A 56,051-nucleotide genomic window follows, 5' to 3' on the forward strand; every position below is an offset into this window, starting at 1 on the left:
GGCTGGCTGGTCCGGGACAGTGTGTTCCGCTTCGCCGACTACGCCGCCGAGATCGGCCGGCGGTTCGGGGACCGGGTCGAGCGCTGGGTCACCATCAACGACATCGCGGCCCCGACGCTGGCCGACCGGGTGGCGGGGATGTTCGACGTCACCCGGGGCCGTGGCCGGTCCGGACTGGTGACCGTTCATCACGCCCTGTTGGCCCACGCCCTGGCCAGGGAGGCCCTGAGGGCGGCCGGCGCCCACGGGCCGGCCGGACTGACCACCTCACTCGTGGTGGGGTACCCCGCCACGGACGACCCGTGGGACCGGCTCGCTGCCGAGCGGCTCGAACTCTGGGGGAACGGCATCTTCCTCGACCCCCTGCTGCTCGGACGGCACATGGTCTCGGACGAGGGGGAGTGCCCCGTCGAGCAGACGGGTTGTGTGCGCCCCGGGGACCTGGAAGCCATTGCCGCCCGACAGGACTTCGTCGGCCTCTCGTGGCACGCCCCGCACTGTGTCACGGCGACGGAGAACCTTCCCGGGATGGCGGAGAAGCTGGAGCCCTTCCACGCACTGGCGGAACTCAACCGCCTGCTGGCCCGACTCGACTTCGCCATGGTGCCGTTCCCGGACGTCGAGTCCACGTCGTACGGCTGGTCGATCGTGCCGGAGGCGCTCGCGGACGGACTGGCCGCGCTGGACGGGATGTACGGGGACCTGCTCCCGCCGCTGTACATCACCGACCACGGCCTGCAGGACCAGGAGATCCTGGGCCCCGACGGCGCGCCCGATGCCGCCCGCCGCCGGAGCCTGCTGGCCGCGAAGCTGTCCTGGCTCGCCCGCAGCATGGAGAGCGGGATGGACATCAAGGGCTACGAGTACTGGTCGGTCTTCGACAACCTGGACTTCAAGCAGCGCTACTCCAGGCTGTACTCGGTGGCGGACGGCGGGGGCGGGGTGCACCCCAGGCCCGAGGTCCCGGAGTCGTGGCCCAGGAGGTTCGAAGCCGTCGGCCGGCGATGTCCCAAGGGCTTCGCCCTTGACGTCAGCCCAGCAGTGTCCGACCGCCTTCCAGCATGAGCGTGGCGCCGGTGAGGTAGCGCATGTCGTCCGAGGCGAGGGCGACCACGGCCCGGCCGATGTCGTCCACCGGGTCTCCCAGCCGTCCGAGGGGGATCTCCGAGACCACCTTGTCGTGGGCCTCCGGGTGCGCTTCGAAGTACGCGGCCGCGCCGGGGCTGAGGGCCACCGGGCAGATCGCGTTCACCCGGATGCCGTAACGGCCCCACTCCCGGGACGCGACCCTGGTCAGTCCGCGGATCGCTTCCTTCGCCATCGCGTAGGAGGCGAAGCCCTCCTGGCCGACCAGGGCGGCCGAGGAGGCCAGGTTGACGATGCTCCCGCCGCGCTCGCGCAGCGGGGCGAGCGCGGCCTGCATCGTGTGGAAGGCGCCCAGTGGCCCGCTCCGGTAGGCGAGTTCGACGTCCTCCAGGCTGGTCTCGGCGAGCGGGCGTTGGACCAGCGACTGGGCGTTGTTGACGAGGACGTCCAGGCGGCCGAAGGTGGCGACGGCCTGCTCGACCCAGCCGTCCACGTCCGCGCGCACGCCGACGTCACCCGTCACGGCGTGGCCGCGTCCGCCGCGCTCCTCGATCTCGGTCACCACCGCGTCGAGGGTGGCCCCGGTCCGTCCGGTCACCACGACGTGGGCGCCCTCGGCGGCGAGCGCCAGGGCGATGCCCCGTCCGATGCCCTGGCCGCCGCCGGTGACCAGGGCCGTCCTGCCTGCCAAGCGCGGTCCGTCGTTCATCAGCTCGTGCTCCTGTCTCCGGGGCGGGCGTCGATGGGCTCATCGACGCCGGTGGGCTCGTCGCCGGGTGCGGCGGCGGTGGCCGGATCCGCGGCCCAGAAGGGCTCCCAGCTGGGGAACGCCTCGGGGAGGTCGGGCCGGCCCGCCTGGCTCCAGGCGGTGTAGTCGACGTCCTGCGGGCGGTCCGGGACGTCCGCCGAGTACCAGTGCCGTTCGCGGCGGCGCGAGAAGTACCACCGGCCGTCGAGCCGGACGTAGTCGTCGAAGTAGCAGATGGACATGGTGATCCAGCGGTCCCCGACCTCGTGCTCGGCCCGGCAGTAGACCGCTCCGCGGGCCCGGTCGGAGGAGACCGGCTCGATCCGGTGGCCGGTGATGTGGTGCACCGACCGCCGGAAGGTGCGGGCCAGTGGCTCGATCCGGCTGCGCAGCACTTCCCGCCCGGTGCCCGCCCGGCCCATGTCGACGTCCGGGCGGAAGCACGTCAGCCAGGCGTCCAGGTCGCGGGCGTCGATCGCCTGGGCGTAGCGGACGGCCAGCTGCTGGATCTCCAGCTGGGCCTCGACGCGTTCGAGGCGCGCCAGGACCTCTTCCGTCGCCATGACCGTCCTCCCTCGCGACCCTGGCTCCCATCCGAGCCTAACATCTAATATAGTTAACTCATTGCGCTTATTCAACGACCATGAAGTCGGGAGGACCGCTATGCCCGACCGGAGATACTTCGACCGTGGGGCCGAGACCGTGCCGCGGGAGGAGCTGCTGGCCCACCAGGAGCAGCGCGTTCTCGAACTGGTTTCCCGTGCCTACGAGTTCTCCTCGTTCTACCGGGAGCTCTGGGACGCCCACGGGGTCCATCCGCGCCGGATCAGGACCATCGAGGACTTCCGCCGGCGTATCCCGTTCATCACGAAGGACCAGGTGCGCAGCCACCGGGCGCGCACCGGCGACCCCTTCGGCGGCCTGCTCTGCGTGGATCGGGCCGACCTCACCTCGGTCACCTCGAGCTCGGGGACGACCGGTGTGCCGAGCTTCTTCGCCGAGGTCTGGGACGAGTGCCCGCCCCTTCCCGCGGGCACCGTCCGCGACCTCTGGGAGCTCGGTCTGCGGCCCGGTGACCGGGTGCTGAGCCAGCCGGGGACGATCCGCAACCTGCTGGACTTCTCCTACCACGCCCTCGGGCTGACGGTCATCTGCATCGACTCGGGCCCCGGCCGGATGGCCGACGTCCTCGACGCCGTGCGCCGCCACCGGCCCGCCTACATCCAGCTGACCTACGCGCAGGTGGTCGAGCTGAGCCACCTGGCCGGCGAGCACGACCTCAGGGAGGTGTTCTCCTGCCTCAAGGGCGTGGCGTTCGCCGGCCTGCCGCTGAGCCCGCGGATGCGTCGGACGGTGCGGGAGGACTGGGGCATCGAGCTGTTCGAGTACACCAGTGCCGCCGACACCGGTACGGCCTGGGAGTGCCGGGAGCACGCCGGCTTCCACCTGTGGGAGGACATGGTCCTGGCCGAGTGCCTGGAGCCGGACGGCGACGAGGAGGTCGCGGCGGGCGAGATCGGGGAGCTGGTGGCCACCGACCTCGACAACCCGGTGTCGCCGCTGATCCGCTACCGGAGCGAGGACCTGGTGCGGATGGACCGCAGCCGGTGCGGGTGCGGGCGCACCCACAGCCGGATGCGGGTGGTGGGCCGCCGCGGGGACGAGACCCTGGTGCGCGGACGCCCGGTGACGCTGCACGACATCGGCCGGGCGGTCGAGGCCCAGCCGGAGTCCGCGGGCGGGATGTTCCAGATCGTGCGCCCGCAGCGGGACGTCGAGACGCTCGTCGTGCGGGTCGGCTACGTGCCGGTCGCGGACACCCGGGAATCGGATCTCCACGACCGGCTGGTGGCCGGCATCCACGCACACACGGGAGTCACGCCGGTGCTCGAACTGCGGACAGAGGAAGAGCTGATGGCCGCGTCCAGCGGCGTGGGCAAACTGACGCGAGTGGTGAGGTCATGACGGTACGGAGCGGAACGCTGGAGCTGGCCCGCGAGCTGGAACGGCCGGAGACGGCGTACCTCGCGAGCTTCACGGCCAACGGGGTCACGGAGGACTTCGAGGTCGGCTGGGACGACCTCGCCCAGGACACCGACTGGGCCAGGGAACGCCTGGGCGCCTGGGGCCTCGGCCGGGGCAAGCGCGTGGTGCTGTCCTTCTCGGGGCACGAGGGGGCCTGGTTCCTCCCGGTCATCGGCGCGCTGAAGCAGCTCGGTGTCACCTATGCGGTGGCCGAGACCTTCGGCCAGGACTGGCGCCGGACGCTGGTGTTCCAGCGCGAGCTCCAGCCGGACGCGGTGCTGGGGATCACCGCCGACACCGTCCGGGCGCTGGCCGAGCAGGAGGACCTGGCGGAGCTGTTCGGGGCGACCCCGATCGTGCTGGGGCGCCTGGACGCGGCGCCGGAGCTCCGGGCGGCGGGGGTCGCCACCGGCGTACTGGCGCCCTTCGGGCCGACCCTGCTGGTGGAGTGCCCCACCAACCCGGGAGCCCACCTGAACGGGGCCCAGTGGTGGGTCGGCGCCCGCCGGGGCCGCCTCTACCTGTCGTCCAGGCCCGTTCGGAGGTGCTCGCTCCCCGAAACGGGCCTGGGCCTCTACGGCACCGTGCTCACCGACCGGTGCGGCTGCGGCAGCGACGACCCCAGGGTGCTGGTCAGGCCGAGGCTTCCGCTCGATCAGGACTGAAGCACGGCAGGGTGATGTCATCGGTCAGCGGCTGGAAGTGCACCGCGACCCGCATCCCGATCGTCACCTCGTCCGCCGGGAGCCCGACCACGTGGCTGAGCATCGTGACCCCCTCGTCCAGTTCGATCACGGCGAGCGCGTACGGTGCCTCGAAGCCGGGGCCGGGCGCCCGGTGGACCGCCGTCACCGAGTACACCGTGCCGCGGCCCGCGCTGCGCTCGTACGTCCAGGTGCCGGACCAGCAGTGCGGGCAGGCCGGCTCGGGCGTGAAGAACCGCAGCCCGCACGCGGAGCAGCGGGGCAGTACCAGCTCGCCGCGGCGGGCGGCCTCCCAGAAGGGCCGGGACAGCGAGCTGGGCAACGGAACCGGTCGGGTCATCGGCAAGCCCTTCCAAGGACGCACATCTCGTAGTGCTGGGCACCGGACCCCGCGTTAGCGACGACGGCCAGCTCGGTGCCCGGCACCTGGTTCACGGCGGTGCCGCGCAGCTGGCGCACCGCCTCGATCACGCGGAGGGTCAGCTGCTGCGTGCCGTTCCACGCGTAGGACAGGCATCCGCCGTCCGGATTGACCGGGTGGCTGCCGTCCGGGGTGATCGCACCGCCGGCGGCCAGCGGCCCTCCCTCGCCCTCCGCGCACAGGCCCAGCGTCTCCAACTGCCGTATCACCTCGAAGGAGTTCGAGTCGTAGAGCGAGAACACACCGATGTCCCGGGCGCAGACGCCCGCCCGGGCGTAGCTGCGCTCGGCGGCCGCCCGCCCGATCTGCCCGACCTCCCGGTAGAGCGCGGGGTTGACGTACGCCGCCTGCCGGTACTCCATCGATCCGGCCAGGACGGCCACCGGCGAGTGCGGCAGGTCCACGGCCCGCTCGGCGGTGGTCACGACGAAGGCGGCGCCGCCCTCGCCCACGATGCAGCAGTCGAGCAGGCGCAGCGGTGCGGAGATCATCCGGGAGGCCAGGACGGACTCGGCGGTGTAGGGGCCGCGGCCGTACATCATGGCCTCGGGGTTCTTCGAGCCGTTGTTCCGGATGACCGCCGCCACCTCCGCCAGCTGGCGCGGCGTGGTCCCGAACTCGTGCATGTGGCGTGCGGCAACGAGCGCGAACTGCGGGACGACGTAGGCGCCCCACACGTCGGTGAACTCCAGCGGGCGCCCGGCACCGACCGGGTTGTTGTCCGGCCCCCGGGAGACCAGCCGGCAGCCGCCCACCACCACGGTGTCCGCGTAGCCGGCCCGGACGGCCGCGGACGCCTTGAGCAGCCCGCGGACACCGGCGTTGTCCATCATGGCGTCGCTGGTCCAGCGGAGCTCACCGCCGAACAGCCGGGCCCAGGAGCTGCCGTCGTCGGCGGCCCCGCCGGGGCCCGGCCAGTCGAGCTGGGCCCCGTCGACGTCGGCGGGCGTCAGACCCGCGTCGGCGACGGCCTGCCGGGCGGCCTCCAGGGCGAGGTCGGCCGCGGTGCGGTGGGGCAGGGACAGTGCCTGTTCCGTGGCGTGGACCCCGACGATGACGGGTTGCCTGGGGTCCATGTCACCGCCCCGGCCCGAGCGTGGTCGCCCCGGGGTAGCCGCCGCCGCCGAAGCGGGCGTCGAGGGCCTCGTAGTCGGTGGCCCCGGAGCCGGTCCGCGGCAGGGCCTCGACGAACTCGACGCTCTTCGGCTTCTTGTAGGAGGCGATGCGGGTGCGGCAGAACTCGATGATGTCCTGCTCGTCCGCCGAGCCGGCCTCGGCCAGCGCCACGACCGCCTTGACGTCCTGGGACCAGCGCTTGTTCGGCACCCCGATCACCGCGGCCTCGCGCACCGCCGGGTGCTGCGCGAGGCAGTTCTCCACCTCGGCCGGGAAGATGTTCTCCGCAGCGGACTTGAGCATCCGGGTGGTCGTGCCGAGGAAGGTGATCGTGCCGTCCTCCTCGCGCCGGCCGAGGTCCGTGGTGTGCCACCAGCCGGACCGGAAGCGGTGCGCGTTGACCTCGGGCCGGTTCCAGTAGCCGAGGTGGACGACGGCGCCGCGGGCGCAGATCTCACCGGCCTCGCCGGGCGGGCACTCACGGCCGTCGGCGTCCAGGACGCGGATCGACAGCCAGGGCCCCGGGCGGCCGGCGTTGCCGGTGCCGGGGCCGCCGTGTGCACCGGTGACCGCGAAGCCGGACAGCTCGGTCTGCCCGTACCCGCGGCCCTCGGCGCCGCCGCAGCGCGCGAAGCGGCTGTGGTCCGGCGTGGCCATGCCCTCCCAGAGGTGCGGGGCGACGGTCGCCCGGAGCCGGCCGAGGTCGTGGCCGGCGACCCGGTTGAGCGCCACGATCTCCACCACGGTGGGCGGCATCAGGAAGGCGTGGGTGCACTCCTCGGCGACCAGGACGGACAGCACCTCGGCCGCGTCGACGCGGCGCACGACCACGTTGGTGCCGCCCTGGAGGAGCGTGGGCAGGCCCCAGAACTGGTAGTTGCCGATGTGGAACATCGGTCCGGTGTTCAGGAAGGTGCAGGTGCGGTCGATGTCGCCGAGCCAGGAGGCGGTGGACGCCATGCTGAGCAGGTTGGTGTGCGAGAGCATCGAGCCGCACTGCCGTCCGTCGATCGCGGCGGTGTAGAGCACCAGCAGGGCCGAGTCCGCGTCGACGGGCCGCTCGGGCCGCCCGGGGGCGCCGGCGGCCAGGAACCGCTCGTAGCCGTCCGGTCCGTCGTCGTCGTGCCGCAGCCAGCGGGCGGTGTCCGCGTCGCCCAGCTCGGCCCGGGCGAGGGCCACGGTCTCCCCGATCTCCTGCTGCTGCCAGACGACCACCCGCGGGTCGAAGTCGCGCAGTGCGAAGGCCATCTCCGGGGGTGCCCACCGCCAGTAGCCGACGCACAGCACGGCGCCCAGGCGGCCCGCCGCGATCAGCAGCTCGTAGATCCGGAAGGAGTTCTGGCCGAGCCACATGATCCGGTCGCCGGGGCCGACTCCCGCACCGGCCAGGGCGTCCGCCAACCGGTCCACCCGGTCGTCGAGTTCGGCCCAGGTGAGCCGGTACCGGCCGTCCACCAGGGCGGTGCGGTCGGGGTGGGAGCGGCGGTGCTCGCGCAGGACGTCGCCGATGGTCGGGTGGTGCACGGGGTTCACGTCAGCTGCTTTCATCGGTGGGTCAGGCGTCCTGCCGCTTCGGCACCGAGAACAGCTTCTCGAAGTTGTCCCGGATGATGAGGTCGCGGACCTCCTCGTCGACGCCGTCGAAGAGTTCGGTCAGCACCTCCTGGGTCCGTGGGAAGGTGCCCTCCAGGTGCGGGTAGTCGCTGCCCCACAGCACGTTGGTGTAGTTCATGGCGGTGACGGCGCCGATCGCGGTCCCGTCGTGCTGGAACGAGGCGTAGACCTGGCGGCGGACGAGTTCGCTCGGCAGCATGGAGAGCTTGGGGCGCACGAACATGCCGTGCTGCCGGTACGCCTCGTCCATCCGGTCGGCGAGCGCCGGGACCCAGGCGCAGCCGGCCTCGGCGATGAGGACCCGCAGGTCGGGGTGGCGGTCCAGGACGCCCGAGGCCGCGAGCTGGGTGACGGCCCGCTGGGCGGGGAAGAGCGTCTCCACGTAGTTCGCGATCGCGCCGCCGGGGCCCCGGGTCACGACGGTGTCGGCGCCGGTGCCGATGTGGATGCTCACGGTGATCCGGGCCTCCGCGGCCGCGGCCCAGAACGGCTCCCACACCTCCTTGTTGAACTCCCGGCCGGGCGGGGGAGTCGCAGCCAGGAAGACCGTCTGGTACCCCAGGCCGGCGGCCCGGTGGAGTTCCGAGACGGCGTCGTCGGTGTCCAGCATGGACACCATGGCCGCGCCGACCAGGCGGGGCGAGAGGGAGAGGAAGTCCGACTTCAGCCAGTCGTTGTACACCTTGATGCACTCGTGGGCCAGGACCGGATCGGTCATCACCGCCGTCCACAGGCCGCGGGAGGGGAAGACGACCTCGCCCCAGATGCCCTGCTCGTCCAGGTCGCGCAGGCGGATCCGGTGGTCGAGGGCGCCCGGCGGGCGCATGGCATCGGCGAAGTCGAGCGGGTCGCGCCGTACGACCTGGCCGTCGACGTACACCGTCTCCCTGCCGTCCTTGCGCTCGCTGCGCGGTGCGCGGGGGCGGAGCGCGGCGGGCAGCGAGCGTTCCCACAGGTCGTCGGGCTCCAGCACGTGCGAGTCGGCCGAGTTGACCCAGAGCTTCTGCATTCGGTCTCCTGGTTGTCGGTGCGGGCCGGGAGCCGGCCCCGGTGTTCAGTCGAAGGTCACGACGGTGTCGGCGAGCACGGCGGCGTCGTCGCGGTCGGCCGCGGTGGCCAGTACCTGGACCCGGCCGTGGTCGGCCCACATCCGGATCCGCATGGTCTCGCCGGGGAGGAAGATCCCGGCGAAGCGGGCGCGGTAGCTGCGGACCCGGGTGGCGTCGCCCGCCAGCAGGGTGTCCACCACCGCCTTGAGGACCAGGCCGTAGGAGCAGAGCCCGTGGAGGATCGGGCGCTCGAACCCGGCCGCCCGGGCGAACCGCGGGTCGGCGTGCAGCGGGTTGAAGTCGCCGGAGAGCCGGTAGAGCAGCGCCTGGTCCGGGCGGGTGGCGCGGTCGACGGTGTGGTCGGGTTCCCGGCTCGGAACGGCGCGGCGCCGGTCGGGGCCGGGGGAGCCGCCGAAGCCGCCCTCGCCACGGACGTGGGCACTGGCCTCCGCCGTCCACAGCGGTCCGTCCTCGTCGGCCACCTCGGAGCGCAGGACGATGACGGCGGCCCGGCCGCGGTCGAGCACCTCGGCGACGCGGGTGGTCTGAACGGCCTTGCCACGTACCGGGATCGGCCGGTGGAGCGCGATGTGCTGCTCCGCGTGCAGCACCGTCGCCGGGTCGACGTCGATGCCGGGCACGGCCAGCCCGCCGCCGGCCGCCTGGCCGCCGCCGGCGACGGTGGCGAAGGCGGGGAGCACCTGGAGGCGGCTCTCCAGGGTGTAGCGCAGCTCGGCGTCGTCGGTGGCGGCCCCGCCCGCCCCGATCCCGAGGTGGTAGAGCAGGACGTCCCGGTGGTCCCACTCCAGGGTGGCCCGGCGGGCGGGTGCGGCCACGGCGGCCGCTGGGTCGATGGGCATGCGGTCTCCTCGGGTCAGCCGGCCAGCAGCGGGATGAGGCAGAGCAGGATGTCGGCGCCCATGACCAGCGAGAGGCTGCGCTTGCGCATGGCCGACTCGTGCGGCAGGTTCTGGTCGGAGATGTGCCGGAGCAGCCCGAACTTGTCGATCAGGAAGGCACTGCAGGCCAGCACGCCGAGGACGGCCCAGCCCGCGCCGTACTGCCACAGGCCGGCACCGAGCAGGGCGAGGGCGACCGCGGTCCAGACGCAGGCCACCACGAGGGCGTGGCGGGCGCCGTGCCGCACCGCGGGGGTGCGGTCCCCGGCCACCGCGTCGCCGATCATGTCGGGGATGGACCACCAGAGCGAGCGTCCGAAGAGCAGGACCCCGAGGCCCAGGAAGAACAGCCAGGCGGAGAGCGTGATGTCCCCGCGGGCCGCCGGATAGGTGGACACGCAGGGCAGGAAGGCGAACGTCGCGCCGAAGTACGCGGGGTTGGCGTAGCTGCGCCGCTTCAGCCGGATCGGTTCGATGTTGTACGCCAGGTGCAGCAGGAGGGCCAGCAGGACGCCGACCGCGATGAGCGGCCGGCCGAGCCAGACGGCGACCCAGGTGGACAGGCCCAGCGCGGTCACCATCTCCACGGCCGCGCAGGTCAGTCCGACCGCGGGGCTGAGCCGTCGGGTGGCACCGGCGATGCTTTCCTTCCCGGCGGTGTGGGTGTCCCCCATGATGTCGAGCGCGGCGTTGAGCGGGTTCTGCGAGATGATCCCGATGATGTTGGCGACCAGGGTGATCAGCACGGGCGCCGAGAGCAGGTCCGCCGGCTCGGCGACCGCCAGGCTGGCTCCCCACAGGACGTGGCAGACGTAGATGATGGGGAACGGGTACTCCAGGCGGTGGATGCGCCAGAGGTCCCGGGCGTAGCTGCTCGGTTGCCGGGTCTGTTCCGTCACGACGGACATGCGGTCACCACCATTCGTAGGTCTTCGCCAGGGCCCATCGCCGGTCCGCGCAGGTGCGGCACACCGGTCTCGGGGTTGACGCACTTCAGTTCGCGCCGGCGGAGGACGGCCGCGACGATCATCCGCATTTCCAGCATCGCCAGGTCCGCGCCGAGGCAGCGGCGGGTCCCGCCGCCGAAGGGGAGGTACTCCTGGGCGGACATCCGGCGGTCGAGGAACCGCTGCGGATCGAACCGCTCGGGCTCCGGATAGACGTCCGGCTGCTGGTGCGCGAGGTAGATGCACGGCGTGAGCCGGGTGCCGGCGGGCATCTGCTCGCCGTGGATCTCCCGGTCCTCCTGGAGCACGCGGTTGCCCGCGACCACGGCGGGCGGGGAGATGCGCAGGGCCTCCCGGCAGGCGGCGTCGAGCAGCGGGACGTCCTCCGCCACCGAGCCGTCGCCCGAGGTCGCCGCCAGCTCGTCCAGCACGTCCCGCCGGACGGAGTCGTTGCGCTCCAGCCAGAACAGCGCCCAGGCGATCGAGGAGGCGGTGGTCTCGTGCCCGGCGAAGAGCAGGGAGACGATCTGGTCCCGCAGCTCGGTGTCGGACACCGAGCCGAGCGGTTCCCCGCCGGCCCGCAGCAGGTCGACCAGCGAGGTCGGTTCACCCTCCGGCGCCGCGGCCCCGGTCCGGCCGGTCACCGGGCAGACCAGTTCCTTGTCGAGGTCGGCGCGTCGGCGCTGGAAGGTGCGCCAGGGCGAGGGCACGGACGCGGGCAGCCGCAGGTACCGGTAGGCCAGGGTGCGGCCGCGCGAGCCGAGCGTTCCCTCCACCCAGGTGGTGAAGCGGGACAGCAGGCCCTCGTCGACCTTGCCGAGGATGATCTGGCTGACGATCCCCAGGGTCAACCGGCGGGTCCACTCGGAGATCGGTACGACCGTCCCGGGGGCGAGTTCGTCGATCGCGGCCTGGGTGGCGGCGGTGATGATGCCCTCGTAGCTGCGCAGGTGGCGGCCGCGCAGCCGCGGTCCGATGACCTGGCGGTAGGCCGCGTGGCGCGGACCGTTGGCGAAGAGCAGCGACTGCTCCCCGACCAGCGGGCCGAGGGTGTCGCTGCCCTCCAGGACCATGTCCCTGTCGCCGCGGAAGATCTGGCCGATCGTCTCGGGCTTCCACACCAGCAGCGCGCGGTTCGGGGCGGAGCTCAGCTCGACCGAACCGGACGGGTCGTTCCTGCGGGCGTTGAGGAAGGAGAGCGTCCGGAAGGCGAAGCGGTACTTGTCGCCACGGCTCATCGGGCGTCCCGCAGATCGACGGGCAGCCGCCGGCCGAGGGCCAGCGCCGCCAGTCGGGCAGCCCTGATCACCGTGACGGGGGCGTAGATGTCCTTGTCGTGCCAGAGCCCGGGGTAGGACTGCGGATCGTCGTGGGCGAGCAGCGTGGCGCAGCCGCGGGCCGCCGCCCGGGCCGTCGCCCGGGCGAGGTCCTCCCGCCCGCCGGTGAGCGCGTCGGTGCGCAGCAGGACCTGGACCATGTAGGCGGTCTCCTCGGTGGTCCCGGTCCAGCGCCCCCAGGAGCCGTCCCGGCGCTGCGTCTCCAGCGCCCAGTCGACCGACCGGCGGACCGCGTCGGCCGTCCCGGGCCCGCCGAAGTGGGCCAGCGCCAGGGCGCAGCACGCCGTCGCGTAGGAGGGGGAGGCGTGCCACTTGTCGATCCAGCTCCCGTCCGGCAGCTGGGTCTCCAGCAGCCAGGCGGTGATCATCCGGATCGCAGCCCCGTACCGGCCGGCGTCCTGCGGGTGCTGGGCGACGTGGTAGCCGAGCGCCTCCAGGATGTGGGCGTTGGTGCTGGTCGAGGGCGTGCGCTCGGTGCCGAAGCAGGCGAAGTAGCCGTCCCGCTGGAAGTGCATGAGCGCGTCCGGGCGCCGGCCGCGACCGTGCTGGGCCAGCGCGAAGAGGGCGGCGGCGGTGTCGTCCGAGTCCACCGGCAGGCCCGCGGCGGCAGGGATGCCCTCCTCGGTGAGTCCGGACTCCAGGCTGTCGAGCATCACGGCCGGGGCCTGGTACTCCAGCCCGGACACGGCGAAGGAGTTGAGCACCCACGCGTGCTCGAAGTAGGTGATCGGGGTGATCGAGGGCACCGGCCCGCCGAACCGCTCCTGGACGGACCGCAGGTACTCCACGGCCTCGGCGTCGCGCTGCCCGGTGCCGGCCAGCCAGGCGGCGGTGGCGGCGGGGGAGCAGCCGACCGAGCCGTTGTGCGGCTTGACGCGGGTGTGGCACTCCAGCCCCATCGCCTCCAGGGTGTGCCACAGCTTCGACGAGAGCGGCGTCTCCCGGACGATCTCGCGGACCGCGGTCAGCAGCGTGGGGTCCAGCTCGGAGGACCGTGAGGACAGGGTGACGCCCGCCCAGGCGGCCAGCTTGCCCGGGGCGTCGGCGGGGAGCCGGGCGAGCCGGGTGTTGATGTCCTCCAGGAGGGCGGGTGCCACGAACTCGACGCCGATGGTGTCCGGCACCTCCAGCTGCTCGCCCATGGCGAACTGGTCCCGGAGGAACGCCAGCCCCCGCGCGACGGCGTCGGTCGTGGCGTCGTCGCCGTCCGTCGTGGCGCGGGCGAACTCGGCCAGCAGGGCCTCCACCGCGCTCAGCGTGGGGACCACGGCGTAGCCGTCGGGGGCTCCCCAGCCGCCGTCCGGCTGCTGCTCGGTGAGCAGGTAGTCGAGGCGGGCGCGGTGGCCGTCCAGCCAGGGCGCCAGGGAGACGAGTCGGGCCGTGTCGTACACCGAGGGGGCCACCAGGCCCGACGTGTCTGCGGCCGCTGCGGCGAGCAACTCCGCGGCCTCGGTGTCGAAGGCGGTGGTCATGGTCTGTGCGTCGGCTGCGGACACTGCTCTCCCCGGCTCGGGCGGCCGCCCGACCGGCGGCCGCTCACGATACAAGTGAATCATTTATATGATCCAACCTAGCGTGCTAATCTCGCAACTGTCGCCGCCTGGAGTTGTCGGGGCCGGCCTGGAGAGAACAGGGGAATCAGGTATGGCAGTTCAGTTCCGCTACACCCCGACCGAGGCAGGGTGGGGAGCCATCGTCGACCTCGACCTGAGCAAGCCGTTCGACTCCGCCCAGCAGGCCGCGCTCCTCGAACTCTTCCGGACCCAGCACCTGCTGGTCTTCCGGAACCAGGACTTCACGATGGACGACCAGATCCGGCTGATGGACGGCCTCGGACCGGTGCTCCACGAGCAGGGCTCCGGCATCGGCTACGTCTCCAACGTCAAGGAGGGCGCGGCCCTCGGAACGAGCGAGCTGTCCTTCCACTCCGACATCGCGCACTGCCCCGAGCCGCTCCAGGCGGTCTCCCTCTTCGGCGAGCGGGTGGACGGCGAGGTGACCTCGACCCGGTTCGTCAGCACCCCCCGCGCCCACCGCCGGCTGCCGGAGTCGCTCCGGGCCCGGATCGCCGACCTGACCTGCGACAACGCCATGCCGGCCAGCATGGAGGGGCGCAACATGGACCTGGACGTCCCGGAGCAGTCGCCGCGGGCGACCCACCGGGTGGTCTGGAGCCACCCGGTCACCGGCGAGCGCGGGCTGCTCGTCAACGAGAACCAGACGACCCGGATCGACGGCCTGTCGGAGGAGGAGAGCCGCGGGCTGCTCGTCGAGCTCTTCGACCTCATGTACCGGTCGGACGAGGTGTACGAGCACCGCTGGCAGCAGGGCGACCTCGTCATCTGGCACAACCTGGCCGTCCAGCACGCGCGGGGTGACCTCGGCGGTGACGGCGAGCGGACCCTGCGGCGGGTCGCCCTCGGCGAGAAGGGCTTCTGGGAGCAGTGCCCGACCCTTCGCTACGAGGACTTCGCCAACCACGAGGACACGAAGGTCTGAGGGGGACGAATTCGGTGCAGGCTGAAACTGTCAAGACCCGGGACGACTGTGCTGAGCTGGTGAATCGCAGCGCGGTGCGGGCCACCGGCATGGTGACGCCCGCATTGCGGGGTGCCGTGGACACCTTCGACGAAACGATCCGGCCCATCGTCGCGTACCACTTCGGCTGGGCCGACGTGCTCGGGCGTCCGACCGCCGACAACGGCGGCAAGATGATCCGGGCCGCGCTGTCCATCCTCTGCGGAGAAGCCTGCGGAGGGACGCCGGCGGACCTCGTTCCGGGTGCGGCGGCCGTCGAACTGGTCCACAACTTCTCGCTGTTGCACGACGACGTGATGGACCGGGACGTGGAGCGCCGAGGCCGGCCCACCGTGTGGACGCAGTTCGGCGTCCCGGCCGCGATCCTGGCGGGGGACATCCTGCTCGCCCGGGCCTGCGGGATGTTCGACGAGTCGACCGAGCGGCACGCGTGGGCCACCAAGGTGCTGATCGCGACGGTCAACGAGCTGGCCGCCGGCCAGATGGCCGACCTCGCACTCGAGAGCCAGACCACGGCCCTGCTGTCCCAGCCGCTGACCGTGGCCGCCCAGAAGACCGGAGCGCTGCTGCGCTGCTCCTGCGAGCTGGGCGCCGGTCTGGCCGGTGCGCCCGCCGAGGTCTCGGACCGGTTCGCGGCGTTCGGCTCCCACCTGGGGCTGGCGTTCCAGCTGGTCGACGACATCCTCGGCGTCTGGGGCGACCCGGCGGTGACCGGCAAGCCGGTCAAGTCCGACCTCCGGAACCGGAAGAAGAGCATCCCCGTCGTGGCCGCGCTCAACGACGGCGGCCCGGACTCGGAGGAGTTGGCCACGCTCTACGCCAAGCCCGAGGCACTGACGGAGACCGAGATCGAGCGGGCGGCCGTGCTGGTGGAGTCGGCCGGCGGCCGCGCCTGGACGGAGGAGGAGATCCGTCGCCAGCAGCGTCTGGCGATCGAGCAGCTCGACGCCCTGGACCTGCTGGAGGAGCACCGGGAGCCGCTGGTCGCGGTGGCCGACTACATCTCCCTCCGGAACCGCTGATGGCGGCCCTGATCGCACGAGCCGTCACCCGCCCGCTCTCGCCGGACGTGCGACCCGGCGAGGTGGTGCTGGCGGACCGGGTGTACCAGCCCGGAGGGCCGGTCGGAGCGCAGCCGTACGGCATGCTGCTGGGAGCGCTGCGGGCCCGCGGGATCACCGTCCACACGGGCGCGGTCGCGGCCGGCGGCGAGGTCCCGGCCGGGGCGCAGGCGCCGCTGGTGACGGTGGTCGAGCCGTCCGGGGGCCTGCCGCCGGCGGCCCTGTCGGGCAGCGGCACCGACGCGCTGCTCTGCGTGGTCACCGAGGACGGCGACGGTGCTTCGGCCGTCCGCCGGTCCGTCGAGGACGCGGTCGACCGGGTCCTGTCCGACTGGGCGGCGCTGCAACGGCCGCGCGAGGTGTCGCTCGCGGCTCCGCGCTCCTTCTGCGCCGGTGTCGACCGCGCCATCGAGATCGTGGAGCGGGCCCTGGACCGCCACGGTGCCCCGGTGTACGTCCGCAAGCAGATCGTGCACAACCAGCACGTGGTGGAGGGCCTCGCCCGGCGCGGCGCGGTGTTCGTCGAGGAACTCGACGAGGTGCCCGCCGGTGCGGTGGTGGTCTTCTCCGCCCACGGGGTGTCGCCGGCCGTCCGCGAGGCGGCCGAGCGGCACGAGCTGCGGGTGATCGACGCCACCTGCCCGCTGGTGACCAAGGTGCACACCGAGGCCCGGCGGTTCGCCGGCCGCGGCGACACGGTGGTCCTGATCGGCCACGCCGGGCACGAGGAGGTCGAGGGCACCCTCGGGGAGGCCCCGGACAGCATGGTGCTGGTGCAGTCCCCGGACGAGGTGGCCGAGCTGGAGGTCGAGGACCCGGCCGCGGTGTCCTACCTGATGCAGACCACCTTGGCGATGTCCGAGGCCTCGGCCGTCGTGTCGGCCCTCGCGGACCGCTTCCCCTCCGTCAAGGCACCGTCCTCGGAGGACATCTGCTACGCCTCCACCAACCGGCAGAACGCGGTCGCGACGATCGCCGCGCGCAGTGATCTCGTGCTGGTGGTCGGCTCGGCCAACTCCTCCAACTCGGTGCGGCTGGTCGAGCTCTCGGAGCGGGCCGGCACACCGGCCCGGCTGGTCGACGACGCCTCCCAGGTGTCCCTCGACTGGCTGCATGACCGGGCCCGGATCGGCATCACCGCCGGGGCCTCGGCCCCTGACGAGCTCGTGCAGGAGATCGTCGGCAACCTGTCGGCGCTCGGGCCCGTCACGGTCACCGAGCACCGGGTGGCAACGGAAAACGTGACCTTCCAGCTCCCCAAGGAGCTGCGGGGCACCTCGACGAACTTGGAGACACGGTGACCGTGGTGGACAGTGCCGCTTCTTCGCTGCCGACCCGTCGGGCCACGCGGCAGCTGATGGTCGGGCGGGTCGGGGTGGGCAGCGAGCATCCCGTCTCGGTCCAGTCGATGACGACGACGCTGACCTCGGACGTCAACGCGACCCTCCAGCAGATCGCCGAACTCACCGCCGCCGGCTGCGACATCGTCCGGGTGGCGTGCCCCAGCCAGGACGACGCGGACGCGCTGCCGGAGATCGCCCGCAAGTCCAAGCTGCCGGTGATCGCCGACATCCACTTCCAGCCCCGGTACGTGTTCGCCGCGATCGAGGCGGGCTGCGCCGCCGTCCGGGTCAATCCGGGCAACATCAAGGCCTTCGACGACAAGGTCAAGGAGATCGCGCAGGCCGCGCGCGACCACGGGACGCCGATCCGGATCGGCGTGAACGCCGGCTCCCTGGACCCCCGGGTGCTCAAGAAGTACGGCAAGGCCACCCCCGAGGCGCTGGCGGAGTCGGCCCTGCGGGAGGCGGAGCTCTTCGCGGAGCACGACTTCCACGACTTCAAGATCTCGGTCAAGCACCACGACCCGGTGGTGATGGTCCGCGCCTACGAGCTGCTCGCCGAGGCGTGCGACTACCCGCTCCACCTCGGGGTCACCGAAGCGGGACCGGCGTTCCAGGGCACCGTCAAGTCCTCGGTGGCCTTCGGCGCCCTCCTGCACCAGGGCATCGGCGACACCATCAGGGTCTCGCTGTCCGCGCCTCCGGTCGAGGAGGTCAAGGTCGGCATCCAGATCCTGCAGTCCCTGGGGTTGCGCCGGCGCCGGCTGGAGATCGTCTCCTGCCCGTCGTGCGGCCGCGCCCAGGTGGACGTGTACCGGCTGGCCGATCAGGTGAGTGCCGGCCTGGAGGGGCTCACGGTGCCGCTGCGGGTCGCGGTCATGGGATGCGTGGTGAACGGGCCGGGCGAGGCGCGGGAAGCCGACCTGGGCGTCGCCTCGGGCAACGGCAAGGGGCAGATCTTCGTGCGGGGCAAGGTCGTCAAGACCGTGCCCGAGTCGAAGATCGTCGAAACCCTGATCGAGGAGGCGCTGCTGCTGGCCGAGGAGATGGGGGACGAGGATGAAGCTGGCTGACCTGGCCGGCCCCGCCGACATCCACGGCCTGACGGCCCATCAACTGCGGGAGCTCTGCGCGGAGATCCGCGGCTTCCTGGTGGAGTCGGTGGCCAAGCTGGGCGGTCACCTCGGCCCCAACCTCGGCGTCGTCGAGCTGACCGTCGCGATGCACCGGGTCTTCGAATCGCCCGAGGACGTCCTGCTCTACGACACCGGCCACCAGGCCTACGTCCACAAGCTGCTGACCGGCCGGATGAAGTCCTTCGACACCCTGCGGCAGGAGGGCGGGCTGTCCGGCTACCCGGACCGGCGCGAGTCCGAGCACGACGTCATCGAGAACTCGCACGCCTCGACCGCCCTCGGCTACGCCGACGGCATCGCCAAGGGCTTCCAGCTGCGTGGCACCGCCCACCGCCGGGTGGTGGCCCTGGTGGGCGACGGTTCGCTGACCGGCGGCATGTGCTGGGAGGCGCTGAACAACATCGGGGCCGCCCCGGACCGGCCGGTGGTCATCGTGCTCAACGACAACGGCCGCTCCTACGCCCCGACCGTCGGCGCGCTGGCCGAGCACCTGGCCCGGCTCCGGGGCGGGGACGCCGGGGACCGGGCGACGGCCCCGCTGTTCGAGAGCCTCGGCATCGCCTACCTCGGGCCGGTGGACGGGCACGACCTGGAGCAGGTGGAGGCCGCGCTGCGCGAGGCCGCCGCCCTGAACCGCCCGGTGGTCGTGCACTGCCTGACCGAGAAGGGACGCGGCTACCACCCGGCGGCCTCGGACGAGGGCGACCGCTGGCACGCCATCGGGACCTTCGATCCCGCGACCGGTGACCCGGCCCCCGCCTCCGGCCGGACCTGGACCGAGGCCTTCGGCGACGAGATCGTCCGACTCGGCCGGGAGCGGCCCGAGTTGGTGGCGATCACGGCGGCGATGCTGGAGCCGGTCGGGTTCGGCGGGTTCGCCCGGGCGTTCCCCGACCGGATCTTCGACGTGGGGATCAGCGAGCAGCACGCGGTGGTCTCCGCCGCGGGTCTCGCCCACGCCGGGCTGCGTCCGGTGGTCGCGGTCTACTCCACCTTCCTGAACCGGGCGTTCGACCAGGTCCTGATGGACGTGGCGCTGCACCGGCTCCCGGTGGTGTTCGTCCTCGACCGGGCCGGCGTCACCGGTCCCGACGGGCCGAGCCACCACGGCATCTGGGACGTGTCCTGGCTCGCCACCGTGCCGGGCCTGGAGGTGGCGGCGCCCCGTGACGCCGGTGAACTGGCGGCACTGCTGCGGGAGGCGCTCGACCGTACCGACGGGCCGGTCGTGCTGCGCTTCCCCAAGGAGCAGGTGGCGCCCCCGGTCCCGGCCGTCGGCCGGATCGGGCGGATGGACCTGCTGCGCAGTGCCGAGGGCGCGCGGGTGCTGCTGGTCTCGGGCGGGCCGCTGGCGGAGAACTGCCTGGCCGCCGCCGACCGGCTCACCGCCCTCGGCGTCCCCACCGCCGTGGTCGACCCCCGCCGGCCGGTGCCGCTGCCCGCGGAGCTGCCGGCCCTGGCGGCCGGCCACGAACTGGTGGTGTCGGTCGAGGACAACGCGGTGACCGGGGGCCTGGGCGAGCGACTGGGCAGTGCCCTGGCCGCGACGGGCGCCCGGACGGTCGTGCGGACCGTCGCCCTGCCCACCGGGTTCCTGCCGCACGGGTCGCGCCGCGCGATCCTGCGCCGGCACGGATTCGACCCCGAGGCCCTGACCGAAAGCGTTCTCTCCTGGCTGTCACAAGAAGCCGGACAGTGATCCCGGGTAACCCCTGCGGACACCTTCGCCACGGCGCCGGTCACCACGTCTGACGCCGGCTCGAAAGGGAGCTGTTGCCATGCCCTCAAACATCTCGTTCGCTCGTCAGCTGCGGCTGCAGCGCCTGTACCGACACGTCGACCGCAGGCTGATGATCGTCCCGCTCGACCACTCGATCACGGACGGCCCGATCACGGGCGGCCGCCGGGTCGACGGGCTCGTCGGCCAGTTGGCGTCCAACGGGGTGGACGCGACCATCGTCCACAAGGGAACCCTCCGGTACATCGATCCCGCCTGGTTCTCGCGGATGTCGCTGATCGTGCACCTCAGCGCCAGCACCATGCACGCGCCCGACCCGAACGCGAAGTACCTGGTGGCCAGCGTGGAGGAGGCGATCCGGCTGGGCGCCGACGCCGTCAGCGTGCACGTCAACCTCGGCTCCGACGAGGAGAAGCAGCAGATCGCCGACCTCGCCTCGGTCGCCGACGCCTGCGACCGGTGGAACGTCCCGCTGCTCGCGATGATGTACCCGCGCGGTGCCGCGATCGAGGACCCTCGGGCGCCCGAACTGGTCGCCCACGCCGCCTCGTTGGCGGCCGACCTCGGGGCCGACATCGTGAAGACCCTCTACACCGGTTCGCCCGAGACCATGGCGGAGATCACCGACATGTGTCCGGTGCCGATCCTGGTCGTCGGCGGCCCCCGGCGGGACGACCTGAACGGGACGCTGGCCTACGTGAAGGAGGCCCTCGGCGCGGGCGTGGCGGGCGTCGCGATGGGCCGCAACGTGTTCCAGGCGACCGACCCGGGCGCCGTGGCCGGCGCCATCGCCGACCTGGTGCACGACGTCTCCCGCCCCTTCGGCCCGCCGACCGAACCGCGCGAGCTCTCGCTGCTGACGAACTGATCCCTGACCTTCGGCACTCGAGTACCGCCCTTGCCGTTGCCCCACCGCACCCTGTGGAGAACAAGCGTGAAGCTGAGCTGGCTGGACATCCGAGCCCTGGGAACGGCCAAGGAGGCCGTCCTCCAGGAAGCACTGCACCACCGTCTCGACGGCGTCGTCGCGGCCGAGGCCGCCGACCTGGCCGCGCTGCCGCCGACCGTCACCAAGGTACTGCTCGCCGGGGACGAGCTGCCGGAGGACTTCGGCACGGCGAACGTGGTGATCGTCGACCCGCTCAAGCACGGGACCACACCTGCCGAACTGGCGGTGCTGCACCCGAACGTGGAGTTCGGCCGCTTCGTCGAGATCGTCGATGCCGACACGCTGGACCTGGCGTGCGAGTCGGCGCGCACCGAGCGGTGGAGCCTGCTGCTGTTCCGCGACCCGACCAAGATCCCGCTGGAGATCGTCATCGCGGCCGCCGCCCGGGCCACCGGCAGCCTGATCACCGTCGCCCAGGACGTCGAGGAGGCCGAGATCATCTTCGGCGTGCTGGAGCACGGTTCGGACGGTGTGATGATGGCGCCCGCCGGGGTCGGCGACGCCGCGAAGCTGAAGGCGGCCGCCCGGCTGGAGAGCCCGGCGCTGGACCTGGTCGAGCTGACCGTCACCGCCACCGCGCACGTCGGCATGGGGGAGCGCGCCTGCGTGGACACCTGCACCTACTTCCGCGAGGACGAGGGCATCCTGGTCGGCTCGCACTCCAAGGGCATGGTCCTGTGCGTCAGCGAGACCCACCCGCTGCCCTACATGCCGACCCGGCCGTTCCGGGTCAACGCCGGCGCCATCCACTCCTACACCCTCTCCAAGGACGAGCGGACCAACTACCTCAGTGAGCTGAAGGCCGGGAGCAAGGTCCTGGCGGTGGACGTCAAGGGCCAGACCAGGCTCGTCACCGTGGGGCGGGTGAAGATCGAGTCGCGTCCGCTGATCTCGATCGACGCGGTCGCGGAGAACGGGCAGACCGTCAACCTCATCCTGCAGGACGACTGGCACGTGCGCGTGCTCGGCCCCGGCGGTGCCGTGCTCAACAGCACCGAGCTCAAGCCCGGGGACAAGGTGCTCGGCTTCCTGCCGAGCGCGGACCGCCACGTGGGCTACCCGATCGACGAGTTCTGCCTGGAGAAGTGAGGGTTCGCCGCCCGGCGAGCACCGACGTTTCGGCCGATGAGGACCATGAGCACTGACCAACGACCCCGCATCGCCGTCGTCGGCGGAGGTATCGCCGGACTGACGGCCGCCGCCTGCCTGCTCCGCGCAGGCCTGCGGTGCACCGTCTTCGAACAGGCCTCCGCCTTCGCCGACGCCGGCGCGGGCATCCAGCTCGCACCCAACTCGGTGCGGATCCTGCACCGGCTGGGGCTGGCGGAGGCGCTGGACCTGCGCGCGACCCGGGCGACCGCGATCGAGACCCGCCGCTGGCAGGACGGCGGCCTGCTGGCCCGGACGGAGCTCGGTACGCACTGCGAGACGGCGTACGGTGCCCCCTACTACCTGATCCAGCGCGCCGACCTGCACCGCAGCCTGCTGGAGCTGCTGCCCCCGGACGTCGTGCGGCACGGTGCGGTGTGCGACTCGGTGGTCGAGTCCGACGGCGGGGCGGTGCTGCACTTCCGGGACGGCACGGCCGAGCGGGCCGATGTCGTCGTCGCGGCGGACGGCATCCACTCGGCGATCCGGGGCACGCTGATCGACGACGGGCCGAGGTTCTCCGGGCACACGGTCTACCGGGGCCTCGTCCCGGCGGACCGGCTGCCCGGGCTCTTCGACGAGCCCAAGGTGGTGTTCTGGCTCGGGCCCGGCGGCCACGTCACCAGCTACCCGATCGCCGGCCACAAGCTGGTCCACTTCAGTGCCGTCACCACCTCGCCGGGCTGGAACCCGGCGGTCTGGCGCGCGCAGGCCCGGGTCGAGGAGGCGGCGGCCGCCTTCGCCGGCTGGGGCGAGGAGGTCCGCCGCTTGATCGACGCCGCGGACGAGGTCCACCACTGGGCGCTGTTCGACCGGCCCCGCACCCTGTCCTGGAACACCGACCGCATCGCGCTGGTCGGCGACGCCGCCCACCCGATGCTGCCCTACCTGTCCCAGGGCGCCAACCAGGCGATCGAGGACGCCGCCGTGCTGGCGGCCCTGCTGCCGGCCGGGGGGCCTGCGCCGGCGCAGGCGCTCGGCACCTACACGGCGCTGCGGGAGCCGCGCGCGGGGGAGGTCCACCGGCGCTCCAGGGAACGGGGACTGACGTTCCACTTCCCCGACGGACCGGACCAGCGGAGCCGGGACGCGGCCATGCCCGAGGCGGAGCGGCTCAGCGCGTACGGCTGGCTCTACGGCTACGACGCCGAGACCGCGGCACAGGCCCTGACCAGCACAGGAGGACACGGTGGACCGGAGCACGGCTGACGCCTACCTGCGGCGCATCGGCGCGCCCCGGCCGGAACGGCCCGACGCCGAGGCCCTGCGGACCCTGCAGGAGCGGCACCTGTGCGCGGTGCCGTTCGAGAACATCGACATCAGGATGGGCCGGCCGGCCGAGCTCGGGGACGAGGTCGTCGAGAAGATCACGGCCCGCCGGCGGGGCGCATCCTGCATCGAACTGGCCAGTTCCTTCGCGGAGTTGCTCGGAGCGCTGGGCTACGAATCGGTGACCCTGCTGGGCGGGCGGATCTTCCACGGCGGCCGGTTCATGGACCCGGTCGTCCACTTCGCGCTGAAGGTCGACGCCCCCGAACCGTGGCTGGTGGACATCGGGTTCCTCCGCGGAAGCCGGCACCCCCTGCGGTTCGACGTGCGGGAGCCGCAGCGCGACCAGGAGGGCGAGTTCCTGCTGCTGGACACCGAGGACGGCGGCATCGAACTGCGGCGGGACGGCGTACCGCAGTACCGGCTGTACCCGACGCCGTTGTCCTTCGCGGACTTCCCGCCGACCTGGTGGGCCTGGACCCTGCCCGAACTGCCGCTGTCGCACCTGATGGTGTGCTCGGTGCTGGACGCGACGGGACGCACCACCATGGTCGACCAGCGGCGGCTGCTGCGGGTCGAGCAGGGCCGGACCTCCGAGCGCCTGCTGGAGCAGCCGGACGAGGTGCTGCGGGTCTACCGCGAGGTCTTCGGCATCGAGCTGGACCGACTCCCCGAACCGGCGCCGGGCCCCGAGCAGGACGACCCCGAGGTGCTGGACGCGTACCGCAGCTGGTTCCGCGCCCGGTACGGAGAGGACGCCGCCTTCTCCGGCGGCCTGTGGACACGATGAGCGAGGACTGAAGACATGCGGCGCACCCTTTTCACCGAGGACCACGACCGGTTCCGCGAGACGGCGCGCGCGTACTACCTGAGGGAGTGCGCCCCGCACGCCGAGGCGTGGGAGCGGGACGGCGTCGTCAGCCGGGAGGCCTGGCTGGCGGCCGGGCGGGCCGGGCTCATCGGCTGGGAGTTCCCGGAGGAGTACGGCGGGCAGGGCATCCGGGACTTCCGGTACAACGCCATCATGGCCGAGGAGATGGCCGCCACGGGCTCGGTGGGGATCGGCCTGGGCCTTCAGAACGACGTCATCCCGCCGTACCTGACCGGGCTCACCACCGAGGAGCAGAAGCGGCGGTGGCTCCCCGGGGTGATCTCCGGCGAGACGATCTGCGCCATCGCGATGTCCGAGCCGGGGGCGGGTTCCGACCTCAAGGCGATGCGCACGACGGCCCGCCGCGAGGGCGACCACTACGTGCTCGACGGCCAGAAGACCTTCATCACCAACGGCGTGCTGGCCGACCTGGTGATCGTGGCCTGCAAGACGGATCCGGCGGCCGGCCACCGCGGCATCAGCCTGCTCGTGGTGGAGCGCGGAATGGCGGGCTTCGAGCGCGGGCGCCGGCTGGACAAGGTGGGGCTGAAGGCCCAGGACACCGCGGAACTGCACTTCGAGGGCGTCCGGGTGCCGGTGGCCAACCTGCTGGGGGCCGAGGGCGCCGGGTTCCGCCACATGATGGAGAACCTCCCCACCGAGCGGCTGGCCATCGCGGTCAGTGCGCTGGCCGGTGCGGAGCGGGCCTTCGAGCTGGCCCTGGAGTACGCCAGGACGCGCACGGCGTTCGGCCGGCCGATCGGCAGCTTCCAGGCCAACCGCTTTGCCCTGGCCGCTCTGCGGGCGGAGCTGAACGCCGCTCGCGGCTACGTGGACGGCTGCATCATGGCCCTGGTCGACGGGCAGCTCAGCCCGGAGGACGCGGCCGCGGCGAAGTACTGGACGACCGAGACGGCCTGGCAGGTCATCGACCGCTGCGTGCAGTTGTTCGGCGGCTACGGCTACATGAACGAGTTCGAGATCGCCCGGATCTGGCGGGACAACCGCGTGCACCGCATGTTCGGGGGAACGTCCGAGATCATGCAGGAGATCGTCGGACGTTCCCTCGGCCTGTGAGCCCCGGGCCGTGAACCCCGGTCGGTGGGCTACCGCAGTGGGTGGGCTACCGCAGTGGGTGGGCCTTCCAGAAGTAGTTGCTGATCCCGTCGGTCGTCGACATCCGGCGGAAGGTCATCGAGACGCGCAGGCCCGCCCGCACGTCCTGCTCGGCGACGTCGGTGAGTTCGCAGCGCAGCCGGCCGCCGCCGTCGAACTCGACCAGGGCGAGGATCAGCGGAGGGTGCGGCGAGTACGCCAGCCGGTCGACCGTGTACTCGACCACGGTCGCCGGAACGCCGTCCATCCGCTCGGGCACGCAGCTGTCCACCGAGCGGCACGTTCCGCACACCCGGGTGGGCGGCAGCTGCCGGCTCCCGCACCCGGTGCACCGGCCGGCGGTGAAGCCGAACTTCCAGTCCGCCCGGCGGTGGGACGGCGGCGCGGCCGGGGCCGGGGGGGCCGGCCGCAGCTGCGGTTGCCGGTCCAGGAAGCCGCGCCAGGTCAGGTAGTCGGCGTAGGCCAGCGAGTCGTCCCCGCCGGCCGTTCGCGGGGCTGCCGGGCGGGTGGCCCGGTGGGCGGCGAGCGCCTCGCCGGTGCGCAGCACCAGGACGCAGACGCCGTCGCCGATGACGACCAGGGCGATGGTGCGGCCGGGCTCCGCCCGGTCCAGGACGTCGGCGAGCAGGATTCCGGCCTGCGCCGCACCGGCGTTGCCGATCGCGCCGGTCAGGTCGTCGGCGACCTCCCGGGCACCGGCCCCGAGCCGGGCCGCGACCGAGCGGGCGGCGCGGCGGTGCAGACCCGCGACGATCAGGTGGTCGATCCCGTCGGCGGCGAGACCGGCCCGGTGCAGCGCCTCGGTGACCGCGCTCTTCGCGAGCGGCAGGTAGACCTGCTCGGTGAAGCGCTCGTCCCAGACGCAGGACGCGGTCGCGCCGGCCGGCCGCCAGCGGTCCAGGACCTCGGTGGTCACCGACGCGGTCGCGAGGACCTCGGCGAGGGCCGGCAGCCCGTCGTCCTGCGCGAAGAGGAACGCCGCCGCGCCGTCCCCGCCCTCGGCCTCGTCCTCGCTGCCGGGAAGCCCGACCCGGACGTCCGAGAGCACCACCAGGCTGTCGGAGGGCGTCCGGGCGCCCAGCAGCAGCGCGCCCGCGCCCGAGCGCACCGAGCCGGCCAGGTCGACGGCCAGGACGTCCGGGCCGAGGCCGAGTGCGGCGTGGATCGCGGCGGCGTTGGTCTTGTCGAGGTACGTCGGTGCGGCGGTGGCGAAGAGCAGCTGGCGGACGGCCTCCCGACCGTCGGGCAGGCCGGCGAGTGCCGAGCGGGCCGCCTCCACGCCCATCGTGGTGCTGTCCTCGTCGTACGAGGCCACCGTGCGGGTGCCCCGGCCGGGGGCGGTTCCGAGGGTGGCCCGGATGGCGTCCCGGCGGAGCCGGAAGTGCGGCAGGTAGGAGCCGTACGCGACCAGGCGTGGCATGAGGGCACTCCTCCTAAATAGTTAGATTGTTATGCTAATATATAGATGTCGGAGGCCTAGGGTGGGAGGTTCTGTGGCGTCGAGGGGCATCCGCGACAAGGTCGCGATCGTCGGGATGGGATGTACTCGCTTCGGCGACCACTGGGCCGCGTCGGCCGACGACCTGCTGGTGGAGGCGGCCCGCGCCGCGACCGCCTCGGCCGGTCTGACGGACGACCAGGTCGACGCGTACTGGCTCGGAACCCTGGGCTCGGGCAGCTCCGGACTCACCCTGTCGCGGCCGCTGCGGCTGCCGTACCGGCCGGTGACCCGGGTCGAGAACTACTGCGCCGCCGGTTCGGAGGCGCTGCGCAACGCCTGCTACGCGGTGGCGAGCGGGGCCTACGACGTGGCGATGGCCATCGGCGTCGAGAAGTTGAAGGACTCGGCCATGTCCGGACTCGCGGGCGCGGCCGTGCCGGGGGACGGAACCGAACCCGAGCTGACCGCCCCGGCGGCCTTCAGCCTGCTGGCGCCCGCGTACGCGCGGAAGTACGGCCTGGACCGGTCGGTGATGCGCGAGGTCCTGGACCGGATCGCCTGGAAGAACCACGCCAACGGCGCCCGGAACCCGCTGGCGCACTTCCGTCGGGCCGTGCCCCTGGAGGCCATCCGGAAGGCCCCGCGCGTGGCGGGGGAACTCGGGCTGTTCGACTGCTCCGGCGTGAGCGACGGATCGGCGGCCGCGATCGTGGTCCGGGCCGAGGACGCCCACCGCTACACGGACCGGCCGCTCTACGTCAAAGCCCTCTCCCTCGCGGCCGGGCCGGCCACCGGTGTGGTCGACCCGGACTACGACTTCACCACCTTCCCGGAGGTCAGGGCCTCGGCCCGGGACGCGTACCGGCAGGCCGGCGTCGTGGACCCGAAGGCGGAGCTGGCCCTCGCCGAGGTGCACGACTGCTTCACCGTCACGGAGCTGGTCCTGCTGGAGGACCTCGGACTCGCCGAGCCGGGACGGGCCTGGCAGGCCGTCCTCGACGGGGCCTTCGACCTCGACGGCGAGCTGCCCGTCAACCCGGACGGCGGCCTGAAGGCCTTCGGCCACCCCATCGGCGCCTCGGGCCTGCGGATGCTCTTCGAGTGCTGGCTCCAACTGCGGGGCGAGGCTCCGCCGGAGCGCTCCCTGCCGGAGGCGGTGCGGGGCCGGACCCTGGCGATGACCCAGAACCTCGGCGGCGGCCCCGGCGAGTGCCTGTCGTTCGTATCGATCGTGGGCTCGGAGCCCTCGGCGTGACTGTGGAGGAACCAGTGACCCAACTCTGTGCCGACCGCGTGGTGCTCGTCACCGGAGCGGGCAACGGGATCGGGCGGGCACACGCGCTCGCCTTCGCGGCCGCCGGCGCCCGGGTGGTGGTGAACGACCTGGGCGGCTCCCGGGACGGAACCGGCGGTTCGGCCGGGCCCGCCCAGGCGGTGGTCGAGGAGATCCGGGCCGCGGGCGGCGAGGCGGTGGCCAACCTCGACGACGTCTCCGGCTGGGCGGGGGCGGCGCGCATGGTGGAGCACGCCGTCGACGCCTTCGGCCGCCTCGACGTGGTCGTCAACAACGCCGGGATCCTGCGCGACCGGGCCCTGGTCACGATGGAGGAGCAGGACTGGGACGCGGTCCTGGGCGTGCACCTGAAAGGCACCTTCGCGGTGACCCACCACGCCGCCCGGTACTGGCGGGAGCGGGCGAAGGCGGGCGGGACGGTGGCCGGGCGGGTGATCAACACGACCTCGGCCTCGGGGCTCTTCGGCAATCCCGGACAGGCGAACTACGCGGCGGCGAAGGCCGGCATCGCGGCCCTCACCATCACGGCGGCCCAGGAGTTGAGCCGGTACGGCGTGACGGTGAACGCGGTCGCCCCGTCCGCGCTGACGCGGATGACCGAGGACATCGGCGTCATGTCCGACCTGGTCGAGCGCTTCGACCTCGTACCGGAGAACGTCTCGCCCGTCGTGGTCTGGCTGGGCAGCCTGCTCTCCGGCGACCTCACCGGCCGGGTGATCTCGGTGTTCGGGAGGCGGATCTCGGTGGCCGAGGGTTGGGTGAACGGGCCCACGGCCACCGGCACGGGGCGCTGGAGTGCGCAGGAGGCGGGCCGGGTGGTGACCGACCTGGCCGCCAGGGCGGCCGTCAACGCCGATGCCTTCGGTGAGCGCCCGGCCCGCTCGGACTGAGCGGGGCGACCGCCTCAGGCGAGCAGTTCGAGCGGGGAGTCTCCATCGGAGGCCGCCGAGGTCCGGGCCATCAGCGCGGTGTGCCGCTGCCAGTGCCGCTCGGCCTCGGCGCCCTTGCCCGCGGCGATGAGGCGGACCACCTTGAGGTGCGCCTCGTGGTCCTTCTGGAAGTCCGGGCCGTCGCCGCCGGCGGCGTGCTGGGTGCCGACCTCCGCGAAGATGCACTGCACCGTCTCGCTGACGGTGATGACCGCGCGGTTGCCCGTCAGTTCCACGAGCGTCGCGTGGAACGCCGCGTGGGCCTCGGCGGCTGCCACCGGGTCCGTCCCGGCCTCCCGCTCGGCGGCCAGGGCCTCCCGGAGGCGTTCGACGTCCGATTCGCTCTGCCGCTCGGCGAGCAGCCGCGCACAGGGCGGCTCCAGGGAGCTGACGAGATCGAACATCTCGCTCAGGTTGGTATTTCTGTACTCGAGGATAAGGCCGAGGTAGCGCGCAGCCGTCTTCGGATCGGGCGCGTTGACCCGGGCTCCGCCGTGCACCCCGCGGCGCACGACGATCAGCGACTCCGATTCGAGCACGCGGATCGCTTCGCGCAATGTGGGACGGGACACCCCGAACTGCTCCATCATTGCGGATTCGGGTGGCAGTGCGTCACCGGGGGAGAGCTCGCCCTGGATGATTGCGCGTCGAAGGGCGTCGGCCACCAATTCGGCCGTCTTCGGCACGCGTACCCTCTGGCCCGAACTGACGCGGACGGGGACAGGTCCGGAGAGCTTGAGTGCTCGATCCGCATTGCTCATGAGGGCGTCCCGGGGCTTTGCCGCTGGATAAGGTTGAATAATTCAATCATGATTACCCTGTGGTAGCAAGTTGCCATGCGGTGGTCAAGGGGTTCGCAATGTGAAGTCGACCCCCTGTTCGGGTAACCGACAAGATCAATTCTGTTATCGCGCCTCTTGAGCGTTCCTCGAGTTGTCCGGAGAACTCGTCGCGATGCGGGGGTCGTCCCGCCGTCGGGGTCGACGGGCCGCCGCGGAGTCGCCGTCCGCCGTCCGGGCCCCGCTCGTCGTCCGGGCCCCGCCCCTCGCCCGGGCCCCACCGGCCACCCGAGCCTGGCGGCCGGTGGGCTTGCCGCCGATCCCATGCCGCCCGCCGGGCAGCCCTGCTATCCTATGAATTAGTTAACTAGTTTATTCCTTTCGGGGTGGGATGTGGGTAGGCTCGACGAGAAGGTCGTCATCGTCACCGGCGCCGCCTCGGGCATCGGGGCGGCCACGGCGCGGCGCGTGGCGCTGGAAGGCGCCGCCACCGTGCTCGCCGACATCGATGTCGAGGGAGCACGACGGCTGGCGCACGAGATCTCCGACGCCGGGGGCTCCGCGCTGGCCGTCGAGGCGGACCTCGCGGACCCGGTGTCCGTCCGCGCCATGGTGGCCACCACCGTCGAGCGCTTCGGCGGACTGGACGTACTGCACAACAACGCGGCGGACACGAGGTTGGCGGCCCGTCAGGACCTGGCCGTCGCCGAAGCGGACCCGGACGTGTGGGACCGGACGATGACCGTGAACCTCCGCGGCACGATGCTGGCGATCCAGGCGGCGCTTCCGCACCTGGTGGCGCGCGGTGGCGGATCGATCATCAACACCTCGTCCGCGGCGGGCCTGTCGGGAGACCTGAGGAACCCGGCCTACGGAGCCTCCAAGGCGGCCGTCATCAGCCTGACGCGTTACGTCGCGACCCAGGCCGGCAAGGACGGTGTGCGCTGCAACGCCATCGCGCCGGGACTCATCGTCACCGACGCCAGCCGCGGCTCGGCGCAGGGGTCGATGCACGACATGATGCTGCGCCACCACCTGACCCCGCGTCTCGGACGGCCGGAGGACGTCGCCGCCCTCGTGGTGTTCCTGGCCTCCGACGAGTCCGGCTTCATCACCGGCCAGACCCTGTCCGTGGACGGCGGCCTCCTCGCTCACCAGCCGTACTACGCCGACCTGCGAAGCATGTGACCGGAGGAAACGGGATGTCGTCGATCGCCACTGGTCCGGAGCTCGCGAACCGGGTCTGCCGGGAACGGCTGGCGCCGTGGCTCCGGACGCCGGAGCCGTCCCCCGCCCCCGAGTCACTGCTCTCCTGGTTCGGCCCGGGGCCGTTCGGCGTGGACCGCCCCGGCAGCGAAGCCGTCGTGCAGGCGCTCTCGGGACTGATGCACGTGCACGGACAGGAAGCCGGCCGTCCCCGGCGGCTGGGGCTGGACGTGGCGTCGGTCGCGGCGGGGCTGCTGGCCGCGCAGGGCGCACTCGCCGCCCGGATCGGGCAGGCGAGGGGGATGGCCGTCCGGCGGTGCGAGACGTCCGTCCTCCAGGCGGGCTTCCTGCTGGCCGGGCACTACATCGCCGAGGCGTCATCACCGGATCCGTGGGGGCCGGCGGTCCGGGGCGACGGCGGCCCGCCCGCCCTGCGGAGCGCCGACGGCCGGTACTTCGAACTGGAGACCTTCGACCCGCTGGTCTGGCGCGGCTTCTGGCAGGAACTCGGCGCCGAGCGTTCGGTCCTGGGCCGCGCGTGGACGGCCCATCAGCACCGCTACCTCAAAGGCTTCTGCCTGCTCCCCGCGGAGCTCCACACGGCGGCCGCCGCGACGCCGTGGTCCCGCATCGCCGAGGTGGCCGCGGCCTGCGGGATGAGCCTGTCGCCGCTCCGGGGCTACCGGGAGGTCCTGGCCGAGCCCGGTCTCTGGCCGGGCCACCCCCGGCTCACCCCGTTCCGGCCCGAGACCGGTGCCACCCCGGAGGCCGGCACCGTCGCTCCCGCACCGTCCGCCCCGGAGCTGCCGCTCTCCGGCCTGCACGTCGTCGAGTGCACCAGCCGGGTCCAGGGCCCGCTGGCCGGCCTCCTGCTCCGGATGCTCGGGGCCACCGTCACCTGGTGCGAGCCGCCGGCCGGCGACGCGAGCGGGATGGGGAACCTGCTCCACCGGGGGAAGGAGCGGGTGCAGCTCGACCTGAGCCGGCCGGCCGGGCGCAACGAACTCCGCGAGCTCGTCGCCGACGCGGACGTCTTCCTCCACAACTGGCGCCCCGGGAAGGCGGCCGAGTGGGGGCTCGGCGCGGAGACGCTCTCGTACGACAACTCCCGCCTGGTGTACGCCGAAGCCTCCGGCTGGGGGCCCGTCCTGGACAAGCCCGAGATGGTCGGGGCGGAGTTCATGGTGCAGGCGTACGCCGGGGTGGCGAGCGGCCTGACCCCCGAGGGCGAGCAGCCGAACACCTCGCGGGTCCTCATGTGCGACATCGCCGGAGCGCTGGTGGCCTGCGAAGGGGTCCTGGCGGGGCTCCTCGAACGGGAACGCACGGGCGTCGGCGCCCTGATGCAGTCCTCGCTGCTCTCCGCGGCCATGACGCTCCAGTCGGACGTGCTGCTCGACCTGGCGACCGGCAGGGAGCACGGCCGAAGGGCCGGCAGGCCGGTCTGGGGGCCGCTGGACCACCCGGTCGAGACCGACGACGGCTGGCTGGTGGTCAGCCCGGACGACGAGGACGCCGGCCGGGGACTCCGGCAGGCCCTGGGCCTTCACGGCGGCTCGGACGAGCTGCTCCGCCGGCGTCTGGGATCAGCCCCGGCCGCGCACTGGGAGAAGCTCGCGTCGGAGGCCGGAGTTCCGGCGGCCGAGGTGTCCCGGGACCTCTCCGGGCTCCCGGCCGATTCCCGCTTCTCACCGTTCTTCGAGCCGTTGGCCGAGGGCGGGTACGCCCCGGCCGCGCCCTGGAGCTTCCACTGACCCCGGTCGCCGACTCCGGCCCCGTACGAAAGGCTGCGATGGATACCCTGCACGCATCGCTTCCGGCACTGCGCGACGCCTGTCGCAGGTGGTCGGACCGTCCGGCGATCACCTTCCGCGGGCGGACGATCAGCTACGGCGAGTTCGGGGACGGCGCGGCCGCGTTGGCGGCGTCCTTCCGCCGTCTCGGCGTCGCCTCCGGTGACCGGATCATCTGCCAACTGCCGAACTCTCCCGAGTACCTGATCTCCCTGGCCGCGGCCTGGGAGTGCGGTGCGGTGCTGGTGGGCGTCGACCACGACCTCACCGGTGCCGAACTGGCCTCGCTGATCCAGCGGACCGAGGCGGTCGTCCTGCTCTACCAGCCGCGCAAGGACGGCGTGGACCGGGCCGAACTGCTCTCGGTGGTACGGGAGTCCTGCCCGGAGGTCGCCGTTGTCGTGCACGGCTTCGAGCCGGACGACCCGGGCGACCTCCGACTGGCGGACCTGCTGGACGACCGGGACCGGACGGGCGCCCAGGCGGTTCCGGTGCCCGTCGCACCCGAGCGGACCGCCACGCTGCTCCTCACCTCCGGGACGACCGGTCTCCCCAAGTGCGCCGTGGAGACCTTCGGGGCCCTGTGGGGGAAGATCTCCTGCTTCGCGGACGCCTACCGGCCCGGCCCCGAGGACGTCCATCTGCTGTACCTGCCGCTGGCGCACGCCTTCGGGCTCAAGCTGTCCCTGACGGCTCTGACCACCGGCGGCCGGCTGGTGCTCATGGAGCGGTTCTCGCCGGAGGGCGCGCTGCAGCTGATCACCGACGAAGGGGTCAGCGTGCTTCCCGGCACGCCCACGCACTTCCAGCTGCTGCTGGACCGGTTCGATCCCGCCCGCCACGACGTGACCGGCCTGCGCTGGTCCGTGGCCGGCGCAGCGACCTTCCCCAGGCCGCTGCTGGAGAAGGTGTACGGGATCCTCGGGGTGGATCTGCTCTACGTGTACGGATGCAGCGAGGGCTTCTTCAGCTACACCACCGATCGGGAGGAGATCCGCGCCGGGTCGGTCGGTCACCGTGTGTTCCACGGGCCGCCGGGTTCCCCGCCGAACGGACGCATGGCCGTCATGTCGACGGACGAGGACCGGGAAGTGCCCGACGGGGTGGTGGGCGAAATCGTCTTCGGCGCCGCGAATCCGGTCCGGTACTGGGGCCGGCCTCCGGTGGCCACCGCCGGCTGGTACCGGACCGGCGATCTGGGGCTGATCGATTCCGAGGGGCGCCTCTTCATCAAGGGGCGGATCAAGGAATTGGTCAATCGCGGTGGTCTCAAGGTCTCCTGCGGTGAGGTCGAGGCCGCTTTGACCGCCCTGCCCGAGGTCGTCGACGCCGCCGTCGTGCCGGTTCCCGATCCGGTCCTCGGCGAGGTCATCGGGGCCTGCGTCGTCCCCGCGACGCCGGGCGGCGCCCTCGGGTTGGAGGAGATCAGGGCACTCCTGGGGCGGACGCTGGCGCGCCATAAACTCCCGGACCGGCTCTGGGTCACGGACGCGATACCGAGGACGAAGGTCGGAAAGGTTGACCGATCGTCAATTCGATTTCCTGACCCGCAGATAGCCTTGTAGGGACTCCACAAGATCCGGTCGAAGTATCGGTCATCGCTGCCCACCACGGCGAACTCCCGTGCCTGGCACGCTCGTAGACGGAGAATGGTCCGGTCATCTGCGCGACGGCCGGGTATTGGGAATTCCCTACTACTTCAGAGGGGGCCGGTGTGGCCGAGCGAAACAATGTCGTAGTCACGGGCGTCGGGGCGATCACTCCGCTGGGAGCCGACGCGGCGGCGACGTGGACGGGCCTGCTGGCCGGGAAGTCCGGGGTCACGCTCATCGACGAGGACTGGGGCGCGGAGCTGTCGGTGCACGTCTGCGCGCGTCTTCCGGTCGATCCGGCCTCGCTCCTGGACCGGGTCCAGGCGCGCAAGCTCGACCGGTGCGGCCAGCTGGCGGTGGCCACCTCCAGGGAGGCCTGGCGGGACGCGGGCGAGCCGCAGGTGGAGCCCGAGCGCCTCGCCGTGGTCATCGGCACCGGGACCGGAGGCGTGCTGACCACGCTGACGCAGGACGACATCTACGAGACCTCGGGCCCCCGGAGGATCTCGCCGTTCACGGTGCCGATGCTGATGCCCAACGGCCCGGCCGCCGCGGTCAGCATGGAGCTGGGTGCCCGTGGCGGTGCCCGGACCCCGGTGAGCGCGTGCGCCTCGGGGGCGGAGGCGATCGCGATGGGCCTGGAGCTGATCAGGGCGGGCCAGGCGGATGTGGTGGTGGCCGGTGGCGCCGAGGCCTGCCTCCACCGGTTCACGGTCGCGGCGTTCGCCCAGATGAAGGCGCTGTCGACCCGGTCGGGCGATCCGGAGGTGGTGTCCCGGCCCTTCGACGTGGACCGCAGCGGTTTCGTGATGGGCGAGGGCGCGGGCATCGTGGTGCTGGAACGGGAGGAGTTCGCCCGCGCGCGCGGCGCCCGGGTGTACGGCGTGCTGGCGGGTGCCGCGGTGACCTCCAGCGCCGACCACATCACGGCCTCCAGCCCCGAGGGGCAGGTCCTCGCGATGAGGGCGGCGATCCGCTCGGCGGACCTGCTGCCGCAGGACATCGGACACGTCCACGCGCATGCCACCTCCACCCCTTCGGGCGACCTGGCCGAGGCCCAGGCCATCAGCGAGGCGATCCCCACGCACCCCGTGGTGACCGCCACCAAGTCCATGACCGGCCACATGCTGGGCGCCTCCGGCGCGGTCGGCGCGATCTCGGTGCTGCTCGCCCTCGGGGAGGGCGTGGTGCCGGCCACCCGGAACCTCGACCGGCTGGACCCGGAGATCGACCTGGACGTCGTCCAGGGCGCTCCGCGGAAGGGCAACTGGACCACCGGCCTCGCCAACTCGTTCGGCTTCGGCGGGCACAACGTGAGCCTGGTGTTCACCAAGCCGGAAGCGCAGTAGTACTGACGGACAACCACGTGAGGAAAGCCATTCATGACCTACGTCATCGCGTAGCCCTGTGTCGACGTGAAGGACAAGGCGTGCATCGAGGAGTGCCCGGTCGACTGCATCTACGAGGGTGAGCGATCGCTCTACGTTCACCCGGACGAGTGTGTCGACTGCGGCGCGTGCGAGCCGGTCTGTCCGGTCGAGGCGATCTTCTACGAGGACGACACTCCGGAGGAGTGGAAGGACTACTACAAGGCGAACGTCGAGTTCTTCGACGACCTGGGTTCGCCCGGTGGCGCCTCCAAGCTCGGCCCGATCGGGAAGGACCACCCGTTCGTCGCCGCTCTGCCGCCGCAGGGGGCCTGACCCGCCGGCGCCGGAGGCGCCGCGAGGCCCACGGGAGACCGCCGCACCCGCCCGGGTGCGGCGGTTGCGTCCATCCGCCGTCGGAACAAGGGGACTTGAGCAGTGATCGGTTCGCGCATACGGGCCCTCGGCCATTACCAGCCCGCCACGTTGCTGACGAACGACGACATCGCGAAGCGGGTCGACACGAACGACGCGTGGATCCGCAGCCGGGTGGGCATCCGGACCCGGCACGTCGCGCAGGCCGACGAGTCGGTGACCGACATGGCGACGCAGGCCGCGGCGAAGGCGCTGGCCAAGGCCGGTCTCGCGCCCGCGGACATCGACTTCGTGGTGGTCGCGACCTGCACCGCGTTGGAGCGCACACCCAGTGTCGCGTCCCGGGTCGCCGCCCGGCTCGGCATCCCGTCGCCGGCCGCCCTGGACGTCAACGCCGCGTGCTCCGGCTTCCCGCACGCCCTCGGGCTGGCCAACCTCGCCATCGGCGGGGGATCGGCGACCGCGGCCCTGGTCATCGGGGCGGAGAAGCTCACCGAGTTCACGGACTGGTCCGACCGCACCACCTGCGTCCTGGTCGGGGACGGCGCGGGCGCCGCCGTCGTGGTGGCCTCGCCGACGCCGGAGATCAGCCCGGTGTTCTGGGGGTCGGCGCCCGACCTGGGCCGGGCGGTGCTGATCGAGGGCCGCGAGGGCAGGTTCACCCAGGACGGGCTGACGGTCTACAAGTGGGCCACCGCCACGGTGCCGGAGATCGCGCGACGGGTGTGCGAGGTGGCCGGCGTCCGGGCGCAGGAGCTGGGCGGCGTCGTGCTGCACCAGGCCAACCTGCGGATCATCGAGCCGGTCGTCCGGGAGATCGGCGCGGTCGACGCCGTCATCGCGCGTGACGTGGTCGAGTCGGGGAACACCTCGGCGGCCAGCATCCCGCTGGCGTTCTCCAAGCTGGTCGAGCGCGGCGAGCTGGAGAGCGGGACCCCGGTGCTGCTGGTCGGCTTCGGCGGCGGGCTGTCCTACGCCGGCCAGGTCGTCCGCTGCCCCTGACGGGGTCGACGACCCCGGTCAGCCCGGTCCATGGTGTGCCAGAACCGGTCCAGCCAGATCAGGGTGTCGCGCATGACGTAGTGGTTGGCGTTCGGGCGCAGCGCGGAGAGCAGGAACGACCGCGCGCCCTCGGAGGGCACCCCGAGGACGGTGACACGGCGGTCGATGCCGCCGTCGGAGCGGATCGGGTGGAAGTCCGCCGTCAGGTCGAGGCCGCCCGGTTCGAAGGCCGCACCGCCGGACGACTCGTTGCGCCACAGCCGGTCGGCACCGCCGGGGTTCGGGCGGCCGGCGTGGGCCCGCAGCCGGCGGATCGCCTCGTCGGTGAGGAAGGTTCCCGGGTGGTCGCCGGCGCTGCTGCTCGGCTTGTGGTTGTCCGGCCGGGCGAAGGTGAACAGGCCGGATCCGCTGAACGCGACGATCCCGGCGGGCTCGTCACCGCTGGGGCGGTAGACGAGTCCGTGCCCGGGGGCGTCGTGGAAGGTGCCGCCCCGGCCCTCCGTCAGGTGGAGGACGGCGTCGATGGCGGTGAGCCCCGTGCCCGCACAGCCGGCCACCGTCCCGGGACCGGTGCGGTCGGGACCGAGTTCGACGTCCATCGGGTACGGGTGGGGCACGTACCGGGCGCCACCGCGGTCGGCCAGCCCGGCGAGCCGCCGGCCCGCCGGGGCCCGCCGCGGGTCGTGGTACGAGTGGCCGGTGAGCAGCACCACCTCGTCGGCCGGGTGGCGCTCCCCGTCCCCGGTGACGACGCACAGGCCGTCCTCGTGCGGTTCGACGTCCACGACCTCCGCCCGGTGCAGGTGGAGTTCGACGCCCGGGTGCCGGGTCAGGTCGGCGGCGAAGGTGTCGAACATGTCCCGCAGGGCGAGCCCGTGGACGTACCGCTTGGGCCAGTCCTCGGGGGCCAGGTCGAAGTCCGCCTCCCCGGTCTCCTCGAACCGCCTCCGGCACCACTCGTGCAGGGTCGGCCGCTGCGCCTCGGGCCGCAGCGGGCCGGCGCCGGTGACCGTGTCGTCGGCGGCGAAGCTCACCTGGCAGCCGATCCGGTTGAGGTAGCTGGTCCGCGACTGCGTCGGACTGTGCGCCTGGCCGGCCCCGAACTCCCCGGTCCGCTCGAACACCCGCACCTGTAGCCGGCGCCCCTCGCCGAGCCGGTCGACGGTCGCCGACAGCCGTTCCAGGAGGTAGGTCGCCCTCGGTCCGCCACCGACCAGGACCAGTCGGTACGGCGGGACCGCCGGTGCGGTCCGGGCCGGCGCGTGGACTCGCGGAGTGGTCACCTGTGCCTCATTCACTGGGTCTGCGGGTTTCCTGAGGGCGCGCGGTTCAACGGTGGGCGGGCAACAGGCGGGCCAGGGTGGTCAGGAACAGTGCGATGTCCCCGGTCGTCATGCGGCCCATGGTCGACAGCCGGAAGAAGTCCTCGGCCAGCTGCTCCTGCACGCCGTAGATGACGAACCCCTCCGCCCGCAGGCCCCGGTGGAGCTCGCCGTAGCCGGTGCCCGCCGGGATGCGGACGGCGGTCAGCGCGGCGGCACGCTGCTCGGCGGGGAGCAGGAGCTCCAGACCGAGCCGCTCCAGGCCGTCGCGCAGCTGCCGGGCCAGCCCTTCGTACCGTTCGTGCCGGGCCTGCCGGCCCTCGGCGAGCGCGAGGTCGAGCGCCGCGTCGAAGGCGTGGAAGGCCGGGATGCCAGGGGTGAAGGCGGGAGCGGCGGCCTTCTCCTGCGCCGTGTGGTGCCGGTACAGGTCCAGGTAGTAGGTGCGGCGCGGGCCGCCGCCGAGGGCCTCGAAGGCAGTGCGGGCGGCACAGACGAAGGCCAGACCGGGGGCGCCCTCCAGACACTTGTTGGCCGAGCCCGCGAGCCAGTCGATCCCGTCCTCGGCCAGCGAGAGGCGCTCGGCGCCGATGCTGCTCACCGCGTCGACGATCACCTGTCGGCCGTGCGCGTGCGCGATCCGGGCGATCGCGGCCACGTCGTTGAGCATGCCGCTGCTCGTCTCGTGGTGGACCACGCCGACGTGGGTGAGGCCGGGATCGTCGGCGAGCGCCCGGTCGACCGCGGCGAGGTGGACGGGGGCCGCCCAGCCGAACTCCAGGCGCCGGGTGCGGATCCCGTACGTGGCGGCGATGTGCTGGAAGCGCTCGCCGTAGTGGCCGTTGTCGACGACCAACAGCGCGCCGTCCGCGGGCACCGCCGAGGTGACGGCGGCCTCCACGGCGCAGGTGCCGGAGCCGGTGAGGACGACCGAGGTGTGTCGTTCGTCGCCGCCGCCGACGAGCGTGACCTTGTGCCGCACCCGGGTCATCAGCTCGGAGAACTCGGGCTCGCGGTGGCACATGTCCGGGCCGGCCAGCGCCGAGCGGACCCGGTCGTCGGTGACGACCGGGCCGGGGTTCATCAGGACCAGGCGGGTGGGCCGGGACGTCGTCCGGTCGCTCATCGGGACGCTGTTCCGGCAGTTCGCCGACACCGGCACGCTCGACCTGGCCCGGGTGGACGTTCCCACCAGGGTGCTGGTCGGCGACACCGACCCGGCCCTGGTCCGGTGGCGGGGCGACGCGCTGGCTACGGCGATGCCGGCCGCGGAGGTCTCCCGCCGGCCCGGCTACGGGCACTGCTTCCACATCAGCCACGCCGGCGAACTGGCCGCCGAGGTCGGTGAGTTCCTCGCCGGGGCGGACGGGCGGGCCGGCGATCCGGCCGGAGAGAGGAGGGCCACGCATGCGTAGGCGTCCCCGCGCGTACTTCAGCTTCCGCAGTCCGTACAGCTGGATGGCCGTCGACCAGCTGGAGCGCCGCTTCCCGCGGGCTGCGGAACTCGTCGACCACTACCCGTTCTGGGAGCCCGACGACGGCATCCTGCGAGCGCTGCGCGAGCGCGACGCCGAGGTGCTGTACACCCCGATGGGCAAGGCGAAGCACCGGTACGTGCTCTTCGACGTCAAGCGGGCCGCCCAGCGCTTCGGCTACCCGCTGGCCTGGCCGGTCGACCGCGACCAGGCCTGGGAACTGCCGCACCTGGCCTGGCTGAAGGCGCGCCGCCAGGGCCAGGAGCGGGTGCTCTACCGGGCGCTGATCGAGGCCCGGTGGCACCGGGGCGAGCCCATCTGCGACCCCGGGGTGCTGGCGCGGACGGCCGACGCGGTCGGGTTGGACGGTGCCGGGCTGGTCGCCGCCGAGCACGATCCCCAGATCCGGGCGGAGGCGGTGGACGCGCTGGCCGCGGCTTACGACGATGACGTGTTCGGGATCCCGTACTTCCGGATCGGCCGCGAGCGGCTGTGGGGTCTGGACCGGATCGACGACGTCGTCGCCACGCTGCGGACGGCCTTCGGCGAGCCGGCGGGCAACAGCGGCGAGCCGTCGTCGGACGTGCCGGCCGAACTGCTCGACCGGGTCGGCAGTTACGACCTGGACACCGCGGGCGGCTGCGGCTGATCCGACGGAGCCGCCCGCGCGGATCCGCGGGGCCGGGGGCCGGGCCCCCGGTGGGCAGCCGCGGCCGGCTCCGACTCCGTGACACCCTCCACGGGCCGCTCCGGTGGCCGGAATCCGGCGCCGGTGCAGGAACCGTGAAGTGGCATGGGTCACGTCGGAATCGGGCGTTTTCGACTGTTCTGTCGTGGTGTGGTCCGCCGATCGACAGCGTTGTCCGCGGCCCGGAGGTCCGTGATCGTGTCGGGCCTAAATATGATCGGAAGCCACGATCGTCGGATGGTGACGACGGTCGTATGTGCAACCTGGGAACGGTCCGGACCGTCTCTCTGTGTGCGGTGCGCCGGATCGTCAGGGGCGTCGCTTCCGTCGGTGAAAGGTACGCGCATGTCAGGTCGGAGGGGCGAGAGCCCGGCTCGGGGCGAGGGCGTGCCCGCGACGGAGGACGCCGCGGGCTCCGTGCCCTCCCCGCGTGCCGGTGGCCGGGCGGAGGCCCGCCGCGCCGCCCAGGGCAAGGGCGGACGTGGCGGCGGCGACAAGGCGGAGGCAGCGTCGGCGGGCGGTGGCCGGGCCGCGGCGCGCAAGAGCGCCAAGCCCAAGAAGAACGTGAAGAAGATCGTCGCCTGGTCGACGGCGGGCGTGCTGGTCGTCGTGGCCGGTGTCGGCGGTGCGATCTACCTCAAGCTGAACGCCAACATCAAGTCCTTCGACGCCGACGCGATAGCCCGCAACCGCCCTCCGGAGGCCAAGGCCGACGCGGACGGCAACAAGCCGGTCAACGTCCTGCTGATCGGTTCGGACAGCCGCGGCAAGAACAACTCGGACCTCGGCGGCGGCGAGGACGGCGGCGCCCGCTCGGACACCACGATCCTGCTGCACGTCTACGCCGACCACAAGCACGCCGTGGGGATCTCGATACCGCGCAACGCCAAGGTCGAGCTGCCGTCCTGCAAGCTGCCCAACGGCAAGTGGACCAAGGGCGGCAACATCGACCTGTTCAACGCCGCGTTCTCGATGGGCGGCAGCGACGACGGCAACCCGGCCTGCACCCAGAACACGGTGGAGAAGCTCACCGGCATCCGGGTCGACCACACCCTCGTGGTCGACTTCAGCGGCTTCGCCGCGATGACCTCGGCCGTGAACGGCGTGGACATCTGCCTGCCGAAGCCGATCTACGAGGGCGACATCAATCCCAAGCTGCCCAAGAAGGGCGACCTCGTCCTTCCGCAGGGCAAGCAGACGGTGGAAGGCCAGAAGGCGCTCGACTACGTCCGGCTGCGGCACGGCATCGGCGACGGCTCGGACATCGGCCGGATGAAGCGTCAGCAGGCCTTCCTCGGCTCGCTCGCCAGCAAGATCAAGAAGGAGGGGATGAACCCCACTACCCTCCTGCCGCTGGCCGACGCCGCGACCAAGTCCCTGGTCGTCGACCCCGGCCTGGACTCGGCCGACAAGCTGCTCTCCTTCGGCCTGTCGCTGAAGAACATCGACATGCACGACCTCAAGTTCGTGACGGTTCCCTGGCGTTACCGCACCCAGGACAAGGACCTCGACCTGGTCCAGGCGGACGCCAGCAAGCTCTGGGAGACCCTCAGGGCCGACCAGACCATCGACGGCCAGAACGCCACCGGCCAGCAGCCGGACGCCCCGGCCGACGGCACCAGCCCGGCTCCGCAGCCGCCCGCGCCCACCACCCCGGCAGCCCCGGCCGGGGACACCGCCAACTCCGCGATCAGGGTGGCGGTCTACAACGGAACGTCCGTCAACGGCCTGGCCGGCAAGGCGACCGAACAGCTGAAGGGTGCCAAGTTCACCGCCAGCACGGCGGGCCAGGCGGCGAGCACCAAGTACAAGGCCACCACGATCGAGTACGGCCCCGGGCAGAAGGCGAACGCCGAGAAGGTCGCCGCGCTGTTCCCGGGCGCCGGCCTGGAGACCAGCAGTGCCCGGGGCATCTCGGTGATCGTCGGTCAGGACTACGCGGCCGCGATGGGGATGGCGTCCGGTGCCCCCGCGGGCGGCGGCGCGCCGTCCGCCGCCCCGGGCGTCCCGGCGCCCCCGCAGCCGCTGCCGACCACCATCACCAACGACGCCCGCTCCGCCGACGACGACATCTGCGCGAACACCAGTTACGGCAGCGGAGGCTGACCGCACCCACCGGAACACGGGAGCACGGGGACGACCCCCGGGCCGGCGCCCTCCGGGGCGCGCGGGTCCGGGGGTCGTGCCATGGTGGGCCTGGGGCCCGTACGCCCCGGGGCCCGAACGCCTCCGGGCAGGGACCCAGCGGTCACCGCGAAAGGCGGACCCCAATGCCCGAGATCGCCCTCCAGCTCGACATCGCCGCACCCCGGGCCGTGGTGCTCGCCGCGCTCACCACGCACGACGGGCTGGCCGCCTGGTGGACCACCGGCGTGGACCGCGACGGCGACGTCCTGCTGTTCGACTTCCCCGACGTCCCCGAGCCGTTCCGGCTGCGGGTGGAGCAGGCCGACCGGGACCGGGTGGTGTGGACCAATGCCGGCTCCTTCCCGCCGCACTGGGCCGGCACCTGGATCAGCTGGGAGCTGGCCGACCAGCCGGGCGCGCCCGACCAGCCCGCCACAGCCGACCGGCCCGGCGTGTCCGACCAGCCCGAGCGCACCCGGCTGCTGTTCCGCCACGGCGGCTGGCAACCGGGCAGCGAGGAGGGCGTCCCGGCGGTGGCCGGCACCTGGGCCGAGCTGCTGGTCCGGCTCAAGGACTACGCGCAGAGCGGCAAGGTGCAGCCGTACTTCGTCACCGCGCACCGCCACGACGCCCCGTGAACACCCCGTGACGGTCCGGCCGCCGGTCGCCCGCCAGGGCGCCGTCCGGTGGCGGGATCGCGGCGGCGGGCCGATGGTGGCGGTGTACCGCCGTCGTCCCGGCCGGGCCGGACCCCCACGCGGTCCGACCCGCCCGACGGCCCGACCGCTCCGACCACCACAGCCGGCCACCACCGCCTCCGGGAGGCCCAGCAATGCCCGTAGTCACCGATCCGTACACGCCCGGCACCCCGTGCTGGGTCGACCTGATGGCGAGCGACCAGCAGGCCGCGCTCGACTTCTACCGCGACCTGTTCGGCTGGCAGGGCAAGGTCGGCCCGGCCGAGTTCGGCGGCTACGCCGTGTGCCTGCTCAACGGCCGCCCGGTCGCCGGGATCATGGCGCAGATGGCGCCCGAGGGGCAGCCGACGCCGCCCGTCGCCTGGACCACCTACCTCGCCTCGGACGACGTCGACGCGGCCCGGGCATCCATCGCCGCGGCCGGCGGCACCCTCCTGTACGACCCGATGGACATCGGCACGATCGGCCGGATGCTGGTCGCCGCCGATCCGACCGGCGCGGTGTTCGGGGTCTGGCAGGCGATGGACTTCATCGGCGCGGGCGTGGTCAACGAGCCCGGCGCGCTGGTCTGGAACGAGCTCAACACCTCCGACACCGGTGCGGCCGGCCGCTTCTACCAGCCGGCCCTCGGGCTGCGCCCGGCCACCATCCAGGGCATGGACGGCTACTTCTCGTTCAACGTCGGCGACCGCACGGTGGGCGGTATGCAGGCGATCCCCGGTTACCTGGCGCCCGGCACGCCCTCGCACTGGATGAGCTACTTCTCGGTGGACAGCACCGACTCCACGGTGGACGCCCTGGTCAAGGCCGGCGGCTCGGTGATCCAGCCGGCGTTCGACATGCAGTCCGGCCGGATGGCGGTGGTCCAGGACCCGCAGGGCGCGGCCTTCGCGGTCATCGAGTCGCCCGAGGCGCAGATGCCCGACTCGCCGTAACGCCGTCCCGGCCCGTCCCGGCCGGGCAACCGGAAGCCGCCCTTCCCGCGACGCGCCGCCGGGAAATGGGCGGCTTCCCGCCCGTTCCCGGGTAAGACTGCACCCATGCTGGGGCTACCGGACGACATCCGTGCTTTCCTCTTCGACCTCGACGGGGTGCTCACCCAGACCGCGAAGGTGCACGCCGCGGCCTGGAAGGACACCTTCGACACCTTCCTGCGCGCCGAAGCCGCCCGAACCGGCGGGCAGTTCGTCCCCTTCGACGCCGTCTCCGACTACGACACCTACGTGGACGGCCGCCCGCGCCTGGACGGCACCCGCGCGTTCCTGCTCAGCCGGGGCATCGAACTGCCCGAGGGCACCCCGGAGGATGCGCCCAACTCCCGTACCGTGCAGGGGATCAGCCGGGCCAAGAACGACACCGTGCTGCGGCTGATCCGGGAGCAGGGCGTCCAGCCGTACCAGGGCTCGGTCGACTACGTGCACCGGCTGCGCGCGGCCGGGCTGCCCAGCGCCGTGGTCTCCTCCAGCGCCAACTGCCGCGACGTGCTGCGGGCGGCCGGCATCGAGGAGCTGTTCGAGGTGATCGTGGACGGCAACGTCGCCAAGGCCGAGGGCCTGCCCGGCAAGCCCGCCCCCGACACCTACCTGTACGCCGCCCGGGCCCTCGGCGTCGAACCCGCCCACGCCGCGGTCTTCGAGGACGCGCTCGCCGGGGTCGCCTCCGGCCGGGCTGGCGGCTTCGGCGCGGTGGTCGGCGTGGACCGCACCGGCCAGGCCGCCGAACTGCGTCGGGACGGCGCCACCGTGGTCGTCCAGGACCTCTCCGAGCTCCTGGGGGAGAAGGCATGAGCGGGCGTGGCGAGGGAGCCATCGAGAGGTGCGTGTGGGCGAACGCCCCTGCCGGGCGTTGCGAGGTGGGCGCATGAGTTCTGCGGACAACTTCGCGATCGACCCCTGGCAGATCACCGAACAGGGCCTGGACCTGACCGCGATGGCCCGCGCCGAATCCGTCTTCGCGCTCTCCAACGGGCACATCGGCCTGCGCGCCAACCTGGACGAGGGGGAGCCGCACGGCCTGCCCGGCACCTACCTCAACGGCGTCTTCGAGCTGCGCCCGCTGCCGTACGGCGAGGGCGGCTACGGCTACCCGGAGTCGAGCCAGAGCGTCATCAACGTGACCAACGGCAAGATCATCCGGCTGCTGGTGGACGACGAGCCCTTCGACCTGCGCTACGGCGAACTCCTCAGCCACAAGCGCTGGTTGGACTTCCGCGAGGGCCTGCTGCACCGGGAGGCCGAGTGGACCTCTCCGGCCGGGCGGACGATCAGGGTGCGCTCCTCCCGGCTGGTCTCGCTCACCCAGCGCGCCGTCGCCGCCGTCGAGTACAGCATCGAGGCGGTGGACGGCCCGGTGCGGATCGTGCTCCAGTCCGAGCTGGTCGCCAACGAGCAGCTGCCCGGCGGCCCCGAGGGCGACCCGCGGGCCGCCGCCGTGCTGGAGGCGCCGCTGCACCCCGAGGCGCACCACGCCAGCGGCACCAAGGCCGTCCTGGTGCACCGCACCCGCTACAGCGGCATCCGGGTCGCGGCCGGGATGGACCACGTCATCGAGGGCCCGGAGAAGTCCGACACCGTCGCCGAGTCCGAGGCCGACCACTGCCGGATCAGCGTCACCACCGTGCTCAAGCCCGGACAGCGGCTGCGGCTGGCCAAGTTCATCGCCTACGGGTGGTCCGGCACCCGCTCGCTGCCCGCCGTCCGGGACCAGGTGGAGGCCGCGCTGACCGCCGCCCGGTACACCGGCTGGGACGGGCTGGTCGCCGAACAGGCCGACTTCCTCCAGGAGTTCTGGAAGACCAGCGACATCGAGATCGAGGGCGACGTCGAACTCCAGCAGGCCGTCCGGTTCGCGGTCTTCCACGTCCTGCAGGCCGGCGCCCGCAGCGAGGAGCGGGCCATCCCCGCCAAGGGGCTGACCGGGCCCGGCTACGACGGACACAGCTTCTGGGACACCGAGACCTTCGTCCTGCCGGTGCTCACGTACTGCCTGCCCTCCGCCGTCAACCAGGCCCTGCGCTGGCGGCACACCACCCTGCCGCTGGCCCGCGAGCGGGCGGCCCAACTCGGCCTGTCCGGCGCGGTGTTCCCGTGGCGGACGATCCGGGGCGAGGAGTGCTCCGGGTACTGGCCGGCCGGCACCGCGGCCTTCCACATCAGCGCCGACATCGCCGCCGCCGTCGCCCGCTACGTCCGGGCCACCGGGGACGGGGAGTTCGAGCGCGAGTACGGGCTCGAACTGCTCGTCGAGACCGCCCGGATGTGGCGCTCGCTCGGCCACCACGACGTGGCCGGGAAGTTCCGCATCGAGGGCGTCACCGGCCCCGACGAGTACAGCGCCGTCGCGGACAACAACGTCTTCACCAACCTGATGGCGCAGAGCAACCTGCGCGCCGCCGCCGAGGCCGCCGTCCGCCACCCGCGCGAGGCCGCGCTGCTCGGCGTGGACACCGAGGAGACCGCCGCCTGGCGCGACGCGGCCGCCGCGATGTACATCCCGTACGACGAGGACCGCGGCGTCCACCCGCAGGCCGACGGCTTCACCCACCACCAGGTCTGGGACTTCGAGCGCACCCCGCCGGAGAAGTACCCGCTGCTGCTGCACTACCCGTACTTCGACCTGTACCGCAAGCAGGTGGTCAAGCAGGCCGACCTGGTGCTCGCCATGCAGGTCCGCGGCGACGCCTTCACCGACGAGCAGAAGGCCCGCAACTTCGCCTACTACGAGCGGCTGACCGTCCGGGACTCCTCGCTCTCCGCCTGCACCCAGGCGGTCATCGCCGCCGAGGTCGGCCAGCTCGACCTCGCCTACGACTACACCGCCGAAGCCGCCCTGATGGACCTGCACGACCTCGGCGGCAACACCCGCGACGGCCTGCACATGGCCTCGCTGGCCGGGGCCTGCATCGCCCTGGTGGCCGGCTTCGGCGGGCTGCGCGACCACACCGAGACGCTCTCGTTCCAGCCCCGGCTGCCGTCCGGGCTGATGCGGCTGAGCTTCTCGCTGCTGGTGCGGGGGCACCTGCTCGGCGTCGAGATCACCCACGAGCAGACGACGTACACGCTGCGCCGCGGCGAGGATCTCGTCGTGCGGCACGACGGCGAGGCGGTCCGGGTCAGGTCCGGCTCCCCGGTCACCGTGCCGACCACCGTCCCGCCCGCCCAGGAGCGGGTCGCCCAGCCCCCGGGCCGCGAACCCGCCCGCCGCCAGCCCCAGGCCGGCCTCGCGGCGGGCAAGCTCGGCCAGCAGGACCACCTGGCGGCGGAGTAGGCCCACGGCGGCGGGCGCGCGCCCCGAACCGGCGCGCGTTCCCGCCGGCCGCCCCGCCGCCCCCGGCCCGGTCCCGCCGCGCCGCCCCACCCTCACTCGTGCGGCCCACCCCGGCTGCGCCCGCCACCCCGCCAACGGAGGGTGCAGGTGTCCCGTGGCAACCGAAGGAGTGCAGCCGTGGCGAGCGTGGCCGAACAGATGGTGGAGGTGCTCCGGCAGGCCGGGGTGGAGCGGGTCTACGGCGTCGTCGGCGACAGCCTCAACCCCGTCGTGGACGCGATCCGCCGGGCCGACGGCATCAGCTGGGTGCACGTGCGCAACGAGGAGGCCGGTGCCTTCGCGGCCGCCGCCGAGGCCGAGATCTCCGGACGGCTCGCGGTCTGCGCCGGCTCCTGCGGCCCCGGCAACACCCACCTCATCCAGGGTCTCTACGACGCCCAGCGCAGCGGCCTGCCGGTGCTCGCGCTCGCCTCGCACATCCCGTCCGGGCAGATCGGCACCGGCTTCTTCCAGGAGACCCACCCCGAGCGGGTGTTCACCGACTGCAGCAACTGGTGCGAGATGCTCTCCACCCCTGCCCAGCTGCCCCGCCTGCTGCGGGTCGCCGTCCAGCACGCGCTCGGCTCGCACGGCGTCTCGGTGCTCGCCTTTCCCGGGGACGTCGCCGCGCTCCCCGCCGCCGGACCCACCGGCACCAGCCACTTCCTCACCGAGCAGGCCGTCGCCGCGCCGCCCTGGTCCCAGGTGCAGGAGCTGGCCCGGCTGCTCAACGCGGCTCGCAAGGTCGTCCTGTTCTGCGGCGCCGGGGTGCGCGGGGCGCACACCGAGGTGCTGTCGGCCGCGCAGGCCCTGAACGCGCCGATCGGCCACTCCCTGCGCGGCAAGGAGTGGATCCAGTTCGACAACCCGTACGACGTGGGGATGAGCGGACTGCTCGGCTACGGGGCGTGCCACGAGGCGCTGCACTCCGCCGACCTGGTGCTGCTGCTCGGCACCGACTTCCCGTACGACTCCTTCCTGCCGCAGGCACACACCGTCCAGGTCGACCACGACGCCACCCGGCTCGGCCGCCGCACCGCCCTCGACCTGGCCGTCCACGGCGACGTGGCCGCCACCCTGCGGGCCGTGCTGCCGCTGCTGGACGCCAAGTCCGACCGGGCCTTCCTGGACGGGATGCTGCGCAAGCACTGCCGGGCGCTGGAGGACGTGATCGGCGCGTACACCCGGGACATCGAGAAGCACCTGCCGATCCACCCCGAGTACGTCGCCTCGGTGCTGGACGACGTGGCCGCCGAGGACGCGGTGTTCACCGTGGACACCGGCATGAACAACGTCTGGGCCGCCCGCTACCTCCAGCCCAACGGCCGTCGCCGGGTGATCGGCTCCTTCCTGCACGGCTCGATGGCCAACGCCCTCCCGCACGCGATCGGCGCCCAGCTCGCCTGCCCGGGGCGGCAGGTGGTCGCGATGGCGGGCGACGGCGGGATCGGCATGCTGCTCGGCGAGCTGCTCACGGTGGCCAAGCACCGGCTGCCGGTGAAGACGGTGGTCTTCAACAACGGCGCGCTCGGCATGATCAAGCTGGAGATGCTGGTCTCCGGCTACCCGGAGTCCGAGATCGACAACGGGGACGTGGACTACGCCGGGATCGCCCGGGCGATGGGCATCCAGGCCAAGCGGGTGACCGAGCCGTCCCGGGTCCGGGAGGTGCTGGCGGAGGCGCTGGAACGGCCGGGCCCGGCCCTGGTGGACGTGGTCACCGACCCCAACGCGCTGTCCATCCCGCCGCGCATCACCGCCGCCCAGCTGAAGGGCTTCGCGCTGGCGGCGAGCAGGACGGTGCTCTCGGGCGGAGTCGGGCGCATGATCGACCTGGCGCGGAGCAACCTGCGGAACATTCCGCGGCCGTGAGCGCGGGTGCTGGGGCGGGGCGACTTGCCTCTGAGGCAAAATTCTTGCCTGTGCGGCACGCCGGGTGTCCACTGGACACATGACCAGCAGCTCCACCGGTGCCCCCGCCACGGGCGAACAGCTCGACGACCAGGAGGTCGCCGGCCTCGCCGCCCGCCTCCGTGAGCACCGGCTCAGCAGCCGTCTCACGCTGGAGGTGGCCGCCGGACGGGTCGGGCTCTCCCCAGCCTATCTGTCCCGGCTGGAGACCGGCCGCCGGCAGCCCTCGCTGCCCGTCCTGCTCGGCCTCGCCCGCGCGTACGGGACCTCGGTCTCCGGCCTGCTCGGCGAGACCCTGGCCGAACCGGACCCGGTCGTCCGCGGCGGCGCCATCGAGCCCGGCCGGGCCGGTGGCTGGGGCTACCGCCGGGCCGGCGCCCCCGGCCGCGCCATGCAGGCCCTGCGGGTCCACGTCCCGCCGGGCGTGCAGGACGCGGTGGTCCGGGTCCACCCGGGCGAGGAGTGGCTGTACGTCCTGAAGGGCGCGCTCCGGGTCACCCTCGGCGACCGCGTCCACCACCTCGCGGTGGGCGACTCCGCCCACTACGACTCGCTCACCCCGCACTGCATCGCCGCGGAGTCGGACGGCGACGTCGAACTGCTCTTCGTCCACACCCTGCTGCAGAGCCCCGGCGGCGAACTCTGCCTCGGCGGCGGCCCCGCCGCCGTTCACTGACCTGCCGTCAGAACATCCCGGAGGAGATCACCATGGCCGATCCCACCACCACCGTCGCCCCCGACACCGCCGCCGGCCCGAAGACCATGGACGCCGGCAAGTGGGCCAACAAGCGGATCTACCTCCGCCTGCTGATCTACACCGCCGGTGGCCACCTCTTCGCCGGCTTCATCATCCTCCTGTTCGAACTCGGCAGCCGGAACAAGTAGTCCACACCCCCGCCCGTCCGGCCCCCCGATCGTCCGCCCGCCCCCACCCCCGTGGGGGCGGGCGGACCGCCGTCCCGGACCGGGCGCCCCTGCGCGGACCAGCCCGTCGACCGACCCCGGCGGCGGGGCCGAAGCCCTTCCCGCCCTTGCCTCACGCCCCGCGCAGCAGTTCGCAGAGGGCCTGCACCGCCGCCGGGAAGGCGTGTTCCGGCGGGGTGCCGTAGCCGATGACCAGGGCGGGCGCGGCGGTGTCGGCGGGGGACGGCGCGGCGCGGTGCCAGCCGAGGCCGTTGAGGGAGAGGCCGGCCCGCCGGGCGCGGGCGAGGAGTTCGGTTTCGGGGGTGGAGCCGGGCGGCAGCTGGAGGACGGCGTGCAGGCCGGCCGCGATGCCGGTGACCCGGACGTGCGGGGCGCGTTCGGCGAGCGCCGCGACCAGGTGGTCGCGGCGGCGCCGGTAGTGCAGCCGGCAGCGCCGCACGTGGCGGTCGTACGTGCCGGAGGTGATCAGCTCCGCCAGCGTCAGCTGGTCCAGCACCGGGGACATCGTGTCGGCCAGCACCTTCAGCCGGGCGACCGGTTCGACCAGCGCGTCCGGCAGGGCCAGCCAGGCCAGTCGCAGGCCCGGTGCGAGGCTCTTGGCGGCCGTTCCGGCGTACACCACCCGTTCCGGGTCCAGCGCCTGCATCGCGCCGAGCGGCTGCCGGTCGTAGCGGAACTCGCCGTCGTAGTCGTCCTCGACGACGTACCGGTCGTGCTCCCGCGCCCACCGCACCGCTTCCGCCCGCCGGTCGGCGGACAGCGCGGCGCCGGTGGGGAACTGGTGGGCCGGGGTGAGCAGGACGGCGCCGGCCATGCCGAGCCGGTCGACCACGGCACCGTCCGCGTCCAGCGGCACCGGGGTGGTGGTGAGCCCGGCGGCCCGGGCGACCGCGTGCTGCGGCGGCAGCCCGTACTCCTCGACGCCCAGCGTGCGGGCGCCGCGTTCCCGCAGGGCGGCGCAGAGCAGGCCGAGGCCCTGGGTGACGCCGGTGCAGACGAGCAGGTGGTCGGGGTCGGTGCGGACGCCGCGGACCCGGGCCAGGTAGTGGGTGAGCGCCTGCCGCAGTTCGATCCGCCCGAGCGGGCTGCCGTAGTCGAGGGCCTCGTGCGGTGCGGTGGCGAGGGCGCGGCGGGCGGCGGTGAGCCAGGCGGTGCGGGGGAAGAGCGAGACGTCGGGCCGTCCGGACATCAGGTCGTACCGGGCCGCCTGCCGCCGCGGCGCCGTCCGGGCGGCCGGCCGCCGGCCCTGGACCGGCTCCGGCACTGCTCGGCGGGCGACGGTGGTGCCGGAGCCCTGCCGGGAACTGAGCCAGCCCTCCGCGGTGAGCTGGCCGTACGCCTCGACCACGGTGTTGCGGGCGATCCCGAGGTCCTCGCCGAGTGCCCGGGAGGACGGCAGGCGGGTGCCGGGGGCGAGCCGCCCGTCCTGGACGGCTTCGCGCAGCGCGTCCTCCAGGGCGGCCCGCAGCCCGGCACCGGCGGCCCGCCGTTCGGTGAGGTCGAGGTGCAGGTCGCCGCCGAAGGAGGTCCAGGAGGTGCTCACGGCCCCATTCTCGCGTGGCCGGGTGCGGTGCCCCGTGCGCCCGTGACGACCGCGGCCTTCCCCGTCGACCGGAGGCCGGCCTGCCCGGTGCATCCACCACGTTTCCTCCACGTCCTGTTTCCCGTCGCTGCCCGGGCCGCCCGGGTACCCGACGCGCTACGGTGCTGCGCATGGCGAACTTTGTACTGGTGGCGGGGGCCTGGCTCGGTGCCTGGGCATGGGACGAGGTCGTGGCGGAGCTGCGCGCGGCCGGGCACGGCGCGTACCCGTTGACGCTCTCCGGACTCGCGGAGAAGCACGGCACGCCCGCCGGGCAGCAGGCGCACGTGGCGGACGTCGTCGCCGGTGTGGAGCGGCTGGACCTGCGCGAGGTGGTGCTGGTCGGGCACAGCTACTCGGGCATCCCGGTGGGCCAGGCCGCCGAACGGATCGGCGACCGGCTGGCCGGGCTGGTCCTGGTGGACGCCAACGTGCCGGTGGCGGGGGAGTCCTTCGCCGACCAGATGCCGGAGCCGGCCGCGCTGCGGGCGGACCTCGCCGCGCACGGGGGCTGGTGGCCGCCGCTGCCGCCGGCCGAGTTCGCCGAGCAGGGGCTGACGGTCGAGCAGATCACCCGGATCGCCGCGGGGGCGACTGCGCACCCGGGCCCCTCGCTGACCGAACCCGCCGTCCTGGAAGGCCCGTTGAGCGCGCTCCCGGCGGTGTACGTGAAGTGTCTGCTGGACTGGCCGGAGCCGCCGCCGGTGGCCGCCGGACTGGTCGCGGACGGCCACTGGCGGCTGGTGGAGCTGGACACCGGGCACTGGCCGATGTTCTCCCGGCCGGCCGAGCTCGCGCGGGTCCTGGCCGAGGCGGCCCGGACGGGTCAGAGCGAGAGGTAGACCGCGCTGCCGGCGCCGGCCAGGAAGCAGTAGAGCGCGAACGGCGTCAGGCTGCGGGTCTCGAAGTACTTGGTGAGGAACCGCACCGAGACGTAGCCGGCCACGAAGGCGGCGAGGCTGCCGGCGAGGACCGGGCCGAGCACGCCGGAGTTCTCCGGCCTGAACAGCTCGGGCACCTTCAGGACCGAGGCGGCCAGGATGACCGGGGTGGCGAGCAGGAAGGAGAACCGGGCGGCGTCCTCGTGGTGCAGTCCGCGCAGGATGCCGGCGCTCATGGTGACGCCGGAGCGGCTGATGCCCGGGAACAGGGCGAGGATCTGTGCGGCGCCGATCCAGGCGCCCTGCCCGTAGCCCAGCCTGGTCAGCCGGTGGTCGGAGGCGACCGCCGGGTCCACGCCCGGCTCGTCGGCGGGGGCGGCGTGTCCGGCCCGGCGGCGGCCGGTGCCGCCGCGCTTGAGCCGCTCGGCGCCGAGCAGGACGAGTCCGTTGAGGGCGAGGAACACCGCGGCCGGGACGGGCTTGCCGAGCGCGTTGCGCAGGGCCTTCTCCAGCGCGAGGCCGGCCACGCCGACCGGGATGGTGGAGAGGATGAGCAGCCAGGCGAGCTTCTCGTTGCGGGTCTCCACCCGGCGGTGCCGGATCGAGCCGAGCAGCCCGTCGATGACCCGGACCCAGTCCTTGCGGAAGTAGACCACCAGCGCGAGCGCGGTGGCCAGGTGCAGGGCGACCAGGGCGGCGAGGTACGAGGAGCCCTCGGCGGTCATGTCGAGGTCGTGCTGGATCCTTCCGCCGACCAGGGCGGGCAGCAGGATGCTGTGGCCGAGGCTGGAGACCGGGAAGAGTTCCGTCACGCCCTGGAGCAGGCCGACGCCTATCGCTTCCGGGTAGGTCAGGGTCGACATCGCGCACCTTCGCTCGGGGGTCGGTGGCCGGCCGGGGCCGGGGCCCTCGCGAAGCTACTACGGGCATGTAGACGTTCGCCAACCCCGCCGTCGGAAGTTCACCGACCGTACGGCTGCGGGACACCGGGGCCGAGGTGCCCGATCAGCGCCGCTGCCACGGCGGCCAGGACGGTGGCGGACGGGACGGCCCGGTGCGCCGCGTCGCAGAGCAGCACGACGGCGGTCACCGCGGCCGGTGTGCCCACCAGCGGCAGGGCGACGGTCAGCACGGCGAGCAGACGGCGGGGGCGGTGCGGGGGGTCCGGGCGTGTCACAGCGGCTCTCCTTCGGGCTCGGCCCACGCCACGATGCAGCCTCCCGCGGCGTCAGGTTCAAGTCCTTTTCCGCCGCCGGGGCGGTGCCGGTCGGTCCGACGCCGCCGGGGCGGTGCCGGTCGGTCCGACGCCGCCGGGGTGGTGCCGGTCAGTCCGCCGCCACCCGCCGCCAGCCGGGACCGTCCGCGGCCACCGGCGCGGTCGCGAAGTCGTAGCGCAGCAGGTCCGGCCCGAGCGCGAGCAGCGAGACCGACGAGGAGCCCCAGATCCGCCCGTCGCCGAAGTCCCGCCGCTGGATCAGCGCGGCGTCCGCGTCCGGCGCCAGCCCGTCCCCGGCGACGATCGGCAGCCATCCGCCCCAGGCCGCCGTGGCCGCCCCCTCGGCGGTCGGCTCGGGCCGGGGCTCGTCGGTGAAGCGGGCCCGGAAGTGGGCGGCCCGCGCGGCCATCAGTGCGCGGATCCGCTCGGAGGTGGTGCGGCCGGCCGCCAGGCCCTCCAGCCCGTCGTTGAGCACCACGTTCAGGCCGGACGGCAGTTCGCGCTCCTCCAGCCGTCCGGCGCCCCAGCTGAACACCCGGGCGCCGTCGGCCCGGACCAGGACGAGGTGGAACGGGTCGTACGGGGTGAGGTCGAGGTGGCCGATCCCGCCCTCCCGGACGGCGGTGAGCGGCAGCCGGCCGCGGCTGAGCCGGGCGTCGGCGGGGGCGAGCGGGCCGAAGCCGTTCAGCAGGCAGGCGGCGGTGCGCCGGCCGGGGTCGACGGCCAGCCAGGTGCCGCCGGCCGCGAGGTCCAGGCCGCCGAGCAGTTCGGGTCGGTCCGGCCAGTGGTGGTCCGGCGGAAGCCAGGCGCGGCCCAGGTACTCGTCCCGGACGGACAGCAGCAGCACCGGGACGGCCGCTCCCGGCTCGATGCTGACGAACGCCGTGCACACGGCGTACCCCCTGACCTCGTCCTGTCGGCGGTCTCCTGCCTGCGATCCTGGCACGGCCGTTCGCACCCCGGAAGTGGCCCAAGGAACGGATGGCCGAACGCACCAGGCCCGTAGGCCGCCGCGCTCCTAGGCTGGCGGCCATGACGACGAACGAGACGACCGGGGGCCCGGTGCCCGCCCCCGAGCAGCGCCTGCAGATGTTCAAGCTGGCCCCCGACTACTACCAGGCGATGATCGCCGTGGACCGGGCCTCCCGGCAGGGCCTCGACCCGCGGCTCGCCCATCTGGTCAAGGTGCACGCCTCGATGATCAACGGCTGCGCCTTCTGCATCGACATGCACTCCACCGACGCCGACAAGCTCGGTGAGCAGGACCACCGCCTGCTCTCCCTCCCGGCCTGGCGCGAGACCCCGTGGTTCACCGCCCGCGAGCGCGCCGCCCTGGCCCTCACCGAGTCGATCACCCTGGTGACCCAGGGCCATGTGCCGGACGCCGTCTACGCGGAGGCCGCCGCACGGTTCGACGAGACCGAGCTGGCCCAGCTGATCGCGCTGATCGCCACGATCAACGTCTGGAACCGGCTCAGCATCTCCACCCGGATGAGCCCGGCGGCCAAGTGAGCGCCGCCGATCAGAACGCCCAGCGGGACAAGGCCCGGCTGCTGCGGGAGCTGCACCGCCCGGGAGAGCCGCTGGTGCTGGCGAACGCCTGGGACGTGCCGAGCGCCCGGCTGGTGGTCGGCGCGGGGGCGCGGGCGGTGGCGACGGCCAGCGCGAGCGTCTCCTGGTCGCTCGGCAGCGCGGACGGCGGCGGCGCCGACCGCGAGCAGGTGCTGGCCCGGACCGCCCAAGTGGTCCGAGCGGTCGACCTGCCGGTCACCGCGGACCTGGAGGGCGGCTACGCGGACACCGCCGCCGGGGTCGGCGAGACGGTTGCCGCGCTGCTCGCCACCGGCGCCGTCGGGGTGAACCTGGAGGACGAGGGCCGGCCGGCGGAGGAGGCCGCCGAGCGGATCGCGGCCGCCCGGGCCGCGGCGGACGCGGGCGGTGTGCCGCTCTTCGTCAACGCGCGCACCGACGTCTTCCTGCACGGGATCGGCGCTCCGGAGGGCCGGCTCGACGACGCGGTCCGCCGGCTGC

Annotated in this window: 52 protein-coding genes (2 of these 52 only partly in view); 34 read left to right on the forward strand and 18 right to left on the reverse strand. The window is 73.0% G+C overall.

The window, feature by feature from the left end:
* On the forward strand, window positions 1-1,065 hold the 3' portion of the coding sequence (locus tag ACIRRH_RS25450) for a family 1 glycosylhydrolase (protein ID WP_403071609.1). Its footprint begins 330 nt before the window's first position; only the last 1,065 of its 1,395 coding nucleotides appear in the window; the start codon falls outside the window, past its left edge; it ends in the stop codon at window positions 1,063-1,065.
* Here the strand turns inward: ACIRRH_RS25450 and ACIRRH_RS25455 are convergent.
* The gene (locus ACIRRH_RS25455; RefSeq protein WP_403071612.1) at window positions 1,031-1,795 is read right to left on the reverse strand and encodes an SDR family NAD(P)-dependent oxidoreductase; all 765 of its coding nucleotides are present in this window, start codon (window positions 1,793-1,795) and stop codon (window positions 1,031-1,033) included. The two genes, ACIRRH_RS25450 and ACIRRH_RS25455, sit on opposite strands and share 35 nt — an antisense overlap.
* Window positions 1,795-2,397: a nuclear transport factor 2 family protein gene (locus ACIRRH_RS25460; protein ID WP_403071615.1), complete on the reverse strand. Its 603-nt coding sequence runs from the start codon at window positions 2,395-2,397 to the stop codon at window positions 1,795-1,797. The genes ACIRRH_RS25455 and ACIRRH_RS25460 overlap by 1 nt, the downstream gene beginning before the upstream one ends.
* A 100-nt stretch (window positions 2,398-2,497) precedes the next feature.
* Here ACIRRH_RS25460 and ACIRRH_RS25465 point away from each other — a divergent pair, with 100 nt between their 5' ends.
* Together ACIRRH_RS25465 and ACIRRH_RS25470 are read left to right on the forward strand one after the other, a co-directional pair.
* Window positions 2,498-3,799 carry a phenylacetate--CoA ligase family protein gene (locus tag ACIRRH_RS25465; RefSeq protein ID WP_403071617.1) on the forward strand — a complete coding sequence of 434 codons (1,302 nt, stop codon included), beginning with the start codon at window positions 2,498-2,500 and terminating at the stop codon, window positions 3,797-3,799.
* On the forward strand, window positions 3,796-4,524 hold the full coding sequence (locus ACIRRH_RS25470; RefSeq protein WP_403071620.1) for a hypothetical protein: 729 nt from the start codon (window positions 3,796-3,798) through the stop codon (window positions 4,522-4,524). Before ACIRRH_RS25465 ends, ACIRRH_RS25470 begins: the two co-directional genes overlap by 4 nt.
* On the opposite strand, the gene ACIRRH_RS25475 is transcribed toward ACIRRH_RS25470, so the two are convergent.
* Genes ACIRRH_RS25475 through ACIRRH_RS25510 form a run of 8 tightly spaced genes read right to left on the reverse strand, consistent with a single transcriptional unit; the run spans window position 4,493 to window position 13,442 of the window.
* The gene (locus ACIRRH_RS25475; RefSeq protein WP_403071623.1) at window positions 4,493-4,903 is read right to left on the reverse strand and encodes a Zn-ribbon domain-containing OB-fold protein; all 411 of its coding nucleotides are present in this window, start codon (window positions 4,901-4,903) and stop codon (window positions 4,493-4,495) included. The genes ACIRRH_RS25470 and ACIRRH_RS25475 overlap by 32 nt on opposite strands.
* On the reverse strand, window positions 4,900-6,060 hold the full coding sequence (locus tag ACIRRH_RS25480; protein ID WP_403071626.1) for a thiolase family protein: 1,161 nt from the start codon (window positions 6,058-6,060) through the stop codon (window positions 4,900-4,902). Before ACIRRH_RS25480 ends, ACIRRH_RS25475 begins: the two co-directional genes overlap by 4 nt.
* A 1-nt stretch (window position 6,061) precedes the next feature.
* Entirely contained in the window at window positions 6,062-7,633 is a 1,572-nt protein-coding gene (locus ACIRRH_RS25485; RefSeq protein ID WP_403071629.1) for an AMP-binding protein, read from the reverse strand.
* Window positions 7,634-7,655: 22 nt separating this feature from the next.
* Window positions 7,656-8,723, reverse strand: a complete 1,068-nt coding sequence (locus ACIRRH_RS25490) for an amidohydrolase family protein (protein ID WP_403071631.1) — start codon at window positions 8,721-8,723, stop codon at window positions 7,656-7,658.
* Window positions 8,724-8,768: 45 nt separating this feature from the next.
* Window positions 8,769-9,623, reverse strand: a complete 855-nt coding sequence (locus ACIRRH_RS25495; protein ID WP_403071634.1) for a MaoC/PaaZ C-terminal domain-containing protein — start codon at window positions 9,621-9,623, stop codon at window positions 8,769-8,771.
* A gap of 14 nt (window positions 9,624-9,637) precedes the next feature.
* Complete coding sequence (locus tag ACIRRH_RS25500) at window positions 9,638-10,570, reverse strand: UbiA prenyltransferase family protein (RefSeq protein ID WP_403071637.1); 933 nt, start codon at window positions 10,568-10,570, stop codon at window positions 9,638-9,640.
* Complete coding sequence (locus tag ACIRRH_RS25505) at window positions 10,558-11,847, reverse strand: cytochrome P450 (RefSeq protein WP_403071640.1); 1,290 nt, start codon at window positions 11,845-11,847, stop codon at window positions 10,558-10,560. The genes ACIRRH_RS25500 and ACIRRH_RS25505 overlap by 13 nt, the downstream gene beginning before the upstream one ends.
* Entirely contained in the window at window positions 11,844-13,442 is a 1,599-nt protein-coding gene (locus tag ACIRRH_RS25510; protein WP_403071643.1) for a prenyltransferase/squalene oxidase repeat-containing protein, read from the reverse strand. The genes ACIRRH_RS25505 and ACIRRH_RS25510 overlap by 4 nt, the downstream gene beginning before the upstream one ends.
* A gap of 148 nt (window positions 13,443-13,590) precedes the next feature.
* Between ACIRRH_RS25510 and ACIRRH_RS25515 the strand changes: the two genes are divergently transcribed.
* The 10 genes from ACIRRH_RS25515 to ACIRRH_RS25560 all read left to right on the forward strand — a co-directional run bounded on the left by ACIRRH_RS25515 (window position 13,591) and on the right by ACIRRH_RS25560 (window position 25,077).
* Window positions 13,591-14,445: a TauD/TfdA dioxygenase family protein gene (locus tag ACIRRH_RS25515; RefSeq protein WP_403071646.1), complete on the forward strand. Its 855-nt coding sequence runs from the start codon at window positions 13,591-13,593 to the stop codon at window positions 14,443-14,445.
* 14 nt (window positions 14,446-14,459) lie between these two features.
* Entirely contained in the window at window positions 14,460-15,506 is a 1,047-nt protein-coding gene (locus ACIRRH_RS25520) for a polyprenyl synthetase family protein (protein ID WP_403071649.1), read from the forward strand.
* Window positions 15,506-16,846, forward strand: a complete 1,341-nt coding sequence (gene ispH, locus ACIRRH_RS25525) for a 4-hydroxy-3-methylbut-2-enyl diphosphate reductase (RefSeq protein WP_403071652.1) — start codon at window positions 15,506-15,508, stop codon at window positions 16,844-16,846. The genes ACIRRH_RS25520 and ispH overlap by 1 nt, the downstream gene beginning before the upstream one ends.
* Entirely contained in the window at window positions 16,843-17,961 is a 1,119-nt protein-coding gene (ispG, locus tag ACIRRH_RS25530) for a flavodoxin-dependent (E)-4-hydroxy-3-methylbut-2-enyl-diphosphate synthase (protein ID WP_403071655.1), read from the forward strand. Before ispH ends, ispG begins: the two co-directional genes overlap by 4 nt.
* Window positions 17,948-19,723, forward strand: a complete 1,776-nt coding sequence (locus tag ACIRRH_RS25535) for a 1-deoxy-D-xylulose-5-phosphate synthase (protein WP_403071658.1) — start codon at window positions 17,948-17,950, stop codon at window positions 19,721-19,723. Before ispG ends, ACIRRH_RS25535 begins: the two co-directional genes overlap by 14 nt.
* Before the next feature lie 79 nt (window positions 19,724-19,802).
* Window positions 19,803-20,630, forward strand: coding sequence for a 2-amino-3,7-dideoxy-D-threo-hept-6-ulosonate synthase (locus ACIRRH_RS25540; protein WP_403071661.1), 828 nt, complete (start codon window positions 19,803-19,805; stop codon window positions 20,628-20,630).
* Window positions 20,631-20,633: 3 nt separating this feature from the next.
* On the forward strand, window positions 20,634-21,800 hold the full coding sequence (locus ACIRRH_RS25545; RefSeq protein ID WP_403071840.1) for a 3-dehydroquinate synthase II family protein: 1,167 nt from the start codon (window positions 20,634-20,636) through the stop codon (window positions 21,798-21,800).
* 45 nt (window positions 21,801-21,845) lie between these two features.
* Window positions 21,846-23,069 carry an FAD-dependent monooxygenase gene (locus ACIRRH_RS25550; protein WP_403071664.1) on the forward strand — a complete coding sequence of 408 codons (1,224 nt, stop codon included), beginning with the start codon at window positions 21,846-21,848 and terminating at the stop codon, window positions 23,067-23,069.
* Window positions 23,050-23,919, forward strand: coding sequence for an arylamine N-acetyltransferase (locus tag ACIRRH_RS25555; protein ID WP_403071667.1), 870 nt, complete (start codon window positions 23,050-23,052; stop codon window positions 23,917-23,919). The genes ACIRRH_RS25550 and ACIRRH_RS25555 overlap by 20 nt, the downstream gene beginning before the upstream one ends.
* A gap of 15 nt (window positions 23,920-23,934) precedes the next feature.
* Window positions 23,935-25,077 carry an acyl-CoA dehydrogenase family protein gene (locus ACIRRH_RS25560; protein ID WP_403071670.1) on the forward strand — a complete coding sequence of 381 codons (1,143 nt, stop codon included), beginning with the start codon at window positions 23,935-23,937 and terminating at the stop codon, window positions 25,075-25,077.
* Window positions 25,078-25,123: 46 nt separating this feature from the next.
* Here ACIRRH_RS25560 and ACIRRH_RS25565 read toward each other — a convergent pair whose 3' ends face one another.
* Entirely contained in the window at window positions 25,124-26,536 is a 1,413-nt protein-coding gene (locus ACIRRH_RS25565) for an OB-fold domain-containing protein (protein ID WP_403071673.1), read from the reverse strand.
* Window positions 26,537-26,567: 31 nt separating this feature from the next.
* Between ACIRRH_RS25565 and ACIRRH_RS25570 the strand changes: the two genes are divergently transcribed.
* A complete protein-coding gene (locus ACIRRH_RS25570) occupies window positions 26,568-27,812 on the forward strand; it encodes an acetyl-CoA acetyltransferase (RefSeq protein WP_403071676.1) in 1,245 nt (414 codons plus the stop codon).
* A 14-nt stretch (window positions 27,813-27,826) separates the two neighbouring features.
* The gene (locus tag ACIRRH_RS25575) at window positions 27,827-28,741 is read left to right on the forward strand and encodes an SDR family oxidoreductase (RefSeq protein ID WP_403071679.1); all 915 of its coding nucleotides are present in this window, start codon (window positions 27,827-27,829) and stop codon (window positions 28,739-28,741) included.
* Window positions 28,742-28,755: 14 nt separating this feature from the next.
* Here ACIRRH_RS25575 and ACIRRH_RS25580 read toward each other — a convergent pair whose 3' ends face one another.
* Complete coding sequence (locus ACIRRH_RS25580) at window positions 28,756-29,541, reverse strand: FadR/GntR family transcriptional regulator (protein WP_403071682.1); 786 nt, start codon at window positions 29,539-29,541, stop codon at window positions 28,756-28,758.
* Between the two features lie 411 nt (window positions 29,542-29,952).
* Here ACIRRH_RS25580 and ACIRRH_RS25585 point away from each other — a divergent pair, with 411 nt between their 5' ends.
* The 6 genes from ACIRRH_RS25585 (at window position 29,953) to ACIRRH_RS25610 (ending at window position 36,894) form a co-directional block, all read left to right on the forward strand.
* Window positions 29,953-30,747, forward strand: coding sequence for an SDR family NAD(P)-dependent oxidoreductase (locus tag ACIRRH_RS25585; protein ID WP_403071685.1), 795 nt, complete (start codon window positions 29,953-29,955; stop codon window positions 30,745-30,747).
* A gap of 14 nt (window positions 30,748-30,761) precedes the next feature.
* Window positions 30,762-32,519, forward strand: a complete 1,758-nt coding sequence (locus ACIRRH_RS25590) for a CoA transferase (RefSeq protein ID WP_403071688.1) — start codon at window positions 30,762-30,764, stop codon at window positions 32,517-32,519.
* A 38-nt stretch (window positions 32,520-32,557) separates the two neighbouring features.
* Window positions 32,558-34,123, forward strand: coding sequence for a class I adenylate-forming enzyme family protein (locus ACIRRH_RS25595; RefSeq protein WP_403071691.1), 1,566 nt, complete (start codon window positions 32,558-32,560; stop codon window positions 34,121-34,123).
* 149 nt (window positions 34,124-34,272) lie between these two features.
* Window positions 34,273-35,499, forward strand: coding sequence for a beta-ketoacyl-[acyl-carrier-protein] synthase family protein (locus ACIRRH_RS25600; protein WP_403071693.1), 1,227 nt, complete (start codon window positions 34,273-34,275; stop codon window positions 35,497-35,499).
* 66 nt (window positions 35,500-35,565) lie between these two features.
* Window positions 35,566-35,853 carry a ferredoxin gene (gene fdxA, locus ACIRRH_RS25605; RefSeq protein ID WP_403071696.1) on the forward strand — a complete coding sequence of 96 codons (288 nt, stop codon included), beginning with the start codon at window positions 35,566-35,568 and terminating at the stop codon, window positions 35,851-35,853.
* A 102-nt stretch (window positions 35,854-35,955) separates the two neighbouring features.
* The gene (locus ACIRRH_RS25610) at window positions 35,956-36,894 is read left to right on the forward strand and encodes a beta-ketoacyl-ACP synthase III (protein ID WP_403071699.1); all 939 of its coding nucleotides are present in this window, start codon (window positions 35,956-35,958) and stop codon (window positions 36,892-36,894) included.
* Here ACIRRH_RS25610 and ACIRRH_RS25615 read toward each other — a convergent pair.
* Together ACIRRH_RS25615 and ACIRRH_RS25620 are read right to left on the reverse strand one after the other, a co-directional pair.
* Complete coding sequence (locus tag ACIRRH_RS25615) at window positions 36,864-38,177, reverse strand: FAD/NAD(P)-binding protein (protein ID WP_403071702.1); 1,314 nt, start codon at window positions 38,175-38,177, stop codon at window positions 36,864-36,866. The genes ACIRRH_RS25610 and ACIRRH_RS25615 overlap by 31 nt on opposite strands.
* Before the next feature lie 46 nt (window positions 38,178-38,223).
* Complete coding sequence (locus tag ACIRRH_RS25620; protein WP_403071705.1) at window positions 38,224-39,339, reverse strand: 2-aminoethylphosphonate aminotransferase; 1,116 nt, start codon at window positions 39,337-39,339, stop codon at window positions 38,224-38,226.
* Here ACIRRH_RS25620 and ACIRRH_RS25625 point away from each other — a divergent pair.
* The 10 genes from ACIRRH_RS25625 (at window position 39,311) to ACIRRH_RS25670 (ending at window position 50,302) form a co-directional block, all read left to right on the forward strand.
* Window positions 39,311-39,628 (forward strand): alpha/beta fold hydrolase, encoded by a 318-nt coding sequence (locus ACIRRH_RS25625; RefSeq protein WP_403071708.1) that lies wholly within the window; start codon window positions 39,311-39,313, stop codon window positions 39,626-39,628. The two genes, ACIRRH_RS25620 and ACIRRH_RS25625, sit on opposite strands and share 29 nt — an antisense overlap.
* Window positions 39,621-40,337 carry a DsbA family protein gene (locus ACIRRH_RS25630; protein ID WP_403071711.1) on the forward strand — a complete coding sequence of 239 codons (717 nt, stop codon included), beginning with the start codon at window positions 39,621-39,623 and terminating at the stop codon, window positions 40,335-40,337. Before ACIRRH_RS25625 ends, ACIRRH_RS25630 begins: the two co-directional genes overlap by 8 nt.
* A gap of 384 nt (window positions 40,338-40,721) precedes the next feature.
* A complete protein-coding gene (locus ACIRRH_RS25635; RefSeq protein WP_403071714.1) occupies window positions 40,722-42,482 on the forward strand; it encodes an LCP family protein in 1,761 nt (586 codons plus the stop codon).
* A gap of 164 nt (window positions 42,483-42,646) precedes the next feature.
* Window positions 42,647-43,141: an SRPBCC domain-containing protein gene (locus ACIRRH_RS25640; protein ID WP_403071717.1), complete on the forward strand. Its 495-nt coding sequence runs from the start codon at window positions 42,647-42,649 to the stop codon at window positions 43,139-43,141.
* Between the two features lie 194 nt (window positions 43,142-43,335).
* Window positions 43,336-44,136, forward strand: coding sequence for a VOC family protein (locus tag ACIRRH_RS25645; RefSeq protein WP_403071720.1), 801 nt, complete (start codon window positions 43,336-43,338; stop codon window positions 44,134-44,136).
* A 105-nt stretch (window positions 44,137-44,241) separates the two neighbouring features.
* Entirely contained in the window at window positions 44,242-44,988 is a 747-nt protein-coding gene (locus ACIRRH_RS25650) for an HAD family hydrolase (RefSeq protein ID WP_403071723.1), read from the forward strand.
* A 73-nt stretch (window positions 44,989-45,061) separates the two neighbouring features.
* Window positions 45,062-47,467: a glycoside hydrolase family 65 protein gene (locus ACIRRH_RS25655; RefSeq protein WP_403071726.1), complete on the forward strand. Its 2,406-nt coding sequence runs from the start codon at window positions 45,062-45,064 to the stop codon at window positions 47,465-47,467.
* Between the two features lie 177 nt (window positions 47,468-47,644).
* Window positions 47,645-49,378: a pyruvate dehydrogenase gene (locus tag ACIRRH_RS25660; RefSeq protein ID WP_403071729.1), complete on the forward strand. Its 1,734-nt coding sequence runs from the start codon at window positions 47,645-47,647 to the stop codon at window positions 49,376-49,378.
* Between the two features lie 79 nt (window positions 49,379-49,457).
* Entirely contained in the window at window positions 49,458-50,093 is a 636-nt protein-coding gene (locus ACIRRH_RS25665) for a helix-turn-helix domain-containing protein (protein WP_403071732.1), read from the forward strand.
* A gap of 32 nt (window positions 50,094-50,125) precedes the next feature.
* Window positions 50,126-50,302 carry a DUF6126 family protein gene (locus tag ACIRRH_RS25670; RefSeq protein ID WP_403071735.1) on the forward strand — a complete coding sequence of 59 codons (177 nt, stop codon included), beginning with the start codon at window positions 50,126-50,128 and terminating at the stop codon, window positions 50,300-50,302.
* Window positions 50,303-50,453: 151 nt separating this feature from the next.
* Here the strand turns inward: ACIRRH_RS25670 and ACIRRH_RS25675 are convergent, their stop codons facing one another.
* Entirely contained in the window at window positions 50,454-51,884 is a 1,431-nt protein-coding gene (locus ACIRRH_RS25675; RefSeq protein ID WP_403071737.1) for a PLP-dependent aminotransferase family protein, read from the reverse strand.
* A gap of 170 nt (window positions 51,885-52,054) precedes the next feature.
* On the opposite strand from ACIRRH_RS25675, the gene ACIRRH_RS25680 reads away from it, so the two are divergent.
* The gene (locus tag ACIRRH_RS25680) at window positions 52,055-52,765 is read left to right on the forward strand and encodes an alpha/beta fold hydrolase (RefSeq protein ID WP_403071740.1); all 711 of its coding nucleotides are present in this window, start codon (window positions 52,055-52,057) and stop codon (window positions 52,763-52,765) included.
* On the opposite strand, the gene ACIRRH_RS25685 is transcribed toward ACIRRH_RS25680, so the two are convergent.
* The 3 genes from ACIRRH_RS25685 to ACIRRH_RS25695 form a co-directional block, all read right to left on the reverse strand.
* Window positions 52,750-53,667 carry an undecaprenyl-diphosphate phosphatase gene (locus tag ACIRRH_RS25685; protein WP_403071743.1) on the reverse strand — a complete coding sequence of 306 codons (918 nt, stop codon included), beginning with the start codon at window positions 53,665-53,667 and terminating at the stop codon, window positions 52,750-52,752. The genes ACIRRH_RS25680 and ACIRRH_RS25685 overlap by 16 nt on opposite strands.
* A gap of 98 nt (window positions 53,668-53,765) precedes the next feature.
* On the reverse strand, window positions 53,766-53,981 hold the full coding sequence (locus ACIRRH_RS25690; RefSeq protein ID WP_363386566.1) for a hypothetical protein: 216 nt from the start codon (window positions 53,979-53,981) through the stop codon (window positions 53,766-53,768).
* 148 nt (window positions 53,982-54,129) lie between these two features.
* A complete protein-coding gene (locus ACIRRH_RS25695) occupies window positions 54,130-54,912 on the reverse strand; it encodes an NRDE family protein (RefSeq protein ID WP_403071746.1) in 783 nt (260 codons plus the stop codon).
* 140 nt (window positions 54,913-55,052) lie between these two features.
* Here ACIRRH_RS25695 and ACIRRH_RS25700 point away from each other — a divergent pair, with 140 nt between their 5' ends.
* Together ACIRRH_RS25700 and ACIRRH_RS25705 are read left to right on the forward strand one after the other, a co-directional pair.
* A complete protein-coding gene (locus ACIRRH_RS25700; RefSeq protein ID WP_403071749.1) occupies window positions 55,053-55,532 on the forward strand; it encodes a carboxymuconolactone decarboxylase family protein in 480 nt (159 codons plus the stop codon).
* Window positions 55,529-56,051: the 5' portion of an isocitrate lyase/phosphoenolpyruvate mutase family protein gene (locus tag ACIRRH_RS25705; RefSeq protein WP_403071752.1), read on the forward strand. 302 nt of this gene lie beyond the right edge of the window; 523 of the gene's 825 nt are visible here — the first part of the coding sequence; its start codon is at window positions 55,529-55,531; its stop codon lies beyond the right edge, outside the window. Before ACIRRH_RS25700 ends, ACIRRH_RS25705 begins: the two co-directional genes overlap by 4 nt.

Origin of the sequence: Kitasatospora sp. NPDC101235 (assembly GCF_044767505.1) — a bacterium.
Lineage (GTDB): Bacteria > Actinomycetota > Actinomycetes > Streptomycetales > Streptomycetaceae > Kitasatospora.

Excerpts from the sequence above, each read along its gene's own strand:
- ACIRRH_RS25455 (WP_403071612.1), bottom strand. The coding sequence starts at position 1,795 with ATGAACGACGGACCGCGCTTGGCAGGCAGGACGGCCCTGGTCACCGGC.
- ACIRRH_RS25460 (WP_403071615.1), bottom strand. The coding sequence starts at position 2,397 with ATGGCGACGGAAGAGGTCCTGGCGCGCCTCGAACGCGTCGAGGCCCAG.
- ACIRRH_RS25465 (WP_403071617.1), top strand. The coding sequence starts at position 2,498 with ATGCCCGACCGGAGATACTTCGACCGTGGGGCCGAGACCGTGCCGCGG.
- ACIRRH_RS25470 (WP_403071620.1), top strand. The coding sequence starts at position 3,796 with ATGACGGTACGGAGCGGAACGCTGGAGCTGGCCCGCGAGCTGGAACGG.
- ACIRRH_RS25475 (WP_403071623.1), bottom strand. The coding sequence starts at position 4,903 with ATGACCCGACCGGTTCCGTTGCCCAGCTCGCTGTCCCGGCCCTTCTGG.
- ACIRRH_RS25480 (WP_403071626.1), bottom strand. The coding sequence starts at position 6,060 with ATGGACCCCAGGCAACCCGTCATCGTCGGGGTCCACGCCACGGAACAG.
- ACIRRH_RS25490 (WP_403071631.1), bottom strand. The coding sequence starts at position 8,723 with ATGCAGAAGCTCTGGGTCAACTCGGCCGACTCGCACGTGCTGGAGCCC.
- ACIRRH_RS25495 (WP_403071634.1), bottom strand. The coding sequence starts at position 9,623 with ATGCCCATCGACCCAGCGGCCGCCGTGGCCGCACCCGCCCGCCGGGCC.
- ACIRRH_RS25500 (WP_403071637.1), bottom strand. The coding sequence starts at position 10,570 with ATGTCCGTCGTGACGGAACAGACCCGGCAACCGAGCAGCTACGCCCGG.
- ACIRRH_RS25505 (WP_403071640.1), bottom strand. The coding sequence starts at position 11,847 with ATGAGCCGTGGCGACAAGTACCGCTTCGCCTTCCGGACGCTCTCCTTC.
- ACIRRH_RS25515 (WP_403071646.1), top strand. The coding sequence starts at position 13,591 with ATGGCAGTTCAGTTCCGCTACACCCCGACCGAGGCAGGGTGGGGAGCC.
- ispH (WP_403071652.1), top strand. The coding sequence starts at position 15,506 with ATGGCGGCCCTGATCGCACGAGCCGTCACCCGCCCGCTCTCGCCGGAC.
- ACIRRH_RS25535 (WP_403071658.1), top strand. The coding sequence starts at position 17,948 with ATGAAGCTGGCTGACCTGGCCGGCCCCGCCGACATCCACGGCCTGACG.
- ACIRRH_RS25540 (WP_403071661.1), top strand. The coding sequence starts at position 19,803 with ATGCCCTCAAACATCTCGTTCGCTCGTCAGCTGCGGCTGCAGCGCCTG.
- ACIRRH_RS25550 (WP_403071664.1), top strand. The coding sequence starts at position 21,846 with ATGAGCACTGACCAACGACCCCGCATCGCCGTCGTCGGCGGAGGTATC.
- ACIRRH_RS25560 (WP_403071670.1), top strand. The coding sequence starts at position 23,935 with ATGCGGCGCACCCTTTTCACCGAGGACCACGACCGGTTCCGCGAGACG.
- ACIRRH_RS25565 (WP_403071673.1), bottom strand. The coding sequence starts at position 26,536 with ATGCCACGCCTGGTCGCGTACGGCTCCTACCTGCCGCACTTCCGGCTC.
- ACIRRH_RS25570 (WP_403071676.1), top strand. The coding sequence starts at position 26,568 with ATGCTAATATATAGATGTCGGAGGCCTAGGGTGGGAGGTTCTGTGGCG.
- ACIRRH_RS25580 (WP_403071682.1), bottom strand. The coding sequence starts at position 29,541 with ATGAGCAATGCGGATCGAGCACTCAAGCTCTCCGGACCTGTCCCCGTC.
- ACIRRH_RS25590 (WP_403071688.1), top strand. The coding sequence starts at position 30,762 with ATGTCGTCGATCGCCACTGGTCCGGAGCTCGCGAACCGGGTCTGCCGG.
- ACIRRH_RS25595 (WP_403071691.1), top strand. The coding sequence starts at position 32,558 with ATGGATACCCTGCACGCATCGCTTCCGGCACTGCGCGACGCCTGTCGC.
- ACIRRH_RS25620 (WP_403071705.1), bottom strand. The coding sequence starts at position 39,339 with ATGAGCGACCGGACGACGTCCCGGCCCACCCGCCTGGTCCTGATGAAC.
- ACIRRH_RS25630 (WP_403071711.1), top strand. The coding sequence starts at position 39,621 with ATGCGTAGGCGTCCCCGCGCGTACTTCAGCTTCCGCAGTCCGTACAGC.
- ACIRRH_RS25635 (WP_403071714.1), top strand. The coding sequence starts at position 40,722 with ATGTCAGGTCGGAGGGGCGAGAGCCCGGCTCGGGGCGAGGGCGTGCCC.
- ACIRRH_RS25640 (WP_403071717.1), top strand. The coding sequence starts at position 42,647 with ATGCCCGAGATCGCCCTCCAGCTCGACATCGCCGCACCCCGGGCCGTG.
- ACIRRH_RS25645 (WP_403071720.1), top strand. The coding sequence starts at position 43,336 with ATGCCCGTAGTCACCGATCCGTACACGCCCGGCACCCCGTGCTGGGTC.
- ACIRRH_RS25650 (WP_403071723.1), top strand. The coding sequence starts at position 44,242 with ATGCTGGGGCTACCGGACGACATCCGTGCTTTCCTCTTCGACCTCGAC.
- ACIRRH_RS25655 (WP_403071726.1), top strand. The coding sequence starts at position 45,062 with ATGAGTTCTGCGGACAACTTCGCGATCGACCCCTGGCAGATCACCGAA.
- ACIRRH_RS25665 (WP_403071732.1), top strand. The coding sequence starts at position 49,458 with ATGACCAGCAGCTCCACCGGTGCCCCCGCCACGGGCGAACAGCTCGAC.
- ACIRRH_RS25670 (WP_403071735.1), top strand. The coding sequence starts at position 50,126 with ATGGCCGATCCCACCACCACCGTCGCCCCCGACACCGCCGCCGGCCCG.
- ACIRRH_RS25680 (WP_403071740.1), top strand. The coding sequence starts at position 52,055 with ATGGCGAACTTTGTACTGGTGGCGGGGGCCTGGCTCGGTGCCTGGGCA.
- ACIRRH_RS25685 (WP_403071743.1), bottom strand. The coding sequence starts at position 53,667 with ATGTCGACCCTGACCTACCCGGAAGCGATAGGCGTCGGCCTGCTCCAG.
- ACIRRH_RS25700 (WP_403071749.1), top strand. The coding sequence starts at position 55,053 with ATGACGACGAACGAGACGACCGGGGGCCCGGTGCCCGCCCCCGAGCAG.